Origin of the sequence: Fibrobacter sp. UWR2 (genome assembly GCF_002210285.1) — a bacterium.
Lineage (GTDB): Bacteria > Fibrobacterota > Fibrobacteria > Fibrobacterales > Fibrobacteraceae > Fibrobacter.
In genome coordinates this window covers 576,716-634,386 of the sequence record NZ_MWQE01000001.1, presented here as the reverse complement: position 1 = coordinate 634,386, position 57,671 = coordinate 576,716, and the positions used below count along the sequence as shown (strand labels likewise).

The following is a 57,671-nucleotide window of genomic DNA, read 5'->3' as shown; positions in this document are numbered from 1 at the left end:
CCTCGGTAGAGCAAGACGAGAAAAATGCCCCCATGGCAATCACCAAGAGAAGGGCGATTTTTGCAAGTTTATTCATTTTGAGCCTCCCTGGAAAAATACCTATATGACAAATTAGCAAAATCCCCTAGAATTGCCATATCCGTTGCGGAGTTTTTACAATTTGCGACGTTTTTTGGCGTTTTTCGACAGCTTTAGGCCATCCCTAGCGGGCCAGAACGAGCATCATTTCGAGGTGGGGAGTCTGCGGATAGAAGGCAAAGGCATCCGCACGGCGGATTTTAAAGCCTTTTTCGGCAAGGAGGGCCGTATCGCGGGCCAATGTGACCGGGTGGCAGGACACGTAAATCAGGCGGTTCACCGACGATGCGGCGATGGCATCGAGAGCCTCCTTCGGGAGGCCCGTGCGCGGCGGGTCCACGATAAGTGTCGCGGGGATATCCACCACGTTCTGCGCCAACCATTCCTCGGCCGGGGCGGAAACATTTTCGATTTTATTGTCGCGCGATGCAGATAAATTAACTTCTGCGTGCTTAAGGCATTTTTCCTCGCGTTCCACGGTCGTCACGCGCTTGAACTTGTCCAGGAGCATCGCGGCGAAGAACCCAACCCCGCTAAAGAGGTCGATGAGCCATTCGTCGCTCGCCTCGCCGCTTGCAAGGCCCTCGTCCACGGCATCGCGCACGGACTGTACCAGCGCGGGCAACAGCGCGAGATTGCTCTGGAAGAACACGCCTGCGTCGGCCTCGATTTTCTTGCCGCATATTTCGGCGACGCTTACCGCATTCTCGCTGAATTCGCGGGCAGGCATTCCCTCGTAATAGTACGAGATTTCACCCGCGCCGTTATCGAAAAGGTTTACTTCCATCTCGCGGCCGGGGCGGAACTTGCCCGCAAAAATCTCGCGCGCCTTGCCCTGCAAAAAATCGTTGAGAGCGGGCGTCAATACGGGGCAGTTCTTGAACAGCGCAACGCTGTTGCTTTCCTGCTTGCGGAACCCGAAACGCACAATCGGCTTGTCGCCTGCCTGGTCGCAAACCACGACGACACGTGCACGGTTGCGGTAGCCCCACGCGGGGCCCGTATGCACAATAAAGCTTTCGGGCAGTTCTATGCGGGCTATACGCCGGAAGTTCTCGCGTTCGACTTGCGCCAGGTATTCCGCCTGCTTTTCGCTATCCAGGTGTTGCAGGCTACAGCCGCCGCACTTGCCGTACAGCGGGCAGCGCGCTTCTACGCGGTCGGGGTTTGCCCCTTCCAGCACTTCCACAACATGCCCGCGGGAAAAATCCTTTTTCGTAAACGTCACCGCCACCTTGCAGAGTTCACCCGGCAACGCGCCCGCGACAAAGCACACGCGGCCGTCTGCTAGGCGAGCCATACCTTCGCCGCCCTGCACCATCTTCTCGATGCGGGCTTCGAACACCTCGCGGGGAACCTCGGGGCGCTTGGGGCGTGGCCTGCGCGGCCTTCCCGGCTTGTCAAAACGGCGGAACATGGGCATAAAGATAGAAAAACAGCCCTGCGCAAGGGCAAAAAGCATGTCTTGGAGCGCAAAAATGCAAAAGTGGCGGTGAAAAAAAAAGTATCTTTTTCAAAAAGGAGAAAACACAAATGAAACATTACGCTTTCTTAATCCCGTCTATTTTATCTTTTGCTCTCCTCGCCGCCTGCGGTGACGACGACAGCAGCTTTGCCCCGCGCGACACCGACGACTCGTCCTCGTCCATTTGCGACGACTGCGACGATGAATCTTCATCGAGCGAGAAAGGGACTGCCACGACGAGCAGTTCCGCGAAATCATCGTCCAGCAGTTCCGGCGACCTTTCCAAGTACGACTTCGTATGGGACACCTTCGCCGAAGCGTTCAACACCACCTGCGACGCATCCCGCGAAGGCCAGATAGGCCTTGCCCGCTACGCCGAAAACAGCGAACTCGTCTGCACCCACGACGAATACCTAGACAAATGGGGCTGGCTCTCGCCCTCGAGCAGTTCCGAGGCTTCCAGTTCTTCTGCCGCCTACGTCGAAGATTATTACAAGCTCCCCAGAGCAGAGGCTTGCCAAACGGAATCAGAAGACAATTGCGAATACGGCGAACTCACGGACGAGCGCGACGACAAAACATACAAGACGGTAAAAATCGGTGACCAGGAATGGATGGCCGACGACCTCAAGTACGAAGACAAAGACAAGTACACCTGGGAAGAGGCAATGTCCGCCTGCCCTGCCGGCTGGCACCTTCCCTCTTTCTTCGAACTCGAAAAGCTAATAGCCACTACGACCGGAGGCTCCGCATTTACCAACAACGCATCTTACGTACTGGAATTGCGCCCCTTCATGAACCGCGGGCACAATGACTACGGCTTTTCTGCGTACACGGGAAGCTACTGGTCTTCCACCAGGGCTACGCCATCGGACGAACCGACGGACGACAATGCATACATTATTAATTTTGATAACATCGGCGCCGACGCCTATATTTGGGATAGACCGAAAACATATACATATTATGTCCGCTGCGTCAAGGGAGAGGTAGATACCTCGAAGGAACCTGCATACTCCGGGAAATACGGCACGCTCACGGACGAGCGCGACGGGCAAACGTACAAGACCGTCGAGATTGGTTCCCAGACCTGGATGGCGGAGAACCTGAATATCGAAACGCCGAATAGCAAATGTGCAGGCGACCTGCCCGAAAACTGCGAAAAATACGGACGGCTCTACCTGTGGAGCGAAGCCCTGGATAGTGCCGGCACCTGGAGCGACGACGCAGACCGATGCGGATACCGCATGTCTACTTGCAGGCTAAAGTCGCCGCTGCGCGGCTCGTGCCCCGAAGGCTGGCATTTGCCTACGGCTTTCGAATTCGACACGCTTTTCGCCGCGGTAGGTGGCATTGAAAAGGCCGGAAGGGTACTCAAGGCAACCGAAGGCTGGGCTGACGACGGCAATGGAACCGATGCATTCGGCTTCGGTGCGCTCCCGGCCGGCTACTATGATGAAGATATCGGTACCGCTATCGGAAATCTCGGCTTCGGCACCGGCTTCTGGACAGCATCCATGCACGATGATTACTCTTACGCCTTCCGCATGTACCTGGTGCACGGAGCCGACGACGCGGGCCTGAATTTCTATCGCCGATATAACTGGCTCTCCGTCCGCTGCGTAAAGGACTAAAAGGGGGGAAATAAAATGAAGCGCTCCCTCTACACACGTCATACCGCAGCACCGAAGCGCGTTAGCGCAAGTGTGCAAGTGTATCCATGGACACGCTTGTGCCTTCGGCACGTCGGTGTGACGTTTTTTCTCGCAAGCCTCTTTCTCCTCACTGCCTGCGGCGATGACGACTCGTTCATCCCGAAAGTCCCCGAGCTGCCCGGCGAAGTGGCAGACATGGACGAGCTCAAGGAGTTCGAGTGCAACGACGACCTCATGGGCGAAAAGGTCTACGTAAGAGACCTCGAAACGGACTACGAATGCGATGGCGACCACTGGTTCGAAACCATCGATACGGGAAAGTCGAGCTCGTCTTCCAAGAAAACATCTTCGAGCAGCGCAAAGTCCAGCAGTTCCGCCAAATCCTCGTCCAGCGGGAAATCCAGTAGTTCCGCAGAGTCTTCATCCAGTGGAAAGTCGAGTTCCAGCGAGACAAGCGTGTCCAGCTCCGCAAAGTCGAGTTCGAGCTACACAACCCCATTGCTCTCCCACTGCGATATAGGTACCGACGAAAACTGCTTTAAGGACGCCCGCGATGGTCAAACATACAGAACGGTCAAAATCGGAAATCAGGTTTGGATGAGGGACAATCTGAACTTCAGAACAGGAAGTAGTTCCTGTTATAACGATGACACCAGCTTCTGCACTAAGTACGGTTTGCTCTACACCTGGGCAACAGCCTTAGACAGCGTTGGCGAATTCAGTACAAACAGCAAGGGCTGCGGATATAACGCATTGTCGTGCCGACCAGTTTCTCCGACATACGGAATCTGCCCAGATGGATGGAGAATTCCTTCAACCATCGATTGGAGTATTTTGTTTGGTAAGGTTGGAGGCAAGGATGTTGCCGGCAAAGCCCTCAAATCCGCATCTGATTGGCTAAACGACGGCAACGGGACAGACGAAGCATCGTTCACGGCCTTGCCGGGAGGACGTTTCGAAGAAGGAATATTCTATCTCATAGGTAACGACGCATCTTTTTGGGCCAGCAATCCCAATACTACCACATATGTCAGATTAGTTGATTATGTAGCTATGTCTGACGATCTCGACAAGGCAGCTTATTACCAGACTGAACCATACAACAAGCGTTACATTCGTTGCATCAAGATTGATACTGCTCAAACAGCATCTTCGTCCAGCATCACACCGAAGTCGAGCTCTAGCGAGTATACACCTTATGACCATCAGAGCGATCTTTTTGCAGACAGCCTGAACTCCGGCGCGTACAAGAAATTTACCGACATACGAAACGGAAGGTCGTATTACTATCTCACGATTAACGCAAAAGATGGTGACGAAGATGTTTCGGTAACGGTCATGGCCGAAAACCTGAATATCGGCATCGATGTGCCGGGAACAGAAGACCAGAGCGACGATGAGAATATTGAACGCTACTGCTACAATGACGACACGACCAACTGTGACAAGTACGGCGGCCTTTACCAGTGGGCCGAGATGATGCAATTGCCGAGTCGCTGCAATGTTGACGCTTGCGAAGACCTTATCGAGGAAAATCACCGGGGCATCTGCCCTGAAGGCTGGCACATGCTGACCTATGACGAGTATGTCATTGTATTAACGGCCAATAAGGAAGAAAAAAATATTCGAGCTATATCCTTTGGCGGGAATAATCTAACCGGATACAGCTTAATCGGAGCTGGTCATAACCGTAATCATCAATTCGCTGATTTAGACAACATGACATTCTGGTTTTACCCAGAAAATGGCACTATGTCAGAACCGTCAGCATTTTCAGGCTATCAGCTAAAATCTTCCGCCGGAATGGATTTTACAAGCAGTCGCAAATCATATGCCAACTCCGTTCGCTGCGTGAAGGACTAAAAGGGGGGGGATAAAATGAAGCACTCACTCTACACCGCATTTGCATGCGCAGCGTTCCTCGCCGCCTGTGGGGACGACGACAGCGATTTTATCGCGCGCCCTGATGGCGCAAAGTCTTCGTCGAGCATAGCAAGGAATTATTCCAGCACAACGGAACCTTACACCATCGTAGACCAATTTAACCCCAGAATCTCGTACGGTGAGATGGTTGACGACCGTGACGGTCAAACATACAGGACCGTAAAAATTGGGGACCAAACCTGGATGGCAGAAAATCTGAACTACCGAGACTTGCGCAAAGTATGGGATTATGATTCAAGTAGCTTCTGTTATAATGATTCAGCCATTTACTGCGAAAGATACGGGCGTTTTTACCCATGGAGTACAGCCATGGACAGCATTGGGACTTGGAGTACTAACGGCAAAGGTTGTGGAGGAAACGGATGCACTCCAACTTATCCAGTACGAGGCATTTGTCCAAGTGGCTGGCACCTGCCAGACTCGACAGAATGGAGAATCTTGATTAACACAGCAGGTGGCGACTCAATCGCAGGCGAACATTTAAAATCCAGAAGCCCGGATTGGGAAACTCAAGTCAATTATGATGACAAAAAAAGATATGGAGGAAAAGACACTTACGGCTTTTCCGCACTTGCTTCTGGCACATATTGGGACATCCGTGTAGGTGTTGCATGCATTCCACGCCTTTCAACGGAAATATGGACATCAACATCTTACTATTCGACAGACGCATACGCCATACATTTGGATATATTCAACAACAACGCGTGGTATTATACCCCCGAAAAAAGATCAAGTAATCCTGTCCGCTGCGTGAAGGACTAGCGCATTTAGCCCAAAAAACAACGGCACTTTGTCGGCAAAACACGCCCGCTATCGCATTAATGGCCGAAAGCGGGCATTTTTTGGTGTATTTTTCTATATTTCGCCCGTATTTGCACCATGACGACCATCCTCCTGCCAGATACGCTTACGGCGGCGAACAGCAAAGACTTGCTGAGGAATTGCAAGAAGCAACTCCGTAGCGGCGCGCTGTGCCTTGACGGGAGCAACCTTGCAAGCATGGACTACAGCGGCGACGCGTTTTTCGCGCTCCTCGCCGAACTTTCCGAAAAGACGGGCAACACGCTCACCCTCGCCCACTTCAACGCCGACATCAAGGCGCACCTTTCGGCACTCCGCAAGATGGAACCGCCCGCAAGGCCCGCGAAGGGTACGAACAACGTCCTCGAGATGCTCGGCGGCATCGGTTTCGCCGTCATCAAGGAGACCTTCGAGGTCCTGACGCTCCTGTTCATGTCCATCTACTGGACCATCTTCGGGCCGTTCGACAAGGGCAAGATCCATTTCGGCGGTGTCGCCAAGCAGATGTTCAAGCTCGGGAGCGAAGCCATGGGAATATGTTTCTTGATGGTCGCCCTCATCTGCCTTACGATGGCACTCCAGAGTTCCATCATGCTGAATGCGGTAGGCGGCGGCTCCTACCTCGCCTCGGGTCTCGGCTTCCTCATCTTCGCAGAAATCGGCCCGCTCCTCACGACCATCATCCTCGCAGGCCGCTCCGGCAGTTCCGTCGCCGCCGAAATCGCGAACATGAGCGTGTGCGAAGAAGTCAAGGCCATCAAGTCGATGGCTATCCCGCCGGTGCAGTACCTGGTGGTGCCGCGCTTTATCGCCATGAGCGTCGCGACTCCCATCCTCTCGTTCTGCGCCTCCATTTTCGGGTGTTTCTCCGGGTTCCTCATCGCGTACTTCTTCTGCGACATTTCGTTTTCCAACTACATGATGGGCATCCGCGACGGCATTGCGCCCATCACGTTCCTAAAGAGCAGCATCAAGGCTCTCGTCTTCGGCTGGATAGTGACGCTCATCGCCTGCAACAAGGGCCTGAACGCGCACGGCGGCGCAGAAGCCGTGGGCAAGGCAACCACATCGAGCGTGGTCGCCGCAATTTGCTGCATCGTGCTCGCCGACACCCTCTTCGCCTTCATATTCTACTAGGGAGCAGCAATGGAAGAAATCCTGAAAGTAGACCACCTGAAGGCAAGTTACGGGCGCGAGTCCATTCTGAGGGATATTTCCTTCGGCGTAAAGCGTGGCGAAATCCGCATGGTGCTCGGGAGTTCGGGCTGCGGCAAGTCGACTCTCCTGAACAACATCCTGAAGTTCATCAAGTCCGACGCAGGTACCATCACCTACTTCGGCAAGACCTTCGGCGCAAAGGAAGGTCTCGACAGCGAGACCCGCATGCGCACGGGAGTGCTCTTCCAGAGCGGCGCCCTCATCGCGGACCTGACCATCGCCGAAAACGCGATGCTCCCGCTCAAGCGCAGCATGCCCTACATGCCCAAGAGCCAAATGGAAGCGATTGTCGCCGACCGTCTGGAGAAGGTGCACCTGCTGCACGCCTTCCACAAGTACCCGGGCGAAATTTCGGGCGGCATGAAGAAGCGCGCAGCCCTCGCACGCGCCATCGCGCTCAAGCCGGAACTGCTCTTCTGTGACGAACCATCTACAGGCCTCGACCCGGTGACGGCACGTTCCCTCGACGAACTCCTACTCGAACTGCGCGACACGCTCAAGGTATCGATGGTCATCGTGAGCCACGAACTCGAGAGCATCAAGATTATCTGTGACCGATTTGTGTACCTAAAAGACGGCTACGTGCTCAAGGACGCCACGCTGCAAGAAGGCATGGAGTCCGACGACCCCACGTTACGCCACTTTTTCAACCGGCAGTGCCCCAAGGAGGAATACTCCGAGGGACTCTACCACTTTAATTTTATAGATTGATTCGGAGAAACGATGGAAACCACCCGATCCGAAAGAATTAAACTTGGCGCGTTCATGCTACTGTGCGGAATACTCATCTGCGTATTCCTCGGCTACGTGCTCAAGCGCTACCTGAGCGAACAGTACGACAACTACTACACCATCTTCGACACCTCGGTGAATGGGCTCTTTGTAGACGCGAAGGTCAAGCTGAACGGCATCGACGTGGGTAGCGTCACGCGCATCACGATTAACGAAGAAAACCTGAACGAGGTCGTTGTCGCCTTCAAGGTCACTCACGGCACGCCTATCAAGATCGGCACCCGCGCGGGCATGACGGCGGGCATGAACCTCACCGGCGAAAAGCAGGTGGTGCTCGCTGGCGGCTCGTTCTCGGAACCGAACGTCCCCGAAGGCGGGCTCGTGCCGGCGGAAGTCTCGCACTTCGACCACATCACGAACCAGGCGGGCAATATCGTTGCGCACGTGGATTCCGTGCTGGTGAATGTCAACACGCTACTCTCGGCCGAAAATGCGGAAAACCTGAGCAAGGCCATCAAGAATTTTGAAGAAGTGACGGCAAACCTGAAGCGCGTCACGCAGGGCATGGCAAAGCCCATCGACAACATTTCCAAGTCCGCCGAATCGATGCATCGCGTGATGGGTGAAATCGAAGAAGCGAAGATTGCCGCGAAGGCGGGCGAAGACCTCGATATTCTGAAGGAAAAACTCGACGCCATCGACACGAAGGCGATGAATGAGATCTTGACGAAGGCGATGGAATCCATCAGCCAGCTTTCGAAGCGGCTCGACGGCATGGTCTACAAGAACCAGGACCAGGTGGGTGAAGCCATCGTGGAACTGAACGCCGTGCTCGAGAACCTCGAGGAATTCAGCCAGAAAATCAAGAACAATCCCTCCGCGCTCATCCGCGAACCCGCGAAGACCCGCCGCAAATAAGGAGAGAGCATGAAGAAGTTTACACTTGCATTTTTAACTGTCCTCGCCGCCATGACCCTTACCGCATGCTTCGGCGGGAGCACGAGTGAACCCACCCGCTACTACACGCTCGCCGTCGAAAACATCGACATGCCGAGTGCAGGCAATGCCAGCGGCCGCCTGCAGGTGCGCAAGTTCACCATCGAGAACGCCTACCAGCGCAACAACATCGTCTACCGCGAATCCGCCTACGACTTCATGTTCTACGACCTGGACCTTTGGGCAAGCCGCCCCGAGCAGATGGTAGCGCAGGTCGCCGCCGAATACCTCGAGAAGAGCGGAATTTTCCAGGCGGTCGATACCCGCGCCTCGGGCAAGCCCGAACTCGAACTCCTCGGGCACATCGATGCCATCGAGGAAATCGACGAAGGCTCCTCGCAGTACGCACGCCTTTCCATCAAGCTCACGCTCCAGAAACCCGATGCTGACGCCCCCCTCTGGGAAAAGCGTTTTGACGAAAGGCAGTCCGTAAGCAGTCGCGAGCCCCGCCTTGTGGCAGAGGCCATCTCGAAGCTCCTCGGCAAGTACATGGAAGAGGCCGTCGCCGCCATTTCGCAGGCAACGCAGGCCGCCCCATCCGCGCAATAGCGCCTTTATCTGTGATTCTACTCAAAAAAACGAAGGCCTATTCCACTTTGTAATAGGTCCAAAGATTGCCCGTTCCGGCATATAGATATATCTTTTATACAAATTCCTTTTTTGTGGAGATATACTTATGCAGAAAAGCGCAATTTCCATAACAAAAAAACTAGCGGTCCTGCTTTTGACAGCGGGAATCAGCTACTCCATGGCCGGTTGGGACGGCAAGTCCAAGGAAAAACCCGACACCACGACCATCGACAAGAATACCTTCTACCTCATCAAGAACGAAGCCAACCTCGCCTGGTTCGCGGATTCCGTAAACCATACAAAGGGTACAGTCAAGCTCAATGCAAAACTGGCCGCCCCCATGAACATGAGGCACAAGCTGTTCGTGCCCATCGCGGCCGGCAAGGGCGAAACGCAGTTCGGCGGCATATTCGACGGTAACGGACACTCCATTTCGGACCTGTACATCGATGCCGCCAAGATTGGCGAAATCGAGAACCCCTTCTGCGAAAAGGACAAGGCCACCTGTAACGCACAGAACGTCGCCTTTATCGCAGTCCTCGGTGGGGGAACCGTCAAGAACCTGATTCTCGAAAACGCAGACATCACCGCCTCCACGAACGCAGGCGATATTCTGGGCAAGGACCAGCCGATTACCGTCGGCAGCATTGTCGCCTGGCAGACTTCCGGCACCATCGAAGGCTGTTTCGCTACAGGCACAATCCAGACCAGCGGCATTGGGAACGTCGTGGGCGGTATTGTCGGCAACATGAAGGGCGGTACTGTCAAGAACAACCTGAGCACGGTCAGCCTCTATGTAAGCGGCAACGAATCGTACGCAGGCGGAATCGTTGGCGCTACCCGCGGCAACGCCACAATCGAAACGAACGCCTACGACGGGAACAGCATCGTCAATAATGGCGACGGCGCCATCGGAGGTATTCTAGGTTACCTCGAAAAGGGCTCGGCAACCGTATCGCAATCGTATTTCGGTTCCGATATCGCAAAGAGAGGAGTCGGCCTCATCTCAAAAGACACAACAGTCGAACTCAACGGCAGCGCAAAGAGCGCAAAGGACCTCAACACCAGCGATGTCGTATGCGCACTCAACAATGGCAAGGACGGATCCTGCCCCGACGGCGTCTGGAGCATAGGAGCCACGCACCTCTCGCTTAACAGAGTCTCGGTGAACGATAACGGGAACATCGTCTACACGGTAAATTTCGACGCGAACAAGGGCGTGTTCTCCAAAAGCGCAAAGACAGCCCTCCTGCTCGAAGCCGGCGAAAAGATTTCTGCCGCCGAAATCACCAGGCCCACGCGCGGTGATACCATATTCGCTGGCTGGGCACTCACAGCTGACGCGAAGGCCCCGGCAGAAGACCTCGGGACAGTCACAAAGGCGACAACCATCTATGCCGTATGGAAAAACATGTTCACCATAACCTTCGACGCAAACGGCGGAGCATTCGTCGACACCGAAGGCGCAACTACAGGTAAAACCACGACAAAGATTGTCGCCGAAGGTTCCGACATCAACATGGAAGGAATCCGCATCGGTACAACCTACGGGGTCGACGAGACCACGTTCTACTTTGTCGGCTGGGCCGCAGAAAAAGATGCCGAAGAACCTCTGGAAACACTGGGCAAGGCCACCGAGAGCACAACGTTCTATGCCCTCTGGCGCGAAGAAGTAACCTACACCGTCACGTTCGATGCTGGCATAGGCGGGTACACCGTCGCGTTCGTAAAAGAAGACGGCAAGGCAGAAAAACCCGAAGACCCCGAAGCCGCCGGCTACTCGTTCACAGGCTGGATGAACGGCGAAAAGGAATACGATTTTGACGAAGTCGTCAAGAGCGACCTCTCGCTTACCGCCCGATGGAAACCTGTCGAATACAAGATTACCTACGAAATCGGCGAAGGCAAGAACAGCAAGGACAATCCGGAGACCTATACCACCGAGACCGCGACCATCGCGCTTGGCGATCCCGTCTGGGAAGGCTATACATTTAACGGCTGGTTCTACGACAAGAAGTTCACCGACAGGGCAACCCAGATTACAAGGGGCTCTACCGGCGATATCACGCTGTATGCCAAATGGGAACTCGTCACGTACGAGATTACCTACATGGCTGGCCGCTACGGCATAGGCATCGTCGCGCCCGACCTGAAAGAGCACGACTTCGAGATGAACCTGAGCAAGAAGACCTACTCCCGCGAAGGCTACAAGCAGACGGGTTGGTCCACGACCGATGGCGGAGAGCTTGAATACGAACTCGGCGCGAAGTACGAGAAAAACGAACCTCTCGCCTTGTTCCCCTACTGGGAAGAAGACTCGGATGCCATCAGGAGTGCAACTGTCGCTCTCGGCGCGAAATTCAGCGCAACCGCACACGGAAGGACACTCGAAATCAATGGAGTCTCTGCAGGCAAGGTGCTGAGCGTGTTCGACATGCAGGGTCGCCTCGTACGCAAGGCTACCGCTGCAGGAGCTAGCCTCCTGCTGGATATCGCAAGGCCGGGAATATACCTGGTGCGCGCCGACAACCAGTCCGTGAAGGTGAATATCAGATAGCAGAAAAGCCGGCGCATTGCCGTCCCCGCCCGATTACAGGAGTTTACTCAGCAGTTCCACTGGCAACAGCAGGAACTGCATTTTTTTATACAGGAAGGCGAGCGACCTTGCAAAGGCGTAACTGCGGATGACGTCCGCGCCGAATACACCGGCATGCTTCGTCTGGTACAGGAAGGCCTCCTTCGCATGCGCAATCACGTCGTCGTAGTACTCGTTGATGTGGATGCTCTTGTCGACATTCACCTGCACAGGAATTTCCTTCAGGTCGGTGTAGAAACTGCGGCGCAGAATCTTCGGCAGGAACACGTCCATGCTTGCAGGCACCTTGCGCCCGCACGTATCGATAATGCGCGACCCGAAGAAGTGGAGAACCTTCCCCTGCGGCAAGTATTTTTTGCCGTACGCCAGTTGGCAGTTCCATTCGCCAGGCATCTTCTTGATGATGTAGCCAAAGGTAAAGTCGGTTTCCGCAAAGGATGCCATGTCGAAGTTGAAACCCTTCGACACGCAGGTAAGCCAGAGTTCGTGCCACTTTTCAAAAAACTTATGCATCTCGGGAGTGTCCGCCACGAATATGACGCCCGAGTTGAACAGTTCGTCGTTCAGGATTGGCGAGAATCCCATGCGCTTCGCGTTGTTCAGAACCGTACCGCGGTTGATGGCCTTCGAGAGGTTCGTGTGGAAGTCGAGCACCGCATAGATGCCGCCACGCCATTCCTCGGGAATGGAGAGGTCGCCCACGATCGCCGTGTCGGAATCGATAAAGAGGAAGTCCCCGTCCACCATGTTGCGCATCGACGTCTTCAAGAAGCGCGAGCGCTGCATCGGCGTGAACTTGTCGTCGATGGAAACAACCTTCAGTTCGTCGACTGCGCTCTTGAGCGCAGCACGGTTACCCGTCAGGGTAGCCGCCGTCTTGTCATCCGTCAAGACGGTGACGAACGCTCCCGGATTGTGCACACGCAAAGAAGCAATTGCCACGAGCGTCTGCTCGCAGTAGAAATCCTTCGGGGAACTCGTCAAGACAAAAAGGTATTTCACGGACATAGATTTTCCTCCTCTGCAAATATAGATTTATCCCCCGCGCAACCCCGCAAAAAACCGGATACCGCCCGATGAATTAACTATATTATGGGATAACGGGGTTTAAGCCCTGTTCCACTATCAAAACAAGGAACCAAAGATGTTCAAGACGATTGCCATCGGTTGTGACCACGCCGCTTTCGAATACAAGGAAAAACTCGTCAAGTTTCTGGAAGGCAAGGGCTACAAGGTCCTAGACATGGGCACCGACTCCACGGAATCCTGCGACTACCCGATTTTTGCCGACAGGGTCTGCAACAAGGTCACGAGCAAGGAAGCCGACTGCGGAATCCTCATCTGCGGCACGGGCATCGGCATGAGCATGGCGGCAAACAAGCACAAAGGCATCCGCGCCGCCGTCGTAGGCGACCTCACCTCCTGCGAATTCACCCGCCTCCACAACGACGCCAACGTGCTCTGCATGGGTGCACGCATCATCGCCTATGCGCAGTGCGAAGTGTTCGCCACGAAGTTCCTCGAAACAGAATTCATGGGCGGCAAGCACAAGAAGCGCATCGACATGTTCGAACCTGCATAACCTAAAATGCAAGCAATCCCGCTCCGGCGGGATTTTTCCCTAAATCACAACTTTTTGCACCTATTTCGCATTTTTTTTGCTAAATTACTTGATGTATGGTACAGTTTAGTCAGACTTCTTGGCAAGAATTTTCGCTTCCTAACGTTTTGGAAACGCTTCAATACGCGCCCCTGAACCTGACCATCGGCAAAGAGCCCATCATCCACTATACATTCCCCAAGGAACTCGCTCCGGGAGCCACAATCCGCTACCATATCCAGTGCGGATTCAAGGCCATCAACTGGACCGGGGTCATCAGTGCGGTCAACGACAACCAGGTAACCGTGCGCCTCGGGCAAGGTCCCTTCCGCGGCTTTACTGCTAAGCACAGCTTTACTACCGAAGGTCACATGACCGCCTGCTATGACGAGCTCTCCTTCCAGGGGTTCACGACCATTCCCGAAGAGGTCTTCGCGGAAGTCGTCTCGAAGGCGAACCTCGTATACGGGATATTCGCCCGCAAGGCCGCCCGCGACGTGTACCTCGCCGTAGAATCCCGCAAGAAGACGCAGTCTTTCGACGCGCTCGACATCGGAGCCACCGCCGGCTAGCGACAACGGGAATTTCCCATGTACAAGAACTTGAGACAGGCCCTGCTGGATCTGGAAAAAGCGGGGATGCTTAAACGCGTCCACGAAGAAGTAGACCCGTACCTGCAGATGGCCGAAATTGCGAGGCAGGCATTCGACAGCAAGGGCCCCGCTCTCCTGTTCGAGAAGGTAAAAGGATGCAGGTTCCAAGCCGCATGCAACATATTCGGCACGCGCGAACGCATGGAATTCCTGTTCCGCGACACGCTCGCAGGCACGCGCACAGCAGTGCAGTTCAAGTCGAACCCGGTAGAATTCTTCAAGCAGGCGGACATAGCAACCCTGTGCCGCGCTGCCGCCGTCGGTATCAATTCGTTACCAAGGCGTTCCGGCAGCATTCGCGACTTCGAGGAATGCACACTTGCCGATTTGCCGCAGATTGTAGGCTGGCCCGAAGATGGCGGCGCTTTCGTAACGCTCCCGCAGGTGGCATCGCGCCCGGGTGAATGCGCAGGCATACTGCAGACCAACCTGGGCATGTACCGCGTGCAGATTTCCGGCAACGACTATGCCGCAGACGAATGCGGGCTGCATTACCAGATAAAGCGCGACATCGCGCGCCACCACCAGAAGGCAATCGAAGAAGGCCGCCCGCTCAAGGTGAGCGTGTTTATCGGCGGGCCGCCCGCCCATACCGTAGCGGCGGTGATGCCCATGCCCGAAACTTTGTCTGAACTGACGTTCGCGGGCATGCTCGGCGGGCGCCGATTCCGCTATTTCGAGCACGACGGTTACCTTGTCTCCAGCGATGCCGAATTTTGTATTTTAGGCGAGATGGCACCAGACCTGAAACCAGAAGGCCCTTTCGGCGACCACGTGGGGTATTACTCCGGTAAGCACCCCTTCCCCTACATGCGCGTAAAGAAGGTGCTCTGCAAAAAAGACGCCATCTACCCGTTCACATCTGTAGGGCGCCCGCCAAAAGAAGACACTATCTTCGGAGATTTCATTCACGAGATTACAAGGCCGATGGTGCCCGTATCGATTCCGGGCGTACATGCGGTTCACGCGGTCGATGCAGCGGGCGTTCACCCGCTCTGCCTCGCCGTCGCAAGCGAACGGTTCGTGCCTTATGCAAGGCCCGAAGACCGCGAACCGATGGAACTTTTAAAGACGGCAAACGCATTGCTCGGTTTCAACCAGGTTTCGCTTTCCAAGTACCTGATGCTGGCCGCGAAGGAAGACGACAGCGGGTCACTGGATGCCCGCGACGTGCCCGCATTCTTCGCACACGTACTGGAGCGCATCGACTTCGCACGCGACCTACATTTCCAGACATCAACAACCATCGATACGCTGGACTACACCGGCACAAGCCTCAATCACGGTTCCAAACTCGTGATGGCGGCAGCGGGCCCCAAGCGTCGCGAACTGCGCAACGAGCCAGCCGACCTTGCAAGCCTCGCGCTGCCCGCCGGTTTTGCAAACCCAAAAATCGCCATGAAGGGTGTTCTCGTCGTGCAATGGAGTGCCAGCGGCAAGGCGCCGGCACCCGCCGACATTGCGCCGCTGCTCGAATCCTTCAAGAACTGGGAATTCCGCGAAAGCTACCCGTGGGTAAGTGTCGTCGACGACACCTCCTCCATCGGTAAAGGCGATGCGCAAAAGAATCTCGACGACTTCTTGTGGCTCACGTTCACGCGTTCCGACCCTGCACAGGATGCCTACGGCATCGATGCGCACTTCGTAGACAAGCACTGGGCCATCCAGGCGCCAATTGTTATTGACGCCCGCATAAAGCCGCGCCACCAGAAAGTACTCGAAGTATCGGACAACGTTATCCAGAAAGCCAGGGAGGTCCTCGAAAGTGCGTAGGCAGATCCCGGCCCTAATTGCGGTTCTGGCATTCGCAACCACGACCCTCGTCGCAGGCATCGTTCCGGCACAGGCACACAAGTGCGGAACGGCATTTGCCATCCAGAACAGGCTACAGAATCAGAAACAAAAGGCAGCCGGCGGCTCTGCTGCTCGCGTATTGCCAGCACAGACTTTCGCGAAATCCGTAGCCAACTGCGACGCTCACGAATATTACGATTCCGTCTACACACGCGAAACCGAGCACTTCCAGATTTTCTACACACTCGGCGAAGGCCCGCACGCCACAATCCCCGAATTCATTGATTCACTTGCGTCCTCGCTCGAAGATGCCTTCTATTTCCATACGAAAACCATGGGCATGCGCACCCCGCAAGGAATCGACACCACAAATCATTACCAAATGCCCGTCAAGAAAGGGCTATACCCTATCGAAGTCGCCGAAATAAACTTCTTGCGCGACCCCCAAAGCGTTCTCGGGGCAACACGCTGCAATGGCTGCTACGGTGTCTCCTACCCCGACACTGCAGACCACAACAAGTCGGCCATCATCATCGACAACGACTTCATGTTCATTACCCAGTTCCCCACGCAGACAGCCTCCATGGACAAGGGTGAAAAAAGCTGTACATATCCCCTCTCTACCGAGACCCTGTACAACCACGCCCACGGATACTCCTACAGCGAGAACTGGGCAAACGCCATACGCGTAACAGCATTCCATGAAATGTTCCATGCGATACAGTTGCGCTACGCGGACGTGTATCTGTACGGAGGCTACTGGGTCGAGGCTTCCGCCACCGCAAACGAAGAAATCGGCGCTCCCGATATCGATGACTATTTCCTATACGTCCCGGACTTCATAAGGAGCACGGCTATTCCCCTTGACGAAATTTCAGACGAATACAGCATCAGCGTGCTCTATCTGTACCTGTACAAGCATGTGGACCAGCATTTCGACAAGGAAATTTGGGAACTGTTTGCGAAAAATCCCAAATCGTCATTTAACGGCAACCTGAAAAAAATTCTTGAAAAGCGGAACCTTTCCGTCGATTCCATTTTCCACGACTTTGCGACAAAACTCGCGCTTTCGGGCGAAAAGGCCAACACCGTCGACAGCAGCCTCTGGTTATGGAACGACCAGCCTCGATGGCCTGCACCCGAGCCGATGAGTATGGCGGAATACCGTCGCCGTCACCGCATCGGCGACGAAACCGTCGAACGGTTCGAACCGGATACGACCTTGTTCGCATTCAGTTTCTATGCAGGCGGATCACCGATCGTCGACAGCTACAAAGGCAAGGCGACTGCGCTCGTATTCAAGGGCGACAGGACCGACATCCGCGACATTGCCAACACCAGTTCGCTGGATTCCATAAATACCGACGCCTTCTATGCCGATTCTATCATGTGGGTGTTCAGTCGGTTCGACAATCCAAGGCGCATCCCCGAAATCGTACAGGATTCCACACTGCGCGCCTATCCCATTCCCTGGCGTGGCACCAGCAACCTCTGCTTTACGCCGCTCCCGGAATCCAGGAAGTTTATCGAGATTCGAAACGGCCGCGGCGACCTAGTCTTGCGCGAGCCCTACACTAAGACAACGCACTGCATCGACGCCGACCGTGTGCGTACAAAGATGGCACCGGGCGTATACCGTTTCCGTGCCGGTTCTAGTGGAAAGATGCAGAAGTTCCTAATTGTGTACTAAAGCAACTCGCCAATCCAGGGGAATATGTTATCCTGGTTCTCGAGTTTATTCAGCAGCGACGTGTCGGGCTTCTTGCGGCCCATCACTAGGCCCGAAATTCCTGCGGCATAAAGGGCACATACGTTACGGTAATGCCCGTTCTGGCGGGCCTTCGCGTAGTCGGCCGCGGACTTGTTGTGAATCATGAACGCCCAGTCCGATGCCTGGAACAGCAATAGTTCTCGGGCCATCTGCGCGTAGAACCTGCGGAAGAGTTTGGTCTGGGCGGTCTTGCCCTTCTTCTCGCAGGCAACGAGTGCGCGGCGGAAATCTTCCATCATGCCGCGCATGCGGAAGAACAGCGGATAGGCCCAGCTCACCTCGTCGTTCATCCAGACTTCGCCAAAGCCGCCTTCGCCCCACGAGGAGAACACCGGGCAATGGACTTCGGGGTCACAAGAGGAATGCATCGTAGATTCCAGCGAGGCCATCTCCACGACATTCGAGCTTGCGGCACGTTCAAACATCTTCTCGATGAACGAGGGTCCCTCGAACCACCAGTGACCAAAAAGTTCCGCATCGTAAGGGCACAGAATGGAGACCTTGTTGCCATCCATCTTCGGGAGTAGTTCAGTAACAGTCGCCTCGCGGTTCGCAATAAAGAGCCTCGCGTGGTCTTCGGCAAGGCGAAGCGCGTTCCACGGGCGGTAAACCTGCTTGTCTTCGCTACCCGTAATACGGTAATACTTGAGGCCCGTCTCGATAGGAGTATTGCCCGCCATGAAATAGCCGCCCAGGTATTCGGGCTGCCGTTCGTGTGCGATATCCTTGAAGAACTCGCGGTACTCAGGGTGCCCCGGGTAGCCAGTCTTGCGGCTCCATACTTCCATGGAACTGCCCTGCTCGCGACCCATGCAATAAAGCCCCGCAGGGGTCTTTATTGGCGCAAATACTCCGTATTTGGGAGCGGGCTTTGCCAAAAGCACGCCATGGGTCTCGAGAAAGAAATACTCGAAACCGAATTCGGCGAGAATGGAATCAAGCCCTTCGAAGTAGCCACATTCCGGCAACCACAGGCCCTTGGGTTTCCACCCGAAGGCTTCTTCAAAAGCACGCACAGTCACGCCCAGCTGCAGGCGAATCGCATCGAGGTCCGCCTGGTATGCCGGCAAGAACGGGTGCGTTCCCACGCAGGTGAGAAGCGTCAGCTTGCCGCAATCCGAAAGCCTCTTGAGGGAGGGTACAATCTCGCAGCAGCAGATGCGTTCCCAGAAATCAATCAGGGCATCCTGCCTATGGGAATAGAACTCCACTACAGGAAGGCGTTCCGGGTCACCTGCAAGGAGCACCTTTTCCTTCTCGATGAGGTCTTTCACCTTATGTAGGTGGAGCGTAAACTTCCCCAGGAGCGATGCATCCGTCAGCATCGCAATCAGCGCAGAGGAGACACTCAGGTTGAGCGTCCCCGGAACTCCCTTCTCCTCCAGGCGCGAAAGCATCTGCACTATCGGCAGGTAGGTTTCCGCCATAGCCTCGAAGAACCAGTTCTCTTCTAGGAAACGGTCATATTCGGGCTCGCGCACGAACGGGAGGTGTGCGTGAAGCAGCAGGTGAATCTTTCCGGGGGCAGCCACGTTCAGTTGTCCAGAATCAGTGGAAGATTACTCCGTGCGCTTCACAACGATGGGGACAATCGTCGTCGGGAAATCTCCGTCCTTGTCGGTCGCAAACACCGGAATAATCTTAGTGGAATCCGGCAGGTCTTCTTCGAAACTGAACGTGCCATCCGGATTCAGCGGGAACGGCTCGCCGCGCACCTGCAAGTGGGCGTCGGGGCGCGTTCCGCCATAAACGATCAAACGGGTCTTGACCCACAGGAAGAAATCCTTGCCGTAGTTCACGGAATCCTTCGGGAGTTCGAGCTTGTTGCTCTTGAGGGCGGCACTCGAGAGTGCACCCGAGAACATGGAACCCGAAGAACTAGAAAGTCCATTCGCCATCTGTTCGAGCCAGGTCTTCGCGGACATGCTCGAAAGGCCCGAACTGCCGAAACCGCCGAGTGTGGCACCGCCAAGCGAAGCCTTCACGAATACGTCGTCGACATTCACCGAAGAACCCTCCGGAGAATAGGACTGCACAGGAACGGATTCGACAAGAGGCATAAAGTTCTTGCCCTCGGCAAAGCCGAGTACGGCCACCGTATTGTCGGTCGCCTTGTTTTCCACATACCAGCTGCGGGCATCGGCAGGCACCACCACGTCGTGGAACTTGCGCTTCTTGCTGCGCTTCACGGTAAGGTCACCCGAAATATCGAACAGGCGAAGCACTAGTTTGCCCTTGCCCTTCTTGGCACGCTTGATACGGTCTTCGGAAACTTCCCAGAAGGCCTGCATCCAGTTCGGATCCTTCTGCATGAGCACGAGGTATTCCGGGTCGAAAGTCTGCGCCATGCTGGCGGTCTTCGTCACAGGCTTTGCGGCAGCCTTCACAGAAGCCACCTTTTTGGCCACCTTACGGGCATCAGCCTTCACCTTCACGTCGGTCTGTTCCGACGCCTTCGGAGCAGACTTCGCAGCACTCTTCGCCGGAGCCTTAGTCGCCGGCTTCGTGGCGGCCTTTACCGCAGTCTTTGCCGCAGCCGTAGTCTTCTTTGCGGCGGTCTTCACAGCTGCCTTTGCGGCAGTCTTTGCAGTGGCGGTCTTGGTCGCAACCTTGGACACGACCTTCTCTGCCTCCTTCGCAACGGACTTCACCGCGGTCTTTATCTTGGAGGTCGTTTCCTTGACGGCCTTCTCCACCTTCTTGGTGGCCTTCGTCTTCTGTGTTTTCTTAGTAGCCATTTCTAGCCTCCTGCAATAAAACCTATTTGCGGGTCTGACCCCAGTTGCCTATGCCCATCAAGCCGAGACGGATACCCAGGAACACCTCGTCCCAGTTCCCGTCGGACTCCGAGAAGCGCTTACCGCCCTGGATAGCGAGATCCAGCGAGATACCCTTCCTGCCCAGCGGGAACCCGGCACCAACGGAACCGCCCACCTCATAGACATCGGCGACATACCAGTTCTTGAACCAGGCGCCCGCACGGTACGTGACCCTATCCCAGAACGGGTCGTAGTAAAGGGAACTTCCGTCACGCTGGTAACCGACAGACGCGACAAAGTCGTCCTGCGTCTTGGTATAGGCCCTCATGTTATAGCTGCGGGCGATATTTTCGACATCTTCGTCCCAGTTGCGCCACTGCAAATCCATCATCACATTGTGGCGTTTGGCAAGGCGGTAGTTGACACCCGTCGCAAACAGGGCCGGTACCTCGATGAGGCGGTCAACCTTGTTCGGGACAAGCGTGTCGGTTTCCGAGAAGCGGAAATTGTATTCCAGTTTGTTCAAGAGCGTATACCCAGTCGTGTACGAGAAGTAGAACGAGGACTGGCGACCGCGATACTGCACGGAACCAGTATAGTATGCCGGGTGGTGCTCGATTTCCCAGGAGCCCTCCACATAATCCGTAATTTCAGCGTTGTTCGTAGCCCAGAGATCTTCTTCGGCCACGGATTCCTTGTTCGGGCCAAGCGTGAGGCTGCGGACCAGGGAACCCATCACGACATGCATCGAGGCGCCGAGAGACACATTACGGAAATACGGGAGCCTTATCGCATAGGTCGGGACAATCTCGTACACGCTGCCCCTGTATTCAATCTGCGCATCCGCATTGGTCACGGAATCCGAGACGCTTTCGCGGATAGACGAGGAATAGTGCTGCCACAGCGAAACGCCAAGCGCACCGAAATCGCCCATCGGGAACGAGAGGTTAAACGAAGGCATCGAGATGTTCTTCGTGAAGTAGTCATCGCCATGGGACTCGATTGTGTTCAGGTCCAACAGGAAGTTCAGGTTGAACACCACCTTCGTATCGAACGCGATGCGGGCCGGGTTCGTCGCAACAAAGCCTTCCGCCTCGCCCGTCTTGGCTCCACCAGCAAAGCCGCGGCCGGCAGCACTGGCAGTTCCACCAGCAATCTGCTCCTCGCCAAGAGCGTCAATGCCAATCATGGATGCCGACGCACAAATTGCACAACAAAGAACAAGACCTAAAAACTTTTTCATTTCTTACCTCCGCGCTTGGTTGCAAGCCAGAGTTTTAATGTCGCAGGCTGGCTGAACGATGTGCCAAAATCGTAACGGGCATAGTCAAAATGATTCGGGAGGAACACATAAGACGTATCTATCTTACCCGACACACTGTCCTTGACCGTATAGTCCTGATAAACCGGGTCCGTCGCCTGCAGCACCGGGCGGCCGAGGCGCACCATAATCTTCAGGTTACGGCCGTCCTTCGCCTGGTTGATAAGGTCGCGAACGCCGAAGGTCACCTGCAGCGCAAGCGAATCCCCATCATAGAACACCATGTTTGGGTGGCCCGTTTCAGGAATCTTCGTACGGTTCGGCTTGTACTCTTCCATCTTGCGGATTTCCGTACCCAGGCTATCGACATACGAGGCGACCACAACCTGGATAGGCAGTCCCAGTTCGCTGATACCCTCGGAATCGTCACGCGGAAGCATAAGCTGCGCAAGCACCACCGCCTGGCGCACATCGACTCCGTTTCCTTCGTCAAACGGGAATTCATCGCCGTACAGATCGGACAGAGCATCCATAATCTTGTCTGTCGGGTATTCCACCACAATAGAATCGAGAACGCCGCCGTGCAGGAGCAGGCAATCGTCGCAAGTATCGTTGAACGTAACGACCTCGCTCATACGGAACGAAGAAAACGGCTTGTAGGTCGTATCCGAAGAAGCCCTCACATAGAACGTGGGGATAGAGAGAGTCTTCGGGCCAAGCACGCGATAGAGTCGCTTCGATTCAGGTGCGGAGATGCGCAACTGCAGTCGGAAAATCTTGCCCGCACTCTTGATATCCTCAATCAGGTCGAGAGGCATCGGCAACTTCAAGACCGTATCCTTCTTGCTTACCGTCAAGTCATAGGTCGTATCTGCAGAATTTTCCGTTTCCCAATCCTGGAGTTCCAGACGCCAGGTACTGTCAGGTATCTTGAGGACACTGTCGAAGAAGGATTTCTTTTTGCCCTTCTCGAGAATCCATTCCACTTCCAGCTGGAGAGTTTCCTCGTACGGAAGAGAATCCTTGGGGAAATATTTCGAGGTATAGAAATCCTTGTCAATAAACAAGGCGACATGGCCTGCCGCGGAATCCGCATTGGCAAGAGAATCAAGGAAAGCAGAATCCTTGACCAGCACGTCAAAATCGATAACGATATCGTGGGTCAGGCCGGCCTGGGTACCGAAAACGGCAGCTTCCGATGCGTAGAATTCCGTTCTCCCGACAAAGGCCTTTGCATTCTCGGGCTCAAGTCCTTCAACGGTAAGAGTCTGGACATCGTAACTATCAGGCAAGCCCTGATCCGAGAGCCAACTGCTGAGGGCAGAATCATCGGAATCGAACAGGCACGCCGAAAGCAAGGCGGCAAACAACCCCAATAAAATCAAAAACGCTGTGTTTCTCTTTTTCACTCGATTCTCCAAATCTAGTCTAAAAATCCGCACATAATATAGAAAAATAGGCTTTCGGAATTAGGAATCGGGAGTCAAGTTTTCTATATTTACCGCCGAAAAATCAAGAGGACATTATGGCCCAATTCAACGCGCATTTCAGGAACATCAACGGGGACGACACCTACCCGCTGACCGACGTCATTTACCGTAGCAAGGTGGACGGAAGCCTGCTCGAAGTCGAACACGACCGTGCAGCTCTTGCCAGCAAGAGCCCCGACGAATGGAAGAAGCTCTTTGCCGAACGCCGCATGAGCTTTGAACCGGCCGACATGAGCGGTATCTGGAGCAAGCGCGAAATGGTGCTCCCCGACATGCCCCTCGAAGACATCGTCACGATGCGCGAAGGCTGGAGCCCGCTCTTTGACGCGGCCCCGCTCGCCAAGGAAATGGGCATCAAGAGCCTCAAGGTGAAGCTCTGCGGCAACTCCCACACCGGTTCTTTCAAGGACCTGGGCATGACGGTTCTCGTGAGCCAGGTGAACCACATCATCAAGAAGGGTATTCATGAAATCGACGCCGTGGCCTGCGCCTCTACCGGCGATACCTCCGCAGCCCTCAGCGCCTACTGCGCGAAGGCAGGCATTCCGAGCATCGTGTTCCTGCCCGCCGGGAAGACCAGCGTCGCCCAGCTGATCCAGCCGATTTCTAACGGCAGCATCGTGCTCGCCCTCGATACCGACTTTGACGGTTGCATGAAAATCGTGCAGCAGGTCACCGCCGACAACCGCATCTACCTCGCGAACTCCATGAACAGCCTCCGCGTGGAAGGCCAGAAGACGATTTCTCCGGAAATCTGCCAGGAAATGGGCTGGAAGGTGCCCGACACCGTGATTATCCCGGGCGGCAACCTCGGTAACGTGAGCGCCCTCGCCAAGGGTTTCGAAGACTGCAAGGCCATGGGCCTCATCGACCGCATCCCGCGCATCATCGTGGCCCAGGCCGAAAACGCCAACCCGTTCTTCCAGGCTTATGAACGCGGCTTCGACAAGCTCGTTCCCATGCAGGCCAAGAAGACTCTCGCAAGCGCCATCCAGATCGGTAACCCGGTCAGCTACCCGAAGGCTGTGCGAGCCATCCAGAAGACGAACGGCATGGTCGTGAGCGTCACCGAAGAAGAACTCGCGAACGCCGCCCACCGCGGCGACCGCATCGGTCTCTACTGCTGCCCGCATACGGGTGTCGCTCTCGGCGCCCTCGAAAAGCTCGTGGCCGCAGGCAAGATCGACAAGGAAGAAAACGTGGTCGTCATCAGCACGGCACACGGCCTCAAGTTCACCGAATTCAAGGTCGGCTACCACGAAAAGAAACTCGAGAACATAGCCTCCAAGTTCGCGAACCCCGTGTTCAAGGCTCCGGCAGACCTCGGCGCCGTCATGGACATCTTGAAGAAAGAGATGGCTGAACGTAGGCGCTAATTCCAGCCAGCAATTACAGAAAAGGCTCCGCAATGCGGAGCCTTTCTCATATTCATTCGAGGGCTACTTCTTATGCTTCTTGCTGCGGCGTACGCCCCACTTATCCTTGATCTCTTCCTCGATCTTCTTCTTCTCGTAGCGCACGACCATCTTGAACTGCACCATGTAAACGCCAGTTCCCACGAAGCGTCCGCGGTGATCCTTGAAGTTCCAGTTCACGAAAATCTTCTTGTCAGAGACAAGGCAGTTTCCACCGAACTTCGGGCTGTTACACGGTACCAGGATGGTCGTATCGTTCACGTACTGACCGAGGTGGTCGTAGTAGTTCACGACAAACGTGATGAACACCTTTTCCGGGTCAAGCGAATCAAGTACGGTCGGGTCCACCGTGCCGTCGGCAGAAATCTGCGCGCGGTCAAGCAATTGCGGCACAAACCTCTCGCCTAGCTGCACAAGTTGCCCGAGGGCGCCCTCCTTCTCCATGTCTTCCTTGGTGGTAGAGCCCGGCATATAACGCAGGTTCACAGAACTCAAGGTCTGCAGGGTTTCATCCGTACCGTCGAACGTACCCATATTGGTCGCTTCGACAAGGTGGTTCAGGAGGCCCGCAATCACGACAGGGCTCGGCTTTTCGCCAGCAACGTTTCCGAAGTTATCCTGGATAACGCTCTTCTGGCCCTTCACCACCATCAGCGAGTCACCCGGCAGGATAGTCGAGACGCTACCGTCAATGATAATCTTGGCGCTCAGGCCATCGGCAGCCCAGTCGATTCCCTTCGGGATGATATCGATAGTATCCTTGCCATGGATGTAGCTGAAGAAGTCGTCACCCTTCAAGTCCTTGTACTTGATGACTTCGGAGAAGTACACGATAAGGGTGTCGGCTTTCTTTCCGTAACTGAGCGTAACACCGGCAACCACCGGAGACATCTTGTCTACAAGCGGAGCAGATTCCTCGCTCACGAACGTCTGTCCCAACACATCGTAGTAGCTGTATATGGTCGCGTTCGGCAGCGATTCGCTGATATTGGTCACACCCTTCGCAATCGGGGTCGTCGCATGCACTTCCCACACGAGTCGCGTAGAATCCTTGCCATCGAACTTCATGTCGGAAGGCTGCGCCTGCAGCTGGATCATCAGGCCACGTTCGCTGTACCACGGGAACGTCGCGTAGATCATGTTCTTTTCCTTTTCGCTCAGCGGGCCGCTGAAGTTCGTGACAATATGATCTAGCACGCCATCGCCGTCTTCGTCCCTGTACTCGACATCGACAACAGAAGGCAGGCGGTCCATAACCGTTACAGGCACTTCCCTCTCGTATTCGTCGGAGGTCAGGTAACGCAGGTTACTGAACTGCACCTGCGGATGCAGCGAGATACTATCGCGCATACTACCCTTGAGGCCCATGTTCTCACCCACAAGGATAATCATGTTCCTGGTCGGCATGTACACATTGGATATCTGGTCCAGATTGAATCCGTAGCGTTCGCCCTCCTGCTTGAGCATCACGAGCAGCTCAGGCATAGAGAGATCCTTCGGGATAAGGTCAATATTGTACTCGATAAACAGCGAGTCCTTGCCTCTCGTATCGCGGATAGCAAATGCATCCTTGATAACGCGGCTACCGACTTCGACGATATTCGCTTCGCGTATGTATGTCACGTCGTCATGCACGTTGACATAGGTGATGAGGGCGTAGGCGTTATCCGGGAACTTTTCCGGGAAGTCGAGGTCGGAAACTTCGAGCGATATGCGATCGCGGGCATCGTTCAATGTCGGTTTGTACTTCGTCCGGAGCGTATCGCCATTTACCACGAGAGCGACAGAAGCCACCTTGAGGTCAGAAATGACGGAATCCTTCAACACGATCTCTACATAGTCGAGCCTGTTGTCTCCATCGGTATCCTTGATGTAGCCAAGTTCGGCATCGGGAATCGGGTCGTAGAAGTTGATATTGTCGATAATGACCGTCGTGTTCTTCACAGGATCATGCACGATAATGGAACCGCCATGGACAACGCTATCCGCAGTCACCCAGATGGTAATGGAACCATCGGCGTTGACCCTGATCGTATCGGACGGATGCGGGTTCGTCGGGTCGATAAGGATAAGGCCCGAGCCCGTCGCAAACGTGAGACTATCCAAGTCGGTACCGAAGTATTCGGCGACCTTCGCAGAATCGAGCGTGATGGCAACTACCTGGCCCACCTGGGCAGAATCCAGTCCGGAATTCACGCGCAGGTCGAGATTCAGGCTGGTCGGGTTGTTCTCTTCCATGTAGTAGTTTTCGCCAATCTTGATCAGGTCTACACCGCTCCCGGAATCCACCGGCACGAGAACGGTAACGGTAGAGACGATGGAGTCGCCCTTCTCGTACTTGTCGTCGGACGGGTAGAAGTCGATACCGCCGCTGCTGGAGAGGTCATAGTCCTCAAAGCCGACATACACCCTCGAGGAACTCGAGCTGTTATCGATATCCTCGGAACCAGTCTGTCTGCTCGAAGAAGATCCCGAATTGTTACCAGAGGAATTGCCCGGATTATCGCCAGAAGAGGACGTGTTGCCGGAGCTACCCGGATTGTTGCCAGAAGACGATGTGTTGCCGCTGCTGGAGCTGCCCGGGTTGTTACCGGAAGACGATGTGTTGCCGGAACTGCCAGGATTGTCACCAGAAGACGACGTGTTGCCGGAACTGCCAGGATTGTTACCGGAAGACGATGTGTTGCCGGAACTACCCGGATTGCTGCTAGAAGAAGACTTCACACTGCTGCTAGACTTCGCGCTGGACGAGGATTCCTCGTAAATGACGCGCGAAGAACTGAAGCCTAGGCTGCTGCTGGAAAGGTCCTCGTCCTCGCCGGTATTTGCACCCGTACGCACGACACCAGCACCCGAAAGCGGGGCAAGGTCATCGAGGTAGTTGTCGATCCACTGCACATGCACAAGCACGTTGTCATTGATTTTCTTGTCCGGATTCGCCGCATAGTCCACGAACACAAGGTGGCCCGTATTGCTAGCTACAAAGAGGTGGCCCATGCCGTCAACCGTACCCTGGTCCAGGCGCCAGCCCACATCAGGTGTCCTCGGCTTGGTCAGGTTCGCCTCGGATTCCACGAAGAAATAATCACGCAGGTCGATAAACGCTATCACGTTCGCGGTCATCTTTGTGCCAACCAGTTCGGGCTTGATCTGCACGATGCGCGCACCGCCAAACACGAAGATGGTTTCGGAATACGGGTCGTAGGTACCGCCATGTGCGCCTTCAAGGGAGTCAATCAGGATTGTCGTCCCGAGCTTGGTGATCACGGAATCGCCAACTTCGCCACCTATAGAATCCTTGTTGGAGTTTGTCACCTTGGTCCAGGTCGTATCGGTGATGTAGCCGAAGTAGGCTCCTGCTCTGCGCTCCTTCTTGGACCTTTCGGAGCAGGGAGTGCCATTAGAACTGGCCTCGCATCCGCCTCCAAAGTAGTCGGAGTACGTGAAGAATGCATTGCCTTCCTTATTCCAGATAAGCGTAGCGAGTTTCTTCTTCTGCAAGCGGTCCGTAGTCTTGGGAACGAGTTCCACCCTGTAGCCCTTGTCCGCAAAATTCTTCTTTTCGGGGTGAGCTTCATCTATCTTGGTAGAGAACCTATAGAGGTAGCCGGGGATGCCCGCCGCCCAGAGCCATTCCTGGTTCGGGTCCATCATCAAGTGCCAGAAGCCATCGGTATTGGTAGCCGGGGTCGCCGTCTTCACCACGCACCTTCCGCCATTGGTGCCTTCCTTCTTCGCGGTCTTGCTCACCTTGTGAATATTCGGCCCCTGCGCGGCCACAAGGAGGTCTCCATCCGGGTGGTGCACGATACCATCGGCACCCGCCATACCGTCGGGCGACGTACAGAGAGTTTCCTTGTTGAGCAACTGCAAATAACCTGCACCATCATAGTAGTAGCTCAGGTCCTTTACGCGGTCATCCTGACTATACTTCGTATAGTACAAGGTCGCCTTAGTGGAGGCATGCGGTACGATATCGCCCACCTGCTGAATCCAAATACCGGTCGCCGGGTTCTCCGGCGGAGCCATATTATCAGCCGCCATGGCAAATCCACAGCCAAACGCTATAGCCAGTAATGTCTTCATTGTCGTTTTCATAGCGTTATCCTCCGAAAAGCCTACTTCTTGGAACTCGAGTGGATCTTGCGAGATCCGGTGATGCCCCAGTTGTAGAACCTTTCCACCTTAAAACTTTCCTTCGCTCCATAGACACGCGCCTTGATGTGTGCGACATAAGCGCCCACACCTACACGGCGACCCTTGTCCGAAAGCATATTCCAACGCAAATATAGTTGATGAGGGTTCTCGAAGCAGTCGCCATCGAAGATTTCCCTATCGTCACACTTGATTTTCTGCGATTTTCTTGCGACAAAGTTACCGAGATTGGTGTAGACTTCCAGTTCCCATTCCATACCGATCTGGGAAAGGTCCATCTCGGGAGTCTTTTCGTCTTTTTTCAGGATGGTAGAGAAACTCACGTCCATGAGCACGCCAAGCGCCTTGCGGGCCTCTTCGGACGAAAGGTTGTCGGCCACCTCGAAGGTAATCGCATCGTCAGCCGTCTCATCGACATCGCGCCTAGAGGCAAACGAGTAGTTCTGCATAATGACACGCGGATCGCCTTCCACCATCTTTGCCGGAGCAAGGCCCGAAATTCCGTTGCCTTCCTTGTCCACAAAGTCCACTCCGGCAAGGTCGAACCTCACGGAATCCGCAGGGTTCATACGGTCCACAAGCCTCGTCCCGCTTTCCATGTGGATCTCGGCAGACTTGCCGTCCTTAGCCCACTGCACCGAGGTGAACGGAAGTTTCACCCATTCGCCATCCACGTAGAACCGGAGCGCATCGGAAAGTTCATCCGTCGAGATGTTCTTGTAGTCAATCGACTCGGAGAACTCGATGCGGAACACGTCCGATGCCATCTTCTGGTAGGATTCCGGCTCGAGGAACGTTCCCGAAATCACGGGCGCCATACGGTCGTGCATCGCAAGGTCGATTGTCTGCTTTTCGGTCTCCCCGTTCTTCGTCTCGAAGTAGGTCACCGACACATAGCCGTATTCCCCATCCTTCGAGTAGGACTGATCGATCGAAGTCAGGTTTTCCTTGATCCCGTACTTGTCCTCCTTCAGGGCGAATCCTACCACGGTTCCATCGCTGGACAGCGTAAGCTTGGATACATCGGGTTCAATCTTCAGGAGTTTGCCATCCTTGTCGAGCCAGTAGTAGCAGATAACCATGTTCTCGAGGTCTTCACGGGTAATGGGCGTATCGAAGGCAATAGAGGCGCTGTCCATGCGGCCGTCGCCGTTGCGGTCGAAGAAGGCGTTGCGTTCATCGTCCACATAGATACGTCCGGAATTCTGGACTATCGCCGGGTTGTTCTTGCCCGTCTCGTTGCCGTCGGCAGCCTTCACAAGCCCATCGGGGCAGGCCTTGTTGGAGCAGCTGACCGCAATCTGGATAGAATCGCCAAAGTCAACAAGCCCGGTATCGATGACGAAGAACCAATGCTTGCCATCCTTCTCGATTGCCTCGAGATGCACCGGGGTACCGTTCAAGATGAATCCCTTGCCCTTGGTCCACGAGGTATCGATATCCTTGTTGAAGAAGAGTTCAAGCGTATCGGTAGCCGCATCGCCCTTGATGAGGTTCGCCACCTTGATGACGGGGCCGATACGGTCGGTCAGCACGCTCTGCGCTTCGGACTTCGCGCCGGTATTTACCGACGACATCGCCACCGAGAGGCTACCCTCGCCCGAATCCGCCGGGATGGAGACATTCACGCCGGTGAGTTCCAGGATACCCTTCTTCGGGTCCCATTCCCATTCGCCCTGATGGTCCTTGAACTTGCCGCCGTCGGGCCAGTTGTAAGCGAACTTTTCCATCGCCACGGAATCCATGCGCCCGGAGAAAAACGCCACGATGCTGTCACCCGCGCCGTCTCCGTCCGTATCGTAGATGAACGCACTGTCGGGGACCGGGAAGTCGGGATTCACGAACTGCAGGCTGCCCGGGAACTCGCTATTGACGATAAACTGGATATCGTCGCCCGTTGCCGAAGGGTCCTCGAAACCGCTGAGCGTGAAGGTAGAACCGTCGGTCACAGCCTTGGTCGCGCAGACGAGGAACGCAGCACGCCCCTCATGGAACATAAGCTGGCGACCCTTCTCGCCCTTGGGCAATTCGGTACCACCCAGCGTGTAGAAGCGGAGGTTGTCGCTCGCGCCTTCCGTGTTGATGTAGAAATCCTTCTCGAGCGTAGAATCCGTCAGTCCGGCATCCGGCCCCACGGGAATCACGGCTCTCACATAGACCTTGAGCGTATCGCCCACCTCAAGTTGAAGCTTCGAGACGCTAGTCACCACATCCTTGCAGTCGTAATCGAGGCAGTATTCGATGTCCGGCACATAGAAGTTGTACACGCGGGCAATGGCGATGTCGCCATCCTCGGAAGCAGCCGTTCCCATCACGACGTTATATATCGGGTAGAGGCCCTGGACGTCGGTTATGACAATGCGGTCTTCACCCGAATTGACCTTGCGCATGTGGGTCACCTCGGAATTGTCGGACCTGATCTTAACCGAAAGGGAATCCGAAGAAGCCTTGGGCATGTAGATGAAGAAATCCGTGTTCGGGAGTGCATTCGCAGAAACGACGTCTTCGCCTTCGGGAACGACAAAAAGTCCAATCCCCTTACCCGCATCGATACGGGAATAGGCGCACAGCGGGTCCGGGGAGCCGGTATACTCGATACAGTCGATGGATTCCTGCGCCCAAAGCCCCGCCGGCATCATCGCCGACAGGAAAAACAACACGATATTTTTCTTCACAGACCACATAGGGGACCTCAAAAAACAAAGACTACACCCTAACGGGTGCTTTTACATTATTAAATGTATCTTTTTTTTTGGAAAAGTGGAAGGTACGAAAACCTAACAAGAATCTTCCACAGTCGATTCTGTGACAAACCGCATATTTACTGGGGTTTGCGAGCGGTTTTGGGCCGAAAAACCTATTCCAAATTGGAATAGAAAGGGACACAATTCGAGAACAGGTCGAGCACCACGGAATCCATAAAAAGCCACCCCTCGCCCACCAGGCGAAGTGCCCCCCGCGACTGTTCGAGGAACCCCCTAGCAACCCAGCGCCCGATAGCATCGGGAGCAATCGCGACCCCCCTCTCCCTAAGCGCATCCAGCGACAGGCCATACCTTGTACGTAGCGAGAGCTGGATGATCTCGGCGATTTCGTCTTCGGGCCCGAGCGGATCGAGCATCAGGGCGCCCTCGGGGCAGCCGTTTTTCACATATTCGCGCCAGGGGGCATATTTTTCCGGCAGGGAAAACCGCACCCCCTCGAAAAAGCCATGCGCGCTAGGCCCGAAGGCCAGGTATTCGCCGCGCCGCCAGTAATTGAGGTTATGCAGGCTCTCCTCGCCGGCACGCGCAAAGTTAGACGTCTCGTAGCGCATAAAGCCCCTGCTTTCGAGCATTTCTACGCCCTGCAGGTACATGTCCGCATACAGGTCCTCGTCCACAGATTCCTCGCCCCTCGCGATGCGCCTGCCCAGGCGGCGCGACGGGTCAACCTTCAGCCCGTAAAAGCTCACGTGACCGAGCGGAAGGCCCGTAAGCCAGTCCATGTCGGCGAGCATGTCGGCTATACCCTGCCCCGGGAGGTTGAACATGAGGTCGGCGTTCACCCGTACCTTCTTCGACATCAGCAGTTCCAAGGAGCGCTTGCCGGTCGCCACGTCGTGCTGGCGGCCCACCCGATCCAGCAGGTCGTCCCGGAGAGTCTGCAAGCCAAGGCTAGCCCGCGTAATGCCCGATTCAAGCGCCACGGCAACCCGTTCCTCGTCGCAGGATTCCGGATTGAACTCCATGGTCGCCTCCTTCAACGAGGCGACATTCACGCCCATATCGGCAATAATCCCGAAAAGCCTCGCCAGGCGCTCCGGCGACAGGACAGAAGGGGTCCCTCCGCCTATATACAGCGTCCCGACACGCGAAAATGCCCCCGGATGGCGCCCCGCAAAGGCAGACATTTCCCTCGAAATCAAGTCCAAATATTCCAACTGCAACCATTCAGGTGCCGAAAATGCGTGAAAATCGCAATAATCACAGATTTTTGCACAGAATGGGACATGAATATATAGACCGAGAGATGACATAAACGATTTTTTTGTGTTTTCAGGCTTCTGTTTGTAAAAATTTAATTTATATCCGTATCATGGAAGACGCGAAACTGAAGAAATTCATCGTACGATTAAAGAAAAGACTCCCCCTGCTCATCTTTCTCGCTATCGCCACGATAGCGTATTTCCTCGCATCCACGCTTTTACTGGACGATTCCTACAAGGACATCATATTCATCACCATGATCTGGGCGCTCCCCCTGTTCATCCATTAACCCCCGCCAATGATACTTACACGACAAACCGAGAGAAAGTTTAGCGCCGTCTGCTACTACGTGCTTTGCTGGATACTTGCCGCCATAGGCATTTCGTCCATCTCGACCTATGCCAGCGAGGGCACATTCGATATCGGCGACATGTTGATGAAGCTCCAGTTCGCACTGTTCATGGGGCTCTCGCACGGGGTGTACGACATCCTTATCCTCAAGGACGAAATGGACTGCAGGGCTGTGTGGAAATCCCTGCTTATCCGCTCCCTTTACTTCGTTGCAGCCATCTGCTCCAGCAAGCTCCTATGCATCCTTCTCTTCAAGGTGAAGGCCGGCGAGGGAATCATGAACGAAGAGGGGCTGGGCGATGTCATCGCAAGTATTTCCGACCCCGCCGTACAGATGCAAGTTCTCGTATTCTTCCTTACGGCATACCTCATCACCTTCGTGCGTTCCGTGCACAAGAAATTCGGCACGCGCGTGTTCTGGAATACCCTGCTCGGCAAGTCACAGGAACCTCTCGAAGAAGACCTCGTCTTCATGATGATCGACCTGAAAAATTCAACCGAACTCGCAGAAGAACTCGGTCACGTGAAGTACAGCAGCTTCATGAAGGACTACTACAAGCTGCTTTCGAACTGCTGCGAAGAGAACCAGGGCGAAATCTACCAGATCGCAGGCGACGGTGCATTCCTTACCTGGCACACGTCGGCATGCAGGCACCGCGCAAGGCCGGTAGACTGTTTCTACGATTTCAGCGTCTGTCTCGAAAGGATTGCACCCAAGTTTATCCGTAAGTACGGAAAAGCTCCTAATTTCAAGGCGGCGGCACACTGCGGGCGCGTCATTACCACCGAGGTCGGTAACTTCGGCAGCGAACTCGCCTACCATGGCGACGTGCTGAACACCACCAGCCGCATACAGTCCCTTTGCGGCAGGCTCGGGCAGGAATTTCTCATCTCGGAGGACCTCTTTACCGAACTTCCGAAGCCTCTTCCCCACGACTACCTGAGCAAGAAGGAAGGATTTTTCGAATTAAAGGGAAAAAAACACGAAATTTTGATTTTTTCTTTGCAAAGACCCTTGACAGACCTAAATTAATATTCTATAATTGGTCTCACCTCGCGGGAATAGCTCAGTTGGTAGAGCACGACCTTGCCAAGGTCGGGGTCGAGGGTCCGAGTCCCTTTTCCCGCTCTAAACGAAAAAGACACCTTTACGGTGTCTTTTTTCGTTTATTCGCGGAAGGGACCGGACCCGAGAAGAGGGGCCGGCAAAAACCTCCGTGCGCAAAGCGCATGCAATAGGAGGTTTTTGAGCTTGATGCGAGTGTAACGAGCATCGAGCCCGAAGGGCGAGGTTTTGGCTCGCGCAGCGAGTGACCAAAACCTCGCATTCCCTTTTCCCGCTCCTCAATTAATCGCGCAGCGGAGACTGATTGCCAACAATCCCTTTTGACGCTCTAAAAAAAAGCCCTGTCCAACTCTGGACAAGGCTACGCACAAACTAATTCGCAATCACTTACGGCCCGGCGGGCACAAACGTCTGGCACTGCCCTATGGATCCGAGCTTAATAAGACGCAAGCTTCCCGTATCTCCAGCAGCACCTTCAAACCTCAGCTGAAGAGCAGCGACCTTCTTCAAGTCGTCGTCGCTGGACCACTGGAAGAATCTTGACCACGGGATATCGATTTCCTTCACAGTTCCCGAAGCCGCAACCGAGGCAGACAAGTCAACATACTTCGAGAGTCCACCATCGTTTTCGGGCACAAGCCTGACAGCAAAGGGCAAGTCGGACTCGTACACAAGGCAGATGCCGCCCCATGCCGAAACGTCAACCCCCTTCTGCGCTTCGTTCCATACGTTGAAACCTAACCCGACATACGGCTTCTCGGCGCCAGCACCCAAGGCGACATCGACCTTAAGGGCGCCATACGCTTCTACAATGCAAGCATATACATCGCTGTTGCCGCATGTTGCAGGAATGGCGGAGAAATCAATCTTTGACTTCCCGCCATCGTTTTTGTCGTCAAAGAAGTACCACCAGCCCGCAGCTTCTTCCGGTGAACCAGTCTGCACGCGCCCTTCTTCATCTTCCTGGGCTACCCACAAGAAACTCTTGGCAAGATCTTCTTCCGTTTTTTCTACAGAACTAGAAGACTTCGGCGCAACAGACGAAGAAGACTCCGGAGCACTAGCAGCACCGCAGCGTCCGAGGGAACCGACCTTCGTGAAGAAGAAATTCCCAACAGTTCCGGAATCGCCATAGAATTCCAGTTTGACAACAGCGGCATTCGCAAGGACCTTGGCAGCATCAATCCCTATTCCCGCACCGCAGCTCGACCCGAACTTGCTCCACGGGATATCGACGACCTTCCTGGATTTCGAGGCACCGACACTGGCAGCAAGTTCGCAGTGCGTAGTCTGAGTGCCACTTTCGGCATGAATCATGACACGGAAATTCACATCGGACTCGTATTCGACGCAAATGCCTTCCCATTCCGTAATATCGGTGCCCTCCTGGTCAAGGTTCCATGTGGTGAAAGCAAGTCCTGCATACGGATAATCGTAGCCGGGCTCTAGCCTCACCTTGCCCTTGAAGCCATCGTACCCCTCAATAAGCGCTTCTAAATAGTTGATATACCCATCTTCAATATCCGATGGCCACTCCAGAGTTGACGAGCCCAAATCGTTGTTGTCATTATATTCGTACCACCAGCCAGAGTATTCATCTGGCGAGCCCGTCATCACGCGAAAGATTCTTTCAGAACCGTCCCAGAGGAACCCCTTCTGGTTCGCAATCTCGCTGGAAGAAGACTCCGTAGCGACCGAAGAAGACGATGGACCGGACCCTTCGTGGCTATCGCCACTCAGAGCCTGTCCTGAACTTGACGAAGGAATGGCGCCAGACGACGATGAACTTTCGTTCCCGGAAGTTTCCGGCGATGTAGACGAAGAATCGTCACCGCAAGCCGCAAGCATCGCGGCAAAAGAGACGGCAACACAGCCGGCAAACAGCTTTTTCATCGTGTCCTCCTATTTCCCCAAAACCTACGGCGCAGGAATCATATCGTGACACATGCCCACGGCCCCGATTCGCTGAATTAAGAAATCTCCCGTGGTACCAGCCGCACCCGAGAACTTCAGCCTAACAGAAGCAACCTTCTTCAAGACATCCATTATATCGGGGCTCACGCCCGCGCCACAGTTGTTCTTGAACTTTTCCCAGCCAAAATCGCTGATTTTTTCACTTGTAGAAGCCGGAACTCTCGCCACAAAGCTACACGACCCCATCGTCGGGATTGCACCGTCTTCAAGACCAAGCTCGATCTCGAAATCAATAGATGATTTGTACTGAAGGCAAATTCCGCCCCACGGAGAAACATTCACCCCTTCCTGTTCCTCGCTCCAGACATTGAAAGCCACACCCGCATAAGGTTTTTCGTAGCCTTCTCCGAACTTGACTCCCAACTCAATTCCGTGGTGTTTTTCAGTGAGTTCCACGAATAGAGAACCCAAAACTAGCGTATCAACATCGGACGGGAACTGAATTGCAGAAGTCCCTCCTTTAACGCGATCGTTAAATTCATACCAGAAACCCGAAGTCTTCTCATCGCTACCCGTTTCGACTTGACCTGCGCCACGGTCGTTATAGCCATCCCAGAGCATATTCACGATAACGACCTTGGCACTAGAAGACGATTCCTCAACGTTAGACGAAGAAGACTTCGGCGCAACAGCGGACGAAGACACCGGAGCGCTACCGGAGCCGCACTGCCCGAGCGACCCGATTTTCTTGAGAAGGAAATCACCCGTATCTCCCGCCTTGCCATCGAACCGCAGGTGGACCGCTGCCGCATTCGCAAGGACCTCAGTCGCATCCATGGGCACTCCAAAACCGCAACTCGACCCGAACTTGCTCCACGGGATATCGACCGTTTTCACGGAATCCGAAGCGCCTAGACGGTAAACTAGTTGACAGTCAGTCGTCAAGGTACCATCTTCTGCCTGAAGCCAGACATTGAAATCGAGTCCAGAAGAGTATTCCAGGCAGAGGCCGCCCCATTCCATGACATCCGTACCCTCCTGTTCCTCGTTCACGATATTGAAACCAAGACCCACATACGGATAATCGGCACCATCGCCCAATTCCACCTTTACCTTGAGTCCACCATAGGCTTCCAAACCCATGGGAATGCATGAGCCATAATAGTTGCAGTCCGTATATTCCGGCGGGAAAGTAAATTTCGATGAGCCTCCATCATTACGGTCATTGAAATCATACCAGATTCCCGCCGTCTTTTCGTCACTTCCGGTCAACACGCGACCTTCCTCATCGGTAGAACCGTCCCAGAGGAAGCTTTTCTTAGTCACCTTGCAACAGGTCGTATCGATTGACATTTCGCTGGACGACGACTGACCAGATTCTCCGTGGCTGTCGCCACTCAGGATGACGGCAGACGAGGATGAACTTTCGTTCCCGGTCGTTTCAGGGGAAGTGGACGAAGAATCGTCACCGCAGGCCGCAAGCATCGCGGCAAAAGAAACGGCAATACAGCCGGCAAACAGTTTTTTCATGGAAAGACCTCCTATCTTACCCTTAAATATAAACTAAAACTCCCCGCTTGGACCGGGGCGGGGAAATTATGCATCCAAAATCACGCCTTTTCGACTACGCCGGCACCAGGTCGGGGTGTTCCGCCATCTCCTCAAGCTGGATCTTGTGAAGCACCACGTGGCCTTCGACAAGGCTCTTCTGCACATCGATGATGCGCTGGTTGCTGGAGCCACGGAACTTGAGTTCAAGCGACTTCTTCGCCATAATGAACGGACCGTCGATGAGGATGTCAGCAAACGAGAGGAGTTCAAAGAACCCCGGACGGCTTGCGGAAAGTTCCATGAGGCGTTCGTAGGTGTAGCCCGTGAAAATCACGAGGTTGAGTCCGCGTTCCTTGATGGCGCGTGCATAGGGAACCAGGGCTTCCGCCTGGTCCATCGGGTCGCCGCCGCTAAAAGTGACCCCGTCATAAAGCGGGTTCTCGTCCAGCGCAGCGATAACTTCTTCTACATCAGAAAAACGACCCCCGTTGAAATCGTGGGTCTGGGGGTTTTGGCAGCCGGGGCAATGGTGATTGCAACCCTGGGTAAAGACGACCAAGCGGATTCCGGGACCGTCCACGAAGGATTCATGAACAATTCCGGCAATCCGCAAACGCGGGTATTCGTCCATCTTATACGCCGTGCTTCACGCGGTCGTTGACTTCGGCACGCTTTGCATTGTTGAAGCGGTCGACCGTACCCACGAGGTAACCCGTGATGCGGCGGATGCGTTCGAAGCACACGCCTTCGCCATAGAGGGATTTTTCTTTTTCAGACATTGTTTTTACTCCTTGATAATAAATGGTTATCTGATGCCGCGGAACGCCGGCATTCCCGGGAACTTCTTGCGGAGTTCATTCAGTTTTTCTTCAGAAATGTAATGGCCGTCGCTACGTCCGCAGCGGGGGCAGGTGTCACCGATGACACCGACGAAACCACAGACCGGGTCGCGGTCAACCGGGTGGTTGATGGAACCGTAACCGATGCCCACCTCGGCCATGTAGCGCACAATCTTCTCGAACGCGTCGAGGTTCTGCGTCGGGTCGCCATCGAGCTCGATGTAGCTGATGTGGCCCGCGTTGGTGAGCGCGTGGTACGGGGCTTCGAGAGCGAGCTTCTTGAAGGCCGAAATCTTGTAGTACACCGGCACGTGGAACGAGTTGGTGTAGTAGTCGCGGTCGGTAACGCCCGGGATAATGCCGTACTTCTTCTTGTCCATGCGCACGAAGCGGCCCGAAAGGCCTTCGGCAGGCGTGGCGAGCAAGCTGAAATTGAGGCCGAGGCGCTTGCTTTCCTTGTCGCAGAAATCGCGCATGTGGCCGATAATCTTGAGGCCGAGCTGCTGCGAGGATTCAGATTCGCCGTGGTGCTTGCCCGTGAGCATCACCAGGGTTTCGGCAAGGCCGATGAAACCGATGGAGAGCGTACCGTGCTTGATGACTTCGCCCACGGTATCTTCCCAGCCGAGCTTGTCGGAATCGATCCACACGCCCTGCCCCATGAGGAACGGGAAGTTCTTGACCTTGCGGCGGCTCTGCACGGCGAAGCGTTCCATGAGCTGGTCGCTCACGAGCTGCAGCATGCGGTCGAGTTCCTTGAAGAACAGGTCAATCGAACGCATCTTGATGGCGATGCGGGGCAAGTTGATGGAGGTGAAGCTCAAGTTGCCACGGCCGTACGAGATTTCGCGGCTCGGGTCGTAGTTGTTACCGATAACGCGGGTACGGCAACCCATGTAAGAAATTTCCGTTTCGGGGTGGCCCGGCTTGTAGTACTGCAGGTTGTACGGAGCATCCTGGAAGCTGAAGTTCGGGAACAGGCGCTTTGCGCTCACCTTGCAGGCGAGCTTGAACAAATCGTAGTTCGGGTCGCCCTCGTTCAGGTTCACGCCCTTCTTCACGCGGAAAATCTGGATCGGGAAGATGGCCGTTTCGCCACCGCCCAGGCCCTCGTCCGTGGTGAGGAGGAGGTTCTTCATGACCATGCGGGCTTCTGGATCGGTGCACATACCGTAATTGATGCTAGAGAACGGAGTCTGCGCACCAGCGCGGCTGTGCATGGAGTTCAGGTTGTGTACAAACGCTTCCATGGCCTGGAAGGTAGCCTTGTCAGTCTCTTCGTAGGCCTGCTTTTCGGCAAACTTCTGGGCCTTCATCACCATTTCGGTATCGAAGGTCTTGGTAAGTTCGCGAGCTTCAGTTTCTACAAACTTCTCGTTCGGCACGAGGGTCGCCACCATGCCCATCTCGGCCATTTCGGAATGGAGCTTTTTCACGACAGGCTGGATTTCTTCCTCTTCCTTGCCGGTAAAGAGCATAAGCGCCTTCACCATGTTGGAGAGGTAGGCCTTGCGGTAAGTGATGCGCACGCCGTCGGCCATCGCGTAGTCAAAGTTCGGCACCGACTGGCCACCGTGCTGGTCGTTCTGGTTACTTTGTATGGCAATCGCCGCCAAGGCAGCGTAGCTGCGGATGTCCTTGGGTTCACGGAGGTGGCCGTGACCCGTATTGAAGCCGTTCTTGAACAACTTAATCAGGTCGATCTGGCAGCAGGTCATGGTGAGGGAATAGAAATCCAAATCGTGGATGTGGATGTCCCCGTTCATGTGGGCCTGGCTATGCTCGGGTTTGAGCATCATCATCGTGTAGAAGTGCTTTGCCGATTCGGAACCGTACTTGAGCATCGTGCCCATCGCGGTATCGCCGTCGATGTTCGCGTTTTCGCGCTTGAGGTCGGATTCCTTGGCAGAGCTGAACGTGATGTCGCGGAGCGTGTGCATGAGGCGAGTGTTCACCTCGCGGATGCGGGTGCGCTCGGCACGGTAAAGGATGTAGCTCTTGGCGGTATCGGCGTAGTTGTTGTCGGTAAGGGCCTTTTCAACGGCGTCCTGGATCTCTTCGATGTCCGGCTTGGTCTTGCCTTCGGCCTCGAGGCGGCCAACAGCATAAGCAGCGACCTTCAGGGCAGTACTGCTCAAAATGTCTTCATGTCCGAGGAGGTCGATCTGTTCCTGGGAAGCCTTGATCTGGTCGTTGAGTTCACCGGAGGCACGGAACGCCTTGATAATGGCGTCGGAGATCTTCTCAATGTTGAACGGCATTTCGCGGCCGTCACGCTTCTTGACTGTAAAAATCATCACCAAATCCTTGATTCTTTCGGCATTTTTCAATGTTTCAAAAGAAGTTCAAATCTACTATATCTTGTGCCGAAGGTCGAACCAGCACCACAAGATGTAGATAACAAGATAATAAAAGATTTTGTAAAAAGGGAGGTTTTCCTAAAAAAAGATGTATTTTTTTTGTAATAAAGCCTTAAACTTATCAACAGCGTCCGTCCCAGTTTATCAACATCGAACTAGGGGTGCCAGTTCGGTCCGCCGATAACTCCCTATTTTGCAAGCACTTATCGCCAGGTGGAGATATCAACAGGGTAAAGGGGGCTTTTTCGAGCCCCCTCTCCTTGACAAAAAGATGCTTTTATACTTATACCGCCACCTTTTACTCAATCTCGGCCATGACGGACAGGTATGCCGAGACGGATACGGAATCGGCGATGTTCATCTTGGATTCCTGCGGGGAATTCGACAACAGATCATAAGCCGGCGCATACTTCCCCCTGGCCTTGCGCAGGGAGAAATCGTTAGCGCGTGCACCGAGAACGGTCATCCCGAACTCGTCTGCAGGCTTGTTGCTTACCGCGACGACCTTGCCCAGGGAACCGTCAAAGCCCTCTGCAATCGCCTTGGCGCGCGCCATCGCCTTTTTGCCGGCAATGTTTGTGACCTGTACCCTAAGCGAGTCCTCGTTCTTCAGGACAGGCTCTGCCTTATACACGTTGACGTTTTCAAGGCCGACGATTCCATCCAGGAAAGCCCCGGCGGCATCCTTGGACGTAAAGTTGACCACAATCCTCTGAATTGCCCTGAAGGCTTTCTTCTGGGATTCATTGCCGTAGAACTCGTACTTCTGCTTCTTGCGTAGCGTCATGGACTGCGCTTCTATCTCCGATTCGGCAACACCCAGGTCTTTCGCCATCTGCACCACGTCACCCCGACGTGCGCCCATCTGCTTAAAGAGAGTTTCCTTGTCGGTTCCGTCAAACACGATATTCGCGGTCACGACAAACTTGTCTGCAAGGAACTTCTTGTTCTCGATCTGGGTAACGCGGACATACGACTTGCCGTCATTTTCCACACCGTCCAGGGAAAGCGTCGCAGAGACCGATGCCGACACCTCCACGGAATCCGAGGAACTCAGCTTTTCCACCTCCGAAGAACCTTCCACCGATATCACCTTCCCGGCCTTCGTGCCTACACTCCGTGCATTCACTTCGGCCAGGCGGGACGCCTTCTTGCAGGCGCTCTTGATAACATCGACTTCCAGTGCTTCGGCGTTCTTGAGCCGGGACTGAGTAGATACGTTATCGATAAATGCAAAACCGGTCAAGTCGAATTCCAAGGAATCCGATTCCTGCTTGCTATGCGAAACCACCTTTACCATCTGCGATGCCGCATACCCCAGGAAAAGCCTCTTGCCCTTCGCGTAATCCCATTCCTTCTCGAGCGACGAACTGAGAAGTTCATACTCCTGCGGGCCTACGGAATGTTTCTGCAGCAAGGCGAGAATCTTTTCGCGACTCTCGTTCAGGCGTTTGTAGGCGACGTCCTTGTTCTTGTCCTTTAGAACCATCTTGAAACTGGTGACGTACTCGTCGGCGAAGAAGTTCTTTTTCTCTTCGCTCGAAACGGCCACGCCAGCAGAAGGCAAGCCTTCTTCTTCTGGAACCGGATCCAGTGACGACACATTCGTTTGTGCCGCAACATCGGAGGCACGCCCGATACTGAGTGAAAGTACAAGGCACACGAACGCAAGCACGATAATGACGACGTATGATACTTTGTTCTGCATAGGAACCTCCCTGTTGTAATTCATTTTCAATCTACACAAAAAGGAATCCCGAAAGCAAAGGCTTTCGGGCAAAAAGAATTTTACTGGATTTTATAGTCTAATCTAGAATATGCTTTTTACTTCTTCGCGAACAGGAGCGTCGCATACTTGAGCACGACGGCTATAAGCACCGTTGTCGTCATGCTGATGAACGGCATCCACGGCCAGCTGAAGATATCGCCAAGCACTGCAGGCACGCCAAATGCAGGAATTCCCTGCACGAGTACGAGGCTTGCCATGCCGCAAAGGACAGCCGCAATCACCTGCCAGCTCTTGAGGCCCTTCACGAAGAAGGCGAGCAGGAACATGCCAAGCAAGGGACCCGTAAAGAGGCCCGTAAAGAAGAGGGCGTTCTTGAGGAGGCTTCCCTGCTGCGTGGCGGCAAAGAGCGCAAAGAATACGCCGAGCACGCCCCAGACAACCGTCCAGATTTTCGCACGCTTGAGTCCGCCCATGCCCTTGGATTCTTCCCAGCCCAAGAAGTCGTGTTCCGACGTATTGCTGAGAGAATTGATGGCACCGGAAAGGCTACTCATGGCAGCCGCACAGATGGCCGCGACAATCAAGCCGGTAAGGCCCTGCGGAAGCGCATTCACGATAAAGTAGGGGAACACGTCGTTCTGCCCGATACCTTCGGGAAGGGTTGCCGTATGCGCCGCCTTGTAGTAAACGTAGAGGGCCGCGCCCACCCAGTAGAACAAGATAGAGACCGCGCACCCGAGCACCATCGAAAGGATGCTCGAACGGTTTGCCGCCTTCACGTCCTTGCAGCTCAGATAACGTTGTACAAACTGCTGGTCGCACCCGCGGATGGCGATTTCAAGAATTGCATAGGCAAAACCTGCCGACACAAGCGTGCGCGCATCAGAAATATCGAACGAGGGGTTCCACCAGCGGGTCTTGCCCGCCTCGGATGCAAGCGTCGCCATCTCGCCAAAGCCGCCAACGGCATTGGATATAAGGATAAGCACCACCACGCCGCCGCCAAAGAACACGCAGAACTGCAGCACGTCGGTCCATATGACAGCCTTGATGCCGCCGAACCAGGTGTAGAATATCGCCACCGCGGCGGACACGATTATCGCAACCTTCATGTCGACGTGCAGAATCTGCGCAAGCACGAGGGATGGCCCATAGAGCAGGATACCCGTTCGGAGCAAAAGATGCAGGCAGTAGAACACAGCGGCAAGCCTGCGGACGGTCTTCGAGCCGAAACGCACTTCGAATAGTTCGTACGCGCTATTGATACCCGCGGTCCTGAACCTCGGGATGAAGACTAGGCCCACGACAATGATACTGATGAGCGCGCCTATCTGGAACATGAGGAAGGTCATGTCGTCGCCGAAAACATCGGCAGGCGCCCCGAGGAAGGTCGTCGCGCTGACAGATGTCGCGATGAGGCTTATGCCGACGGCCACCCACGGCATGGCACCGCCACCGAACATGTATTCCTTGAGATTCTTGTTGCCGCGGGAAACCCAGAGCCCGATAAACAGGGAAAAGAGCAGATACGCCGCAAGGACGATCCAGTCGATAACGGTAAACATAATCTTGTACTAGACCTTCAGTGTAGAGGTAAGGACGGGAATCTCGTCTGCCGGGGCAGATGTCTCGACAGGAATTTCCGTATACTGGATGACCTGGTTGCGGCCGCCTTCCTTCGCCTTGTAGAGCGCCTGGTCGGCATAGTTCACGGCCTTCTTCATGTCGTGGAATTCCGGAGTCACGAGATAGGCTCCGATACTCACCGTCACACGCAGCGGTTCCTGGCGATGCACGTCGAACTCGAGTTTCATCACCGCATGGCGGATGCGTTCCGCAGTCTCGATCATGCCTTCCGCAGTCGTGTCGATAAGGCCCACCACGAATTCCTCGCCGCCATAGCGAGCGACCACGTCGATTTCCTTGCGGATTTCGCCACTGATGGCGCCGGCGATTCCCTTGATGACCACATCACCAATCGGGTGGCCGTAGGTATCGTTCACGCTCTTGAAGTGGTCGATGTCCATCATGAGCACACCGATATTGTACTTCTGGCGGTCGGCGCGGATTTTCTCGGTGCGGAGGTTCTCGTGCAAGGTGCGGTGGTTGATAAGCCCGGTAAGGCCGTCACGCGTCGCGAGGTCCTTGTCCTGTTCCGCCTGGCATGCACGGGCATACGCAAAGCCTGCGACACCGGCAAACGCCTTGAGCAAGTTCATCTCGTGTTCGGAATAGCGGTCGTTCCTGCGGCTTTCGAGGCAGATGGCCATTTCGGCCTGTTCCGCAGTCGGTTCCGTGGGCACAGGCATCACGAACAGCTGGCGGAACTCCATGTTCTTCTTTTCCTGGCTGTCGATGCGCGGAATGTAGGCATTGAACGCGGACTGGTTGAAGGTCCGCTCCACCGGGCGGTTGTGGTACAGGGCCAGGATGGCAAGGCCCTTGTCCGAAAGCGTAAACTTCTTGTTGACGAACTGGTCGGCATCGATACCGTCGCAGCAGACGACACGCCCCATACGTTCCTGGTGCAGGTTGTTGTCGTTCTGGCGGTCGAGTGCCAAGATCATCATGCGGTCAAACGGGATGTTGCCCTTGACGTATTCGAAAATCTGGCGGAACACGTCCTTCACCGTCATGTTCTTGAAGAACTGGTGCTGGTAATGGTAAAGCACGCTGAACTGCTGCTGCTCGATGTAGTTTTTAGCCGAGACAAAGCTCTTGAAGTAAAGCGTGTAGAGCGTACTTGCGATATAGGTAAGCGCCTGCGCCGTATGCTGGTTGAACGCATTCGGGTAGAGCGAGTCCATAACAAGAGCGCCAACGCGGTTCTTGCCGCGGTCGAGCATCGGGACCGCCACCACGGACTTGACCATCGGATTATCGATGTAGTAGAGCAGGGGCTTACCGCCCGAAAGGTCACCTTCGAGCAGACGGTTCACGTCCATGCGGAACAGCTGACTGATAAGCCCCGCGTTCTCCGTAATCTTCACGTCGGTCGCAATCTTCGCCTCGGGACTTACGCAGGCATATGCACGGATGCCCCATTCCTTCATGGAATTGAGGGGCGAAAAGAGAACTAGCGTGTGAACGTTCGGGACAATGCGCTTCAGGCCCTCGAGCATGTCGCTGAAAGCCTTCTTCACGTCGGCATCGGCGCGGGCCCATACCTGGTTTACACGCAGCGTAGAACCGGGCTCGTTATAGTCGGCAGCAGAATCGTCGAAGGAATTCTTGAGTTCCGGAGTCACCGCGGGCGAGATTCCGGTCGCCTTCACCGCAGATCCCACCACAGGGAGCGAAGCGGTCTTCCCGCCGGGGACGCGAGGCAGGTTCATGTAGCCCAGGGCAGCGGCGACACCTGCAAACGGGATGAGGAACAGGAACATGCCCCCCTGGAAAGCGACTCCCAGGAACAAGCCTGCAACAGCGAACATAATCATCGATATCTGCATCTGCATCCTCTTACACTTAAAGCCGGAATGAACGGTAAAGCATAGCGCACGCGACGCCGCCAAAGATGAAATGGCTTATCCATGCCGCCAAGAACGGCGACAGGGCCCCATTTTCACCCATCTTCAATCCGATTCTCTCTAGAATATAATAACTAAAAACGAGAAGAAGGCCAATACCGAATTTCTGGGAAAGCCCTCCAGAACGACTATACCGGTGACAGAGGGCCGCCCCGATGAGCAGCACGATAAGGTTCATCCAGTGGGCAGAAAGCTTGAAGTGTAGCGCCGTCTCCATGGCGCGGGTGTCTTCGCCGGAGCGTTTTAGCACCTCGATACGTTCCCAGACCATCTTGGAATCCATCTCGTCGGGAACCTGGCGGTCGTTGATGAGGTCGGCCGGGCGTGTCGACACCTTGCCGTTCATCTTTTCGCGGCGGAACTGAATGACCGTCACCGAGCCGTCCTTGTTGAAGACACGCTTCATTCCGTGTTCGAACAGCCAGTAGGACTGTTCTGCAAAAGTCTTGATCACGCTATCGCGCACGGCACTGTCGAGCGAGGAAGTGTCCGGTTCTACCCAGCGGACCGTCTTGGCGTCGTAACGTTCCGTAAGGCGGCCCTGTTCACGCAAAAGGAGCACCACGTCACGGCCCACCTTCGCCTTGCCCGAATAGAACTTGAAGAACCAACTCGCCCTCTCGCTATCGATGAAAGTGAAGTCGCTCTTTTCCTTGATGCGCGGGTTCTTCTTTTTTTGCGCATTCGTCTCCATGATTTCGAGGCGCTTGTGGTTTGCATCCGGAAGCCAATGCTCGCTCATCTCGTACGAACCGACAGAAACAAGTATGCCCAGGAAGAATATGGGAAACAGAGTCTTGAGCGGGCTCTGGCCGGAACTCTGCATGGCGCTCATTTCCAGATGGCGCGACATGTTCCCGACCGAGGCAAGCACCGCGATGAACATGGATACCGGCGTGATGAGGTAGAGCATGTACGGGATATAGCTCACATAGTAGTCGAGCGCATCCTTCGTTTCGCGGGCAAGCCACGTCTTGATGTTGCCAACGAAGTCAATAACGGCAAACATGAAGATAGCGCCGATAGTCACGATGAGGAACATCTTCACGAAGTTCCAGATCAGGTAACGCGAGAACTTCATGCGCGCCCCCTGCCGATGGAACGGAACCAGCGGCCTATGGCTCGCATGGCCCTGAAGAACTTGGAATCACCCGTAAAGCGGTCGCGCACCATCGCGATGGTAATGAATATGCCGAACGCGCCAATGATGATGTTCGAAGCCCACATGGCAAGTTCGGGAGAAATGATAAGACGGTCCGCCAGGTTCTCGCCGCCGATAAGGCAGATCCAGTAGATGACAAAGAACGCAAGGCTGTAGATGATACCCGTGCCGATGCCGCCCTTGCGTGCCATGATTCCGAGAGGAGCGCCAATGAGCACAAAGATAAAGCACGCAAACGAAGTACTGAACTTCTTGTGAATTTCGACGAGGTACTGAGCCGCACGCTTCTGCTCGGATTCCATTCTCCCCCACAGCCTCTCCGTCGTCCGCAGATTCGAGATTTCCTGCATGCGGATACGCTGAAGCGACCGCCGCCCCTGGATAGAATCGAGCGGTTCCGTCCCGTTCGCCCCATCGGGAACGACGCTATCCCCGAGAACAATGTTCCTTGTCGAGACAAGCGAGCCGAGCCTCTTCTCACGGGCAAACGCCGAAACCGTATCGTATTTTGCACGAGCCTCGTTCACCACGTCCATCATCATCTCGACCGGCATCTCGCGGTCGCTGCGGTAACTACGGCTCCGGCGTTCCAAGCGGTCGTCCACGTTCTGCATGGCGAGGTCCTGCGAGAAGAACCTGATACGGAAGTAGTTCTCCGGCTTGTCAGGATCGACAATATGCGTCTCGCCGCTACGCATGCGGAACATGAGGGTAGCACCGTTATCCACGTAGTCGAGAGTCGCACTGTCTGCATATACAACTCTCGGTGCGCCCTTCTTTTCCATCTCGTAGACCTGGATGCCGTATAGCACACCCGACACAGGATCGATGCGGTTCACCCAGAGTTGCACGTCAGGGAACTGCGTGATGAGCCTACCTGCATCGATAAACACATGGGGCTTCTTGCGCGAGACGGCATTCATCAGTTCCACGGAGCGGTGATTTGCCTCGGGCAATATCCAGTTGTTGAAAAGTATCATCAGGACCGTAACCAGAAGCGCCACGAGCATCACCGGCCGCATGAGCGACAAGGGAGAAACACCCGCAGCCTTCACTGCAGTAATCTCATGGTCACCCGAAAGGCGACCGAACGCCATGAGGCATGCGACAAGCACCGCCATCGGAATAGAGAGCGAAAGCATCCATGCCAGGTTCAGTACGAAAATCTCGAGGACCGTCGATGCGGGAAGCCCCTTCGAGAGCACGTTGTCCAATATTTTCACCAGAAAATCGACGACGAACAAAAACGTTATGCCAAAAAGCGCCGCCAAAAAGGGGCCAATAAGTTCTTTCAACACATAACGAACTAAAATCATTTTTCCCGTCGGTCTAATTTTTCTACTTTAACAGTGAAAAATTAGAATTAACCGAAGAAAAAAAATGAAACTTTCTCTAAAGACAGCCCTGTTCCTTAGCCTTTTCCTTTCTGTCGCCTTGCTCGGCGCTTGTTCGTCCAATTCATCCGAAAGAATCACGCACACCCAGTTCTGCAAGAACAAACTGGACAAGGCGGAAGAACTCTTCAAGAAGGAAAAGTACGGCCGCGTCATCGACAAGCTCGAAGAAATCATGAGCTACTGCGCCGGCACGGGCTACCTGGAACAGACCTCGTTCCTGCTCGCCGAAAGCCACTTCAATCTCGAGAACTGGATCGAGGCCCGTGGCGAATACGGCAGCTTCGTCATGAACTTCCCCGGTTCCCCGTACGCCGAGACCGCCGAATTCCGCAAGGCAATCGCATCGTTCAACATGGAATTCCGCGTGAGCCGCGACGACGCGAATACGACGGTCGCCATGAAGGATTTCGAACGCTACCTTTCGAACCATCCGGATACCCCGCTCCGCGACTCCATCAACTACTACTACGGCCTCCTGGTCGAACGCCTCGCCGAAAAGGAATTCCAGACCGCACGCCTGTACCTGCGCATGGACAAGCCGCAGGCAGCCGTTATCTACTTCAAGGAATTCCTCGAGACCTACAAGCAGTCCAAGCGCCGCAAGGAAGCCCTGTTCCTCACCTCGCAGGCATACACCGACCTCGACCAGTTCGAGAGCGCACGTGAATACCTAGACCTCGCCAAGCAGGAACTCAAGGAAGACGACAAGGACGGCCACAAGCTGCTCGAGAAGACCGAGAAGAAGATTGCCAAGGCGGAAAAGAATTTTGAAAAGCGCATCAAGAAGGATGCCGAAAAGAAGCGCGTCCAGAAAGAAGAGCGCGAAATGCTGAACTAGGTTCTAGATGGGTCATGCAGGTTTCAAGTCGGTTCTTTTTGTAGTTGCGACGCTGTTCCTTGCAGCGGGCGCATTCGCCGACGACGAGACGAAAATAGAGCATGACCGTGCAAGGCTCTCCATTTTCGGGCAGGCTTCCATCTCTTTCCTGGATTTCGAAGAACGCAGCTATTTCCAGAACGCCATCGACACCATCTACGCCGACTTCAAGTCACAGGCCGTAGATGCCGAAGAATCCCTCTATGTCGCCAAGCAGAACTTCCAGAAAGTCAATTTCTGCTTCCCTATCATGGGCGGCCTTCAGTACCAAGTCATGGACGACCACTTCATCAGTGCCGGAATCGGATTTATCTACGACAACGAATCCGTGGTGCTAACCGACCGCAAGAACAAGGCGCACAACTACAGCTACACCATCCAGGGCGTACCGATGTTCCTGGAATACAGATTCGCCATCCCCACGAGCCTGATTACGCTTTCGAACGGCGGACTCTTTAGCCTCGCGTTTCGCTGGTACTGGACACTCCCCGGCACAGAAATCTATACCTCATGGGGCAAGCTCGAGGCCGAGAACAAGCCCTGGGGCGCAGGATTCGGCGTAAGTCTCGGATATCTGTTTGCAAGCTGGAACGGAATAAACCTCTATGGCGATATCGGCTACAGCACCATCTCCGTAAAATCGAAGGAAAGGTTTGCCGACATCGTGCCCGACGGTCCGACCGAAAAGGCGCAGTGGAATATCGGCGGCCTACAGCTGCAGATACGCGCGAGTTTCGGAATCATAAACAAGAAGATTACGCTGGGCGATACGACCGCGGTAAAGGATACCACGGCGAAAGTCCGTACCGCAAGCAATCCAGAAATGACCCCCCCGAAGGCCAGGGTAATGCCCGCCACAGGCGCAGAAAATCCTGCCGCTGGTACAGAGCCACCTTCTGCAAGCGCAGAACCTCCTGCAGCAAACGCAAAGCCCCCTGTTGCAGTGGAAGAACCGCCTGCCGCAAAACCGCCCGAGAGCGAAACGAACGCTACTAAGGAAAAGGCGGCACAATGAGTTTCTGGCCGGGGGAAAAACTGCGTTACGCCGAAACGCATTTCAAGTTCAGGCTCCCCTGGTCGCTTTTGTACAGGCCCTGGCCTGAAATCATTTTCGATATGCCCTTCCAGGCGGTTCCCGGAACAGAGCCCACGATGTGGATCGTGGTGCGCGATGCCGACCGATTCCCCGTGACCCTCGAGTCTGCCGAAATCGAGATTGAGAGTAGCGAAAGCACGGGAACAAATTCCGAAAAAAGGACCATCACACTCGACATTGAAGCCGACAAGCCATTCGCATTCTACCCCGTTCCGCTCGCAGGGCTTAAACCGGGGAAATACAGGATTACACCGAAAGTAACGACTGTGAAAAAGAATGTGGACGAGGGTGCCAAGAATGAGCGTCGCACGTTCACGCGCTGGAGTCTCCCCGGCCTGAAGCCGCAACCGCTCAAGCTGCACGTGCTTGCGGAACAGCCCCCGAAGGCGCCGGGGTATGCGGCAGGCGAGATGCACTGCCATACCCACTATTCGCGCGACCACGTGGAATTCGGGGCTACGCCTGCCGTATTGCAACAGGCGGCCGCCTCTGTCGGCCTCGACTTTGCCTGTTGCACCGACCACGCCTACGACTTTGCATTTACCGACGAGGACTACACCAAGGAGGCGCGGTCCCCGGCGCCGCGGTTTCAGGCCCTGTGCGATGAAATTGCGGCACTCCCCAAAGGAGAAGGCCTCCCACTGCTACTCGCGGGCGAAGAAGTCTCCGCCGGCAACAGCAAGGGAGAAAACGTTCACGTCACGGTGTTCGCTCCCGACGCCTACCTCCCCGGACTCGGGGACTGCGGGCGCTACTGGCTCGAAAACAAGCCTACGCGGAGCATCGCTCAGATCCTGCAAGATACCACCGCACACTGCTTTGCGGCGCACCCCTTCCAGCAGATGGGGATAGTCGAGAAGTTCGTGTTCCGCCGCGGATACTGGACAGACAAGGACCTGCATGCCGACAAGCCGCACGCCATACGCGGGCTGCAGTTCTGGAACGGCGTCCGCGACGAAGGCTTCAAGCTCGGGCGCGAATTCTGGATTGAGCAACTCGGCAAGGGGAACTATTTATTGCCTATTGGCGGCAACGACGCGCACGGCGACCTGAACGATACGACCGCCGTCTCAACCCCGCTGGTTTCGCTCAAGCATTCCCGCGACCACGTTTTCGGGAAGGTGCGCACCGTTGTGAAAATGGACCCAACGGCTGCCGGCAACGGGCTTTCTCGCGAGTCCCTGCATGTGGCCTTTGCCGGCGACAACTGCTACATCACCGACGGCCCCGCCCTCTGGTGGGAACACGCCGAAGTCCACGGCATAAAGAGCGTCGTTTTCCACGCCCGCAACACTAAGGATTTCGGAGAAGGCTTCCGCTATATCCGCATCTTCGGGCGCCGCTACCTGAGCAACGGCAAGCTCGCGAAAGAAGAGGAACTCCGTATGGAAAGCCTCGTCGCCGCACCCGCCAAAACAGACATTCCCGTAAGCATCGACAACTTCGCCTACCTGCGCGCCGAATGCGAATCGGCCACAGGCCATTTTGCGCTCACGTCGGCAGCAACTTTTGAAAGGGGGTAACATGCCGCGCCTCATGTCCCCCATGATCCGGAGAAGGCCCTTGCCGCCCCTACGTGACGAAGAACCGTTGCGCGGACAGGAAGCATCACGCGGGCAAGAGCCGTCGCAAGCACCTGAACTGCGACGCGCACCAGAACCGCCGGCTCCCGAGCAGGAACCTCCCGCCTTCGAGGAACCCGAAGAATCCGCACGCATCGCCACCGGTACCTACAGACAAATTCGCGACTACAGCCTGGTACTCCTCTCGCAGGGAATCGTGCACCGCTTCTTGCGTTCCGAAGAAGGCCCGTTCGAAATCTTTGTCGTGCCCGAAGTCGAAGCACGCGCCCGCGAGCAGCTGGAACTCTACAGCAGGGAAAACCCGCCCAAGGAAGAAAACCCGCCACTCCCTTTAAGCCTAAGCATTCAGCCCGCATGGGTTCTACTGGTACCCGTGGTCTGCACCATTCTCGACTTCGGGAACTTTGTCGACCGCATGCATTTTGCCGGGCTTTCCGATGCCTCCAAGGTTCTGCACGGAGAATGGTGGCGCACTATCACTGCACTCACACTGCACGGGGACGCCCGCCACATCGCATCGAACCTCGTGAGCGGCTACATCGTCTTAAACCTCATGTCGTACAGGATCCCGCTCGCGCGCATGGCGCCCTTCCTCGCCGTAGCAAGCGCCGTCGCGAACTTCTTTGTCGCATTCACCGTCCAGAGCGATTACCGTGCCCTCGGGTTCTCTACCTTCGTGTTTGCAGCCATAGGCTCCCTTGCCGTCATCGAGTTCCGGCTCATGCCCAAGGAAACCCACGGAATGCTCCGGCGCTTCGCACCCCTGTGCGGCGCGGCCTCGCTCGCCGTATTCCTCGGGCTCGGCGAAAACGCCGACATTCTCGGCCACGCCTACGGCTTCATCGCGGGCGCCATCTGCGGGCTCATCCCACAAAAAAAGACGCTCCGCTGGGGAACGCCTACTACACTTGCCGACCTCGTATGGGTCGCTATCTATTTCGCCATCTTCATCGTGGGCTGGAAGTTCGCACTCGCCTAGCCCGCAGACCCATCAAAACTAGAAGCTAGCGAGGAACTTCTTCGCCCTGTCAGCATAAGGCTGAGTATCGCCGTAGACTTCGACGAGGCGTTCGGCAACGGACTTGGCCTTGTTCTTGGAACCGAGTTCGTTGTGCAGGAGCACCAACTTCCACATGGCGTCCGCGACGAGCGGAGTTTCGTCCTGCGGTTCTTCCTTCTGGTAACGGTCTTCCTTATCGCCCGTGCGCTTGCCGAATTCCTTCACGAAATCTTCGAGCAGCTTGGCGGCAGCGGAGTAGTCAGCCTTCTCCATCTTGGCGGAGGCAAGGCCATGAATGGCGGCGGAACGGACCAGCGCGACAGACCCGGCATTGTCGATAGACTTCTGGAACAGTGCGATTGCGCCATCGAAGTCGGACTTTTCGTACTTGATGTTGCCAGCGAAAAGGGCTGCCTTTGCAAGGGCGAGACCGCTCAGCTTGCCAGAATTGATTTTCGACTCGAATTCGCTGAGGGCGTTGTCCTTGTCGTTCACATAGAGATAAGTAAGACCCGTACCGAGGAGTTCGGCCTGCTCTGCAGCAGCAGCCTTGCGGCTATCCTTGAACTGGACCACGCCGGCGACAACCACGAGAATAATGGCAAGTGCCACGAGGACCTTGGATCCGTGTTGGACAAAAAACTCCTTGATTTCGGAATTGCTCTGATTAGATTCGTTAGCCATTTTAGACTTCCATGTTAAAAATTCGTGAACCAAACATAGAAAAAACGAGGGACTTTGCCAACCGAAGGCTCTTTTATCTTGACAAAAACGACCCGTATTGCTATTTTTGACCCCGCTATGCCACTCTAGCTCAGCTGGTAGAGCAGCTGATTCGTAATCAGCAGGTCGGCAGTTCAAATCTGCTGGGTGGCTCGAAGCCCCGGTTCCCGCAAGGAACTGGGGTTTTTCTTTTGCATCGCCTGCACCATCGCCAATATCGCCCCCTAACCAAGAAACTCATTTTTTACTAAATTTGGCGCCTATGAATCCGAATGGCGCCATTATTGTTCAGAGCAACCTCGAAATCATGGTCGAGGTCGATTCCCCCTCCTACGAAGCGGCACGCGATGCGATTGCACCCTTCACCGAGCTGGTTAAGAGCCCCGAGCACCTGCACACCTACAAGATTTCGCACCTGAGCCTGTGGAACGCCGCGGCGACCGGGCTCCGCGCGCCCGAAGTACTGGAACGCCTCGAATCCCAGAGCCGCTACCCCATCCCGCAGAGCGTCATTACCGAGATCGAAGACTACATGGCCCGCTACGGCCTGCTGCGCCTCAAGAAGGACGACTGTGGCAACCTCATCATGGAATCCGACGACAAGATCATGTTCGTCGAAATCTGCAAGTTGCCCGAAGTCGCCGAATACGTGAAGGAATTCATCGACGACACGCACGCAATAATGGACGGTGAACGCCGTGGCCACATCAAGATGGCCCTCACGAACGCCGGGTTCCCGGTCGAGGACCTCGCGGGCTACACCGTGGGCGACCCGCTCCCCATCAACCTGAGGAAGACGACCCTTTCGGGCAAGGCGTTCGAACTACGCGACTACCAGAAGGAAGCCGCACAGATCTTCTATGCAAGCGGTTCCGAGAAGGGCGGTTCGGGCGTGATCGTGCTCCCCTGCGGTTCAGGCAAGACAGTGATTGGCCTTGCCACGATGGCGCTCATCCAGACCAAGACACTCATCCTGACCCCGAACATTTCGGCAAGCCGCCAGTGGATCCGCGAAATCTGCGACAAGACCGACCTCACCATCGACCAGGTGAAGGAATACTCCGGCGAAATCAAGGAAATCGGCCCGGTGACCGTCGCGACCTACCAGATTCTGACGCAGAGGAAGCGCGTCAAGAAAGACGAAAACGCAAGCACTACCGAAGACCTCGAGATGAGCGACGAAGAAGTCAAGAAGGAACTTGCCAACTTCCCGCTCTTCAGCCAGCAGAAATGGGGCCTCATGATTTACGACGAGGTGCACCTGCTCCCTGCCCCGGTGTTCCGCCTGAGTACCGAAATGCAGGCGACCCGCCGCCTTGGCCTTACGGCGACGCTCGTGCGCGAAGACCACAAGGAAACGGAAGTATTCAGCCTTATCGGACCCAAGAAGTACGATATCCCGTGGCGCATTCTCGAAGCGCAGGGCTGGATTGCGACCGCCGACTGTAACGAGATCCGCATCCCGATGGAAGCGGAACTCAAGATGAAGTACGCCCTCGCGCCTATCCGCGAGAAGATTACGCTCGCAAGCACGAACCCCGAGAAGACGGACATTGTGGAACGCCTTCTCAAGCATTTCGACAAGCCCGACGACCGCGTACTGATTATCGGGCAGTACATCGACCAGCTCGAAGCCCTCTCCGACGACCTGCAGATTCCGCTCATCACGGGCAAGACCCCGAACAAGGAGCGCGAACGCCTGTACGCCGCCTTCCGCGACGGAAGCCAGAAGAACCTCATGGTTTCGAAGGTTGGCAACTTCGCCATCGACCTGCCTGACGCCAACGTGCTTATCCAGGTTTCGGGAACGTTCGGAAGCCGCCAGGAAGAAGCCCAGCGACTCGGCCGCGTGCTGCGCCCCAAGAGCGACGGCGGTGCGGCGCACTTCTACAGCATCGTTACGCAGGATTCCAAGGAACAGGAATTCGCAATGAACCGCCAGCTGTTTCTCACCGAGCAGGGTTACGCCTACAAGATCATCAAGCGCGGCGACTGGGATGTCCTATCGCGCACGCCCGAAGAACTCGCCGCCAGGGGATAGCCCGAAAGGCAGTTCCCTCCGCCAAAGCGACTATACGACAAATCCCGAAAGCAGAAGCTTTCGGGACTTGTCTTTCTGTAGGAGTATGGATAAACTTCGACTAGACCTTGGAATTGGCGGCCTTGCTGGCGTCGAAACCCAGTTCGTCGCAGTAATCGCCATCATCACAATCGCTGGCGCTCAGCAGGCAAGCCTGGTGTTTGAGGTCGACGATTTCCATTTTCGGAGCCTGATATTCTTTCTTCATCATTTTTCTTCTCCCAATAATTACTTCTGGATAGTCTTCTTGCCGACAAACATGCCCTTGTTTTCGGGCTTCCCATTGAGCTTGCGGCCATTCAGGTCATACCAGCCGTTCACCTTCGTGATTTCGCCGGTAGCCATGTTCCAGCGGACCATGCGGGTCGTGCCGCCTTCACCGTCAATAAGCAAAACATCGATTGTCTCGGGAAGTTCAGCCGGGCTTGCACTCTTGGCAAGCGACTTGGTGCCCATATATTTCAGATAGGCGCGCAACGGAGCCACGGAAGCACCGGAACCGACCTTGACAAACTGGCCGGCCTTGACCTCACCCTTGTCCTTGGCGGCATAGCCGTAGACTGTACCCAGATCTGGGTGGTATTCTTCCCACTGGATGTACGAATACGTACCTTCGAGAGACCAGTCACTCTGTCCGCTTTCACTATTGTAGATTTGGACATTCGTAATCAGATGCTGTCTCGGGGTATCATCCAAATCGGTCTGCGAAGTGAAAGTGATTTCCTTGATATCGCTGCAAGCTTCCTTTTCGGTATCGGCAATCATCAGCATGGGCTTCTTGGCGTTACCGGTCCCCTTCGAATTCTTCGCGGTAAAATTCCACTTACCGCTCTTGTCCTTGCCCATCTGCACCGGTTCATACAACTTGACACAATCGCTCTTCAGGCTGTAATCAAGCGGAAGCACGATGGTAGAGTTGGCAGCCAGTTTCGTATTGCGTTCAACGACAACGTTGTAGGGCTTCTTGGCGTTCGTACTCACGCACTCTTTTGCATAAGAGGTGATTTCCACAGTTGCAGAATCCTTATTGAACGATTCCAGGTAAAGCGTGTTGTTGGACTTATAGAAAACACCGCCATCAAATTCACAATCAGGCGTTCCAGTGGGCCTTTCCGCCCATGCGGCAGACACAAGGCCAAAGACAAGTGCAGCGCTCAAGGTTGTAAGAATATTCTTATTCATTGTTCCTCCTTTTCAAAGGCGTGCCAAATCTAGCAATTGCCTAATGCGCGGCAACATCTTTTTTTCTTACAAATTAAGGCTCCCCTCAGCGGGAAGCCTTTGTTACTTTGTACAACTTTTATTTAGTTTGCTTTTAGTTTCTTTTTACTTTCTTTTTTGTTTATTTTTCCATGACAATCAGTTCAGGCTCTCCACGGCCAGGGAGAGGCCTGAAGATCTTCACCATCGTCTCGGTCGGTGGACGGTTGAACCCGCTCGTCTCGCAAACAAAGAGGAAATTCGTACCGGCAACGACCTGTGTCGCGAC

The 57,671-nt window shown here is 54.9% G+C and carries 44 protein-coding genes and 2 tRNA genes (2 of these 46 running past the window's edge); 22 read left to right on the top strand and 24 right to left on the bottom strand.

Translation table 11 applies throughout. The features are described from left to right. Positions 1-76, bottom strand: partial view of a hypothetical protein gene (locus B7994_RS02525; RefSeq protein ID WP_088636889.1) — the 5' portion only. The gene continues 374 nt to the left of window position 1, outside the view; only the first 76 of its 450 coding nucleotides appear in the window; the start codon lies at positions 74-76; its stop codon lies off the left edge, out of view. A gap of 126 nt (positions 77-202) precedes the next feature. Next, positions 203-1,495 carry a class I SAM-dependent RNA methyltransferase gene (locus tag B7994_RS02520; protein ID WP_233142954.1) on the bottom strand — a complete coding sequence of 431 codons (1,293 nt, stop codon included), beginning with the start codon at positions 1,493-1,495 and terminating at the stop codon, positions 203-205. 116 nt (positions 1,496-1,611) lie between these two features. Here B7994_RS02520 and B7994_RS02515 point away from each other — a divergent pair, with 116 nt between their 5' ends. The 8 genes from B7994_RS02515 to B7994_RS02480 all read left to right on the top strand — a co-directional run bounded on the left by B7994_RS02515 (position 1,612) and on the right by B7994_RS02480 (position 12,019). After that, positions 1,612-3,177, top strand: coding sequence for an FISUMP domain-containing protein (locus B7994_RS02515; protein WP_088636887.1), 1,566 nt, complete (start codon positions 1,612-1,614; stop codon positions 3,175-3,177). Positions 3,178-3,294: 117 nt separating this feature from the next. After that, on the top strand, positions 3,295-5,061 hold the full coding sequence (locus B7994_RS02510; RefSeq protein ID WP_158213047.1) for an FISUMP domain-containing protein: 1,767 nt from the start codon (positions 3,295-3,297) through the stop codon (positions 5,059-5,061). A 15-nt stretch (positions 5,062-5,076) separates the two neighbouring features. Beyond that, positions 5,077-5,907, top strand: a complete 831-nt coding sequence (locus B7994_RS02505; protein WP_088636885.1) for an FISUMP domain-containing protein — start codon at positions 5,077-5,079, stop codon at positions 5,905-5,907. A 117-nt stretch (positions 5,908-6,024) separates the two neighbouring features. Beyond that, complete coding sequence (locus tag B7994_RS02500) at positions 6,025-7,083, top strand: ABC transporter permease (protein ID WP_088636884.1); 1,059 nt, start codon at positions 6,025-6,027, stop codon at positions 7,081-7,083. A gap of 9 nt (positions 7,084-7,092) precedes the next feature. Then, positions 7,093-7,875 (top strand): ABC transporter ATP-binding protein, encoded by a 783-nt coding sequence (locus tag B7994_RS02495; protein WP_088636883.1) that lies wholly within the window; start codon positions 7,093-7,095, stop codon positions 7,873-7,875. 12 nt (positions 7,876-7,887) lie between these two features. Next, the gene (locus B7994_RS02490) at positions 7,888-8,814 is read left to right on the top strand and encodes an MlaD family protein (RefSeq protein WP_088636882.1); all 927 of its coding nucleotides are present in this window, start codon (positions 7,888-7,890) and stop codon (positions 8,812-8,814) included. Between the two features lie 9 nt (positions 8,815-8,823). Continuing rightward, positions 8,824-9,441 (top strand): ABC-type transport auxiliary lipoprotein family protein, encoded by a 618-nt coding sequence (locus B7994_RS02485; protein WP_088636881.1) that lies wholly within the window; start codon positions 8,824-8,826, stop codon positions 9,439-9,441. Between the two features lie 127 nt (positions 9,442-9,568). Then, positions 9,569-12,019, top strand: a complete 2,451-nt coding sequence (locus tag B7994_RS02480) for an InlB B-repeat-containing protein (protein ID WP_088636880.1) — start codon at positions 9,569-9,571, stop codon at positions 12,017-12,019. 33 nt (positions 12,020-12,052) lie between these two features. Here the strand turns inward: B7994_RS02480 and B7994_RS02475 are convergent, their stop codons facing one another. Continuing rightward, positions 12,053-13,066: a hypothetical protein gene (locus B7994_RS02475; RefSeq protein WP_088636879.1), complete on the bottom strand. Its 1,014-nt coding sequence runs from the start codon at positions 13,064-13,066 to the stop codon at positions 12,053-12,055. A gap of 136 nt (positions 13,067-13,202) precedes the next feature. On the opposite strand from B7994_RS02475, the gene rpiB reads away from it, so the two are divergent. From rpiB to B7994_RS02455, 4 genes are all read left to right on the top strand, one after another. Further along, positions 13,203-13,640, top strand: a complete 438-nt coding sequence (gene rpiB / locus B7994_RS02470) for a ribose 5-phosphate isomerase B (protein WP_088636878.1) — start codon at positions 13,203-13,205, stop codon at positions 13,638-13,640. 95 nt (positions 13,641-13,735) lie between these two features. Then, positions 13,736-14,230 (top strand): hypothetical protein, encoded by a 495-nt coding sequence (locus tag B7994_RS02465; RefSeq protein ID WP_144063715.1) that lies wholly within the window; start codon positions 13,736-13,738, stop codon positions 14,228-14,230. Positions 14,231-14,248: 18 nt separating this feature from the next. Then, positions 14,249-16,084: a UbiD family decarboxylase gene (locus B7994_RS02460; protein WP_088636876.1), complete on the top strand. Its 1,836-nt coding sequence runs from the start codon at positions 14,249-14,251 to the stop codon at positions 16,082-16,084. Further along, entirely contained in the window at positions 16,077-17,795 is a 1,719-nt protein-coding gene (locus B7994_RS02455) for a hypothetical protein (RefSeq protein WP_088636875.1), read from the top strand. The genes B7994_RS02460 and B7994_RS02455 overlap by 8 nt, the downstream gene beginning before the upstream one ends. Here B7994_RS02455 and B7994_RS02450 read toward each other — a convergent pair. From B7994_RS02450 to B7994_RS02435, 4 genes are read right to left on the bottom strand one after another with little or no spacing between them, the layout of a single operon-like run. Continuing rightward, on the bottom strand, positions 17,792-19,408 hold the full coding sequence (locus B7994_RS02450) for a glycoside hydrolase family 57 protein (protein ID WP_088636874.1): 1,617 nt from the start codon (positions 19,406-19,408) through the stop codon (positions 17,792-17,794). The two genes, B7994_RS02455 and B7994_RS02450, sit on opposite strands and share 4 nt — an antisense overlap. A gap of 27 nt (positions 19,409-19,435) precedes the next feature. After that, positions 19,436-20,614 carry a DUF4912 domain-containing protein gene (locus B7994_RS02445; protein WP_088636873.1) on the bottom strand — a complete coding sequence of 393 codons (1,179 nt, stop codon included), beginning with the start codon at positions 20,612-20,614 and terminating at the stop codon, positions 19,436-19,438. A gap of 22 nt (positions 20,615-20,636) precedes the next feature. Then, positions 20,637-21,878: a hypothetical protein gene (locus B7994_RS02440; protein ID WP_088636872.1), complete on the bottom strand. Its 1,242-nt coding sequence runs from the start codon at positions 21,876-21,878 to the stop codon at positions 20,637-20,639. Further along, positions 21,875-23,305 carry a hypothetical protein gene (locus B7994_RS02435; protein ID WP_144063714.1) on the bottom strand — a complete coding sequence of 477 codons (1,431 nt, stop codon included), beginning with the start codon at positions 23,303-23,305 and terminating at the stop codon, positions 21,875-21,877. The genes B7994_RS02440 and B7994_RS02435 overlap by 4 nt, the downstream gene beginning before the upstream one ends. Before the next feature lie 116 nt (positions 23,306-23,421). Between B7994_RS02435 and thrC the strand changes: the two genes are divergently transcribed. Beyond that, positions 23,422-24,762, top strand: coding sequence for a threonine synthase (thrC, locus tag B7994_RS02430; RefSeq protein WP_088636870.1), 1,341 nt, complete (start codon positions 23,422-23,424; stop codon positions 24,760-24,762). 63 nt (positions 24,763-24,825) lie between these two features. Here the strand turns inward: thrC and B7994_RS02425 are convergent, their stop codons facing one another. The 3 genes from B7994_RS02425 to hemW form a co-directional block, all read right to left on the bottom strand. After that, positions 24,826-28,899: a hypothetical protein gene (locus B7994_RS02425; protein WP_144063713.1), complete on the bottom strand. Its 4,074-nt coding sequence runs from the start codon at positions 28,897-28,899 to the stop codon at positions 24,826-24,828. A 20-nt stretch (positions 28,900-28,919) separates the two neighbouring features. Further along, a complete protein-coding gene (locus B7994_RS02420; protein WP_144063712.1) occupies positions 28,920-31,631 on the bottom strand; it encodes a hypothetical protein in 2,712 nt (903 codons plus the stop codon). 182 nt (positions 31,632-31,813) lie between these two features. Further along, positions 31,814-32,974, bottom strand: coding sequence for a radical SAM family heme chaperone HemW (gene hemW, locus B7994_RS02415; protein ID WP_088636867.1), 1,161 nt, complete (start codon positions 32,972-32,974; stop codon positions 31,814-31,816). Between the two features lie 59 nt (positions 32,975-33,033). Here hemW and B7994_RS02410 point away from each other — a divergent pair, with 59 nt between their 5' ends. The 3 genes from B7994_RS02410 (at position 33,034) to B7994_RS02400 (ending at position 34,404) form a co-directional block, all read left to right on the top strand. Continuing rightward, a complete protein-coding gene (locus B7994_RS02410) occupies positions 33,034-33,213 on the top strand; it encodes a hypothetical protein (RefSeq protein ID WP_088636866.1) in 180 nt (59 codons plus the stop codon). Positions 33,214-33,222: 9 nt separating this feature from the next. Next, entirely contained in the window at positions 33,223-34,308 is a 1,086-nt protein-coding gene (locus B7994_RS02405) for an adenylate/guanylate cyclase domain-containing protein (RefSeq protein WP_088636865.1), read from the top strand. A 23-nt stretch (positions 34,309-34,331) separates the two neighbouring features. Next, a tRNA-Gly gene (locus B7994_RS02400) sits at positions 34,332-34,404 on the top strand. A 324-nt stretch (positions 34,405-34,728) separates the two neighbouring features. Here the strand turns inward: B7994_RS02400 and B7994_RS02395 are convergent. The 10 genes from B7994_RS02395 to B7994_RS02350 all read right to left on the bottom strand — a co-directional run bounded on the left by B7994_RS02395 (position 34,729) and on the right by B7994_RS02350 (position 48,724). Next, on the bottom strand, positions 34,729-36,234 hold the full coding sequence (locus B7994_RS02395) for a lipoprotein (protein ID WP_088636864.1): 1,506 nt from the start codon (positions 36,232-36,234) through the stop codon (positions 34,729-34,731). Between the two features lie 24 nt (positions 36,235-36,258). Then, positions 36,259-37,785 (bottom strand): hypothetical protein, encoded by a 1,527-nt coding sequence (locus B7994_RS02390; RefSeq protein ID WP_088636863.1) that lies wholly within the window; start codon positions 37,783-37,785, stop codon positions 36,259-36,261. Between the two features lie 94 nt (positions 37,786-37,879). Continuing rightward, a complete protein-coding gene (nrdG, locus tag B7994_RS02385) occupies positions 37,880-38,437 on the bottom strand; it encodes an anaerobic ribonucleoside-triphosphate reductase activating protein (RefSeq protein ID WP_088636862.1) in 558 nt (185 codons plus the stop codon). Position 38,438: 1 nt separating this feature from the next. Next, the gene (gene nrdD, locus B7994_RS14330) at positions 38,439-38,585 is read right to left on the bottom strand and encodes an anaerobic ribonucleoside-triphosphate reductase (RefSeq protein ID WP_072808836.1); all 147 of its coding nucleotides are present in this window, start codon (positions 38,583-38,585) and stop codon (positions 38,439-38,441) included. 26 nt (positions 38,586-38,611) lie between these two features. After that, positions 38,612-40,942 carry an anaerobic ribonucleoside triphosphate reductase gene (locus B7994_RS02375; protein ID WP_088637216.1) on the bottom strand — a complete coding sequence of 777 codons (2,331 nt, stop codon included), beginning with the start codon at positions 40,940-40,942 and terminating at the stop codon, positions 38,612-38,614. 361 nt (positions 40,943-41,303) lie between these two features. Continuing rightward, positions 41,304-42,713: an SIMPL domain-containing protein gene (locus B7994_RS02370; RefSeq protein WP_158213046.1), complete on the bottom strand. Its 1,410-nt coding sequence runs from the start codon at positions 42,711-42,713 to the stop codon at positions 41,304-41,306. Positions 42,714-42,829: 116 nt separating this feature from the next. Then, the gene (locus B7994_RS02365) at positions 42,830-44,299 is read right to left on the bottom strand and encodes a sodium:solute symporter (protein ID WP_088636860.1); all 1,470 of its coding nucleotides are present in this window, start codon (positions 44,297-44,299) and stop codon (positions 42,830-42,832) included. A 9-nt stretch (positions 44,300-44,308) separates the two neighbouring features. Further along, the gene (locus B7994_RS02360; RefSeq protein ID WP_088637215.1) at positions 44,309-46,186 is read right to left on the bottom strand and encodes a sensor domain-containing diguanylate cyclase; all 1,878 of its coding nucleotides are present in this window, start codon (positions 46,184-46,186) and stop codon (positions 44,309-44,311) included. Between the two features lie 16 nt (positions 46,187-46,202). Further along, on the bottom strand, positions 46,203-47,345 hold the full coding sequence (locus B7994_RS02355; RefSeq protein ID WP_088636859.1) for an LptF/LptG family permease: 1,143 nt from the start codon (positions 47,343-47,345) through the stop codon (positions 46,203-46,205). After that, entirely contained in the window at positions 47,342-48,724 is a 1,383-nt protein-coding gene (locus B7994_RS02350) for an LptF/LptG family permease (RefSeq protein WP_233142952.1), read from the bottom strand. The genes B7994_RS02355 and B7994_RS02350 overlap by 4 nt, the downstream gene beginning before the upstream one ends. 82 nt (positions 48,725-48,806) lie before the next feature. Between B7994_RS02350 and B7994_RS02345 the strand changes: the two genes are divergently transcribed. The 4 genes from B7994_RS02345 to B7994_RS02330 are packed head-to-tail and all read left to right on the top strand — an operon-like array spanning position 48,807 to position 53,358. Continuing rightward, positions 48,807-49,661, top strand: a complete 855-nt coding sequence (locus B7994_RS02345) for an outer membrane protein assembly factor BamD (RefSeq protein WP_088636857.1) — start codon at positions 48,807-48,809, stop codon at positions 49,659-49,661. 7 nt (positions 49,662-49,668) lie between these two features. Then, positions 49,669-50,715 (top strand): hypothetical protein, encoded by a 1,047-nt coding sequence (locus B7994_RS02340; protein ID WP_088636856.1) that lies wholly within the window; start codon positions 49,669-49,671, stop codon positions 50,713-50,715. Further along, complete coding sequence (locus B7994_RS02335; protein ID WP_088636855.1) at positions 50,712-52,319, top strand: PHP domain-containing protein; 1,608 nt, start codon at positions 50,712-50,714, stop codon at positions 52,317-52,319. The genes B7994_RS02340 and B7994_RS02335 overlap by 4 nt, the downstream gene beginning before the upstream one ends. 1 nt (position 52,320) lies before the next feature. Next, positions 52,321-53,358, top strand: a complete 1,038-nt coding sequence (locus tag B7994_RS02330; protein ID WP_088636854.1) for a rhomboid family intramembrane serine protease — start codon at positions 52,321-52,323, stop codon at positions 53,356-53,358. 18 nt (positions 53,359-53,376) lie between these two features. Here B7994_RS02330 and B7994_RS02325 read toward each other — a convergent pair whose 3' ends face one another. Beyond that, a complete protein-coding gene (locus B7994_RS02325) occupies positions 53,377-54,063 on the bottom strand; it encodes a tetratricopeptide repeat protein (protein WP_088636853.1) in 687 nt (228 codons plus the stop codon). A 119-nt stretch (positions 54,064-54,182) separates the two neighbouring features. Here B7994_RS02325 and B7994_RS02320 point away from each other — a divergent pair. Continuing rightward, a tRNA-Thr gene (locus B7994_RS02320) sits at positions 54,183-54,255 on the top strand. 109 nt (positions 54,256-54,364) lie between these two features. Beyond that, entirely contained in the window at positions 54,365-56,143 is a 1,779-nt protein-coding gene (locus B7994_RS02315) for a DNA repair helicase XPB (RefSeq protein WP_088636852.1), read from the top strand. A gap of 100 nt (positions 56,144-56,243) precedes the next feature. On the opposite strand, the gene B7994_RS14015 is transcribed toward B7994_RS02315, so the two are convergent. The 3 genes from B7994_RS14015 to B7994_RS02305 all read right to left on the bottom strand — a co-directional run. Beyond that, complete coding sequence (locus B7994_RS14015) at positions 56,244-56,393, bottom strand: hypothetical protein (RefSeq protein WP_158213045.1); 150 nt, start codon at positions 56,391-56,393, stop codon at positions 56,244-56,246. Positions 56,394-56,410: 17 nt separating this feature from the next. After that, entirely contained in the window at positions 56,411-57,364 is a 954-nt protein-coding gene (locus tag B7994_RS02310; protein ID WP_088636851.1) for a hypothetical protein, read from the bottom strand. Between the two features lie 160 nt (positions 57,365-57,524). Then, positions 57,525-57,671 carry the 3' portion of a flavodoxin gene (locus B7994_RS02305; RefSeq protein WP_088636850.1) on the bottom strand. The gene runs 741 nt beyond the window's last position, so the window shows 147 of its 888 coding nt (coding positions 742-888); the start codon falls outside the window, past its right edge; the stop codon is at positions 57,525-57,527.

Bases quoted from the DNA above. Each gene is read 5' to 3' on its own strand.
- B7994_RS02365 (WP_088636860.1), bottom strand. From the start codon at position 44,299: ATGTTTACCGTTATCGACTGGATCGTCCTTGCGGCGTATCTGCTCTTT.
- B7994_RS02405 (WP_088636865.1), top strand. From the start codon at position 33,223: ATGATACTTACACGACAAACCGAGAGAAAGTTTAGCGCCGTCTGCTAC.
- B7994_RS02460 (WP_088636876.1), top strand. From the start codon at position 14,249: ATGTACAAGAACTTGAGACAGGCCCTGCTGGATCTGGAAAAAGCGGGG.
- B7994_RS02465 (WP_144063715.1), top strand. From the start codon at position 13,736: ATGGTACAGTTTAGTCAGACTTCTTGGCAAGAATTTTCGCTTCCTAAC.
- nrdD (WP_072808836.1), bottom strand. From the start codon at position 38,585: ATGTCTGAAAAAGAAAAATCCCTCTATGGCGAAGGCGTGTGCTTCGAA.
- B7994_RS02375 (WP_088637216.1), bottom strand. From the start codon at position 40,942: ATGATTTTTACAGTCAAGAAGCGTGACGGCCGCGAAATGCCGTTCAAC.
- B7994_RS02335 (WP_088636855.1), top strand. From the start codon at position 50,712: ATGAGTTTCTGGCCGGGGGAAAAACTGCGTTACGCCGAAACGCATTTC.
- B7994_RS02325 (WP_088636853.1), bottom strand. From the start codon at position 54,063: ATGGCTAACGAATCTAATCAGAGCAATTCCGAAATCAAGGAGTTTTTT.
- B7994_RS02505 (WP_088636885.1), top strand. From the start codon at position 5,077: ATGAAGCACTCACTCTACACCGCATTTGCATGCGCAGCGTTCCTCGCC.
- B7994_RS02340 (WP_088636856.1), top strand. From the start codon at position 49,669: ATGGGTCATGCAGGTTTCAAGTCGGTTCTTTTTGTAGTTGCGACGCTG.
- B7994_RS02315 (WP_088636852.1), top strand. From the start codon at position 54,365: ATGAATCCGAATGGCGCCATTATTGTTCAGAGCAACCTCGAAATCATG.
- B7994_RS02410 (WP_088636866.1), top strand. From the start codon at position 33,034: ATGGAAGACGCGAAACTGAAGAAATTCATCGTACGATTAAAGAAAAGA.
- nrdG (WP_088636862.1), bottom strand. From the start codon at position 38,437: ATGGACGAATACCCGCGTTTGCGGATTGCCGGAATTGTTCATGAATCC.
- B7994_RS02475 (WP_088636879.1), bottom strand. From the start codon at position 13,066: ATGTCCGTGAAATACCTTTTTGTCTTGACGAGTTCCCCGAAGGATTTC.
- B7994_RS02515 (WP_088636887.1), top strand. From the start codon at position 1,612: ATGAAACATTACGCTTTCTTAATCCCGTCTATTTTATCTTTTGCTCTC.
- B7994_RS02485 (WP_088636881.1), top strand. From the start codon at position 8,824: ATGAAGAAGTTTACACTTGCATTTTTAACTGTCCTCGCCGCCATGACC.
- B7994_RS02330 (WP_088636854.1), top strand. From the start codon at position 52,321: ATGCCGCGCCTCATGTCCCCCATGATCCGGAGAAGGCCCTTGCCGCCC.
- B7994_RS02360 (WP_088637215.1), bottom strand. From the start codon at position 46,186: ATGCAGATATCGATGATTATGTTCGCTGTTGCAGGCTTGTTCCTGGGA.
- B7994_RS02500 (WP_088636884.1), top strand. From the start codon at position 6,025: ATGACGACCATCCTCCTGCCAGATACGCTTACGGCGGCGAACAGCAAA.
- B7994_RS02390 (WP_088636863.1), bottom strand. From the start codon at position 37,785: ATGAAAAAACTGTTTGCCGGCTGTATTGCCGTTTCTTTTGCCGCGATG.
- B7994_RS02490 (WP_088636882.1), top strand. From the start codon at position 7,888: ATGGAAACCACCCGATCCGAAAGAATTAAACTTGGCGCGTTCATGCTA.
- B7994_RS02425 (WP_144063713.1), bottom strand. From the start codon at position 28,899: ATGAAAACGACAATGAAGACATTACTGGCTATAGCGTTTGGCTGTGGA.
- B7994_RS02355 (WP_088636859.1), bottom strand. From the start codon at position 47,345: ATGAAGTTCTCGCGTTACCTGATCTGGAACTTCGTGAAGATGTTCCTC.
- thrC (WP_088636870.1), top strand. From the start codon at position 23,422: ATGGCCCAATTCAACGCGCATTTCAGGAACATCAACGGGGACGACACC.
- B7994_RS14015 (WP_158213045.1), bottom strand. From the start codon at position 56,393: ATGATGAAGAAAGAATATCAGGCTCCGAAAATGGAAATCGTCGACCTC.
- B7994_RS02480 (WP_088636880.1), top strand. From the start codon at position 9,569: ATGCAGAAAAGCGCAATTTCCATAACAAAAAAACTAGCGGTCCTGCTT.
- B7994_RS02520 (WP_233142954.1), bottom strand. From the start codon at position 1,495: ATGTTCCGCCGTTTTGACAAGCCGGGAAGGCCGCGCAGGCCACGCCCC.
- B7994_RS02370 (WP_158213046.1), bottom strand. From the start codon at position 42,713: ATGCAGAACAAAGTATCATACGTCGTCATTATCGTGCTTGCGTTCGTG.
- B7994_RS02310 (WP_088636851.1), bottom strand. From the start codon at position 57,364: ATGAATAAGAATATTCTTACAACCTTGAGCGCTGCACTTGTCTTTGGC.
- B7994_RS02445 (WP_088636873.1), bottom strand. From the start codon at position 20,614: ATGGCTACTAAGAAAACACAGAAGACGAAGGCCACCAAGAAGGTGGAG.
- hemW (WP_088636867.1), bottom strand. From the start codon at position 32,974: ATGTCATCTCTCGGTCTATATATTCATGTCCCATTCTGTGCAAAAATC.
- B7994_RS02395 (WP_088636864.1), bottom strand. From the start codon at position 36,234: ATGAAAAAGCTGTTTGCCGGCTGTGTTGCCGTCTCTTTTGCCGCGATG.
- B7994_RS02345 (WP_088636857.1), top strand. From the start codon at position 48,807: ATGAAACTTTCTCTAAAGACAGCCCTGTTCCTTAGCCTTTTCCTTTCT.
- B7994_RS02495 (WP_088636883.1), top strand. From the start codon at position 7,093: ATGGAAGAAATCCTGAAAGTAGACCACCTGAAGGCAAGTTACGGGCGC.
- B7994_RS02440 (WP_088636872.1), bottom strand. From the start codon at position 21,878: ATGAAAAAGTTTTTAGGTCTTGTTCTTTGTTGTGCAATTTGTGCGTCG.
- rpiB (WP_088636878.1), top strand. From the start codon at position 13,203: ATGTTCAAGACGATTGCCATCGGTTGTGACCACGCCGCTTTCGAATAC.